This is a genomic window from Gemmatimonas sp. (genome assembly GCF_044344655.1).
Classification (GTDB): Bacteria; Gemmatimonadota; Gemmatimonadetes; order Gemmatimonadales; family Gemmatimonadaceae; genus Gemmatimonas.
This window is the reverse complement of sequence record NZ_JBIJCN010000020.1, coordinates 1-51,445: the sequence shown is the minus strand read 5'-3', so window position 1 is coordinate 51,445 and position 51,445 is coordinate 1. Positions and strand designations below refer to the sequence as shown.

General features: G+C 67.7%; 41 protein-coding genes. 22 read left to right on the top strand and 19 right to left on the bottom strand.

Annotated elements, in window-relative coordinates:
• Positions 1–462: alpha/beta fold hydrolase (locus tag ACIQ51_RS07525; protein ID WP_396204411.1), on the top strand; the 462-nt coding region annotated here is incomplete at its 5' end.
• Between the two features lie 105 nt (positions 463–567).
• Here ACIQ51_RS07525 and bchZ read toward each other — a convergent pair.
• From bchZ to ACIQ51_RS07500, 5 genes are all read right to left on the bottom strand, one after another.
• The gene (gene bchZ, locus ACIQ51_RS07520) at positions 568–2,025 is read right to left on the bottom strand and encodes a chlorophyllide a reductase subunit Z (protein WP_396204410.1); all 1,458 of its coding nucleotides are present in this window, start codon (positions 2,023–2,025) and stop codon (positions 568–570) included.
• Positions 2,025–3,581: a chlorophyllide a reductase subunit Y gene (gene bchY / locus ACIQ51_RS07515; RefSeq protein ID WP_396204413.1), complete on the bottom strand. Its 1,557-nt coding sequence runs from the start codon at positions 3,579–3,581 to the stop codon at positions 2,025–2,027. The genes bchZ and bchY overlap by 1 nt, the downstream gene beginning before the upstream one ends.
• 97 nt (positions 3,582–3,678) lie before the next feature.
• Complete coding sequence (locus tag ACIQ51_RS07510; protein WP_396204409.1) at positions 3,679–4,674, bottom strand: chlorophyllide a reductase iron protein subunit X; 996 nt, start codon at positions 4,672–4,674, stop codon at positions 3,679–3,681.
• A complete protein-coding gene (gene bchC, locus ACIQ51_RS07505; RefSeq protein WP_396204408.1) occupies positions 4,671–5,624 on the bottom strand; it encodes a chlorophyll synthesis pathway protein BchC in 954 nt (317 codons plus the stop codon). Before bchC ends, ACIQ51_RS07510 begins: the two co-directional genes overlap by 4 nt.
• 129 nt (positions 5,625–5,753) lie before the next feature.
• Entirely contained in the window at positions 5,754–6,989 is a 1,236-nt protein-coding gene (locus ACIQ51_RS07500; RefSeq protein WP_396204407.1) for a methyltransferase, read from the bottom strand.
• A gap of 174 nt (positions 6,990–7,163) precedes the next feature.
• Here ACIQ51_RS07500 and bchI point away from each other — a divergent pair, with 174 nt between their 5' ends.
• From bchI to ACIQ51_RS07485, 3 genes are read left to right on the top strand one after another with little or no spacing between them, the layout of a single operon-like run.
• Complete coding sequence (gene bchI, locus ACIQ51_RS07495; RefSeq protein WP_396204406.1) at positions 7,164–8,213, top strand: magnesium chelatase ATPase subunit I; 1,050 nt, start codon at positions 7,164–7,166, stop codon at positions 8,211–8,213.
• On the top strand, positions 8,197–10,071 hold the full coding sequence (locus tag ACIQ51_RS07490) for a magnesium chelatase subunit D (RefSeq protein WP_396204405.1): 1,875 nt from the start codon (positions 8,197–8,199) through the stop codon (positions 10,069–10,071). The genes bchI and ACIQ51_RS07490 overlap by 17 nt, the downstream gene beginning before the upstream one ends.
• Positions 10,068–10,976: a DUF3623 family protein gene (locus ACIQ51_RS07485; protein WP_396204404.1), complete on the top strand. Its 909-nt coding sequence runs from the start codon at positions 10,068–10,070 to the stop codon at positions 10,974–10,976. Before ACIQ51_RS07490 ends, ACIQ51_RS07485 begins: the two co-directional genes overlap by 4 nt.
• 58 nt (positions 10,977–11,034) lie before the next feature.
• Here the strand turns inward: ACIQ51_RS07485 and ACIQ51_RS07480 are convergent, their stop codons facing one another.
• The 10 genes from ACIQ51_RS07480 to ACIQ51_RS07435 form a co-directional block, all read right to left on the bottom strand.
• Positions 11,035–12,276 (bottom strand): ABC transporter permease, encoded by a 1,242-nt coding sequence (locus ACIQ51_RS07480; RefSeq protein ID WP_396204403.1) that lies wholly within the window; start codon positions 12,274–12,276, stop codon positions 11,035–11,037.
• The gene (locus tag ACIQ51_RS07475; RefSeq protein WP_396204402.1) at positions 12,273–13,493 is read right to left on the bottom strand and encodes an ABC transporter permease; all 1,221 of its coding nucleotides are present in this window, start codon (positions 13,491–13,493) and stop codon (positions 12,273–12,275) included. Before ACIQ51_RS07475 ends, ACIQ51_RS07480 begins: the two co-directional genes overlap by 4 nt.
• A gap of 52 nt (positions 13,494–13,545) precedes the next feature.
• The gene (locus ACIQ51_RS07470) at positions 13,546–14,802 is read right to left on the bottom strand and encodes an ABC transporter permease (RefSeq protein WP_396204401.1); all 1,257 of its coding nucleotides are present in this window, start codon (positions 14,800–14,802) and stop codon (positions 13,546–13,548) included.
• 3 nt (positions 14,803–14,805) lie between these two features.
• Positions 14,806–16,047: an ABC transporter permease gene (locus tag ACIQ51_RS07465; protein ID WP_396204400.1), complete on the bottom strand. Its 1,242-nt coding sequence runs from the start codon at positions 16,045–16,047 to the stop codon at positions 14,806–14,808.
• A 126-nt stretch (positions 16,048–16,173) separates the two neighbouring features.
• Positions 16,174–17,439 carry an ABC transporter permease gene (locus ACIQ51_RS07460; protein WP_396204399.1) on the bottom strand — a complete coding sequence of 422 codons (1,266 nt, stop codon included), beginning with the start codon at positions 17,437–17,439 and terminating at the stop codon, positions 16,174–16,176.
• Between the two features lie 5 nt (positions 17,440–17,444).
• The gene (locus ACIQ51_RS07455; RefSeq protein ID WP_396204398.1) at positions 17,445–18,692 is read right to left on the bottom strand and encodes an ABC transporter permease; all 1,248 of its coding nucleotides are present in this window, start codon (positions 18,690–18,692) and stop codon (positions 17,445–17,447) included.
• Between the two features lie 72 nt (positions 18,693–18,764).
• Positions 18,765–19,547 carry an ABC transporter ATP-binding protein gene (locus ACIQ51_RS07450; protein ID WP_396204412.1) on the bottom strand — a complete coding sequence of 261 codons (783 nt, stop codon included), beginning with the start codon at positions 19,545–19,547 and terminating at the stop codon, positions 18,765–18,767.
• Positions 19,548–19,567: 20 nt separating this feature from the next.
• The gene (locus tag ACIQ51_RS07445) at positions 19,568–20,851 is read right to left on the bottom strand and encodes an efflux RND transporter periplasmic adaptor subunit (RefSeq protein ID WP_396204397.1); all 1,284 of its coding nucleotides are present in this window, start codon (positions 20,849–20,851) and stop codon (positions 19,568–19,570) included.
• 12 nt (positions 20,852–20,863) lie between these two features.
• The gene (locus ACIQ51_RS07440; RefSeq protein WP_396204396.1) at positions 20,864–22,366 is read right to left on the bottom strand and encodes a TolC family protein; all 1,503 of its coding nucleotides are present in this window, start codon (positions 22,364–22,366) and stop codon (positions 20,864–20,866) included.
• A gap of 109 nt (positions 22,367–22,475) precedes the next feature.
• Positions 22,476–23,261: a hypothetical protein gene (locus tag ACIQ51_RS07435; protein WP_396204395.1), complete on the bottom strand. Its 786-nt coding sequence runs from the start codon at positions 23,259–23,261 to the stop codon at positions 22,476–22,478.
• Between the two features lie 77 nt (positions 23,262–23,338).
• Here ACIQ51_RS07435 and ACIQ51_RS07430 point away from each other — a divergent pair, with 77 nt between their 5' ends.
• A complete protein-coding gene (locus ACIQ51_RS07430) occupies positions 23,339–27,475 on the top strand; it encodes an ATP-binding protein (RefSeq protein ID WP_396204394.1) in 4,137 nt (1,378 codons plus the stop codon).
• An 8-nt stretch (positions 27,476–27,483) separates the two neighbouring features.
• Positions 27,484–29,265, top strand: coding sequence for a protein kinase (locus tag ACIQ51_RS07425; protein WP_396204393.1), 1,782 nt, complete (start codon positions 27,484–27,486; stop codon positions 29,263–29,265).
• Positions 29,266–29,328: 63 nt separating this feature from the next.
• Here the strand turns inward: ACIQ51_RS07425 and ACIQ51_RS07420 are convergent, their stop codons facing one another.
• Complete coding sequence (locus ACIQ51_RS07420) at positions 29,329–30,876, bottom strand: sodium/solute symporter (protein WP_396204392.1); 1,548 nt, start codon at positions 30,874–30,876, stop codon at positions 29,329–29,331.
• Entirely contained in the window at positions 30,873–31,232 is a 360-nt protein-coding gene (locus ACIQ51_RS07415) for a DUF485 domain-containing protein (protein WP_396204391.1), read from the bottom strand. The genes ACIQ51_RS07420 and ACIQ51_RS07415 overlap by 4 nt, the downstream gene beginning before the upstream one ends.
• A gap of 111 nt (positions 31,233–31,343) precedes the next feature.
• On the opposite strand from ACIQ51_RS07415, the gene ACIQ51_RS07410 reads away from it, so the two are divergent.
• On the top strand, positions 31,344–31,784 hold the full coding sequence (locus ACIQ51_RS07410; protein WP_396204390.1) for a vitamin K epoxide reductase family protein: 441 nt from the start codon (positions 31,344–31,346) through the stop codon (positions 31,782–31,784).
• 65 nt (positions 31,785–31,849) lie between these two features.
• Here the strand turns inward: ACIQ51_RS07410 and ACIQ51_RS07405 are convergent, their stop codons facing one another.
• On the bottom strand, positions 31,850–32,452 hold the full coding sequence (locus tag ACIQ51_RS07405) for a TlpA family protein disulfide reductase (protein ID WP_396204389.1): 603 nt from the start codon (positions 32,450–32,452) through the stop codon (positions 31,850–31,852).
• Between the two features lie 52 nt (positions 32,453–32,504).
• On the opposite strand from ACIQ51_RS07405, the gene ACIQ51_RS07400 reads away from it, so the two are divergent.
• On the top strand, positions 32,505–33,299 hold the full coding sequence (locus ACIQ51_RS07400) for a ubiquinone/menaquinone biosynthesis methyltransferase (RefSeq protein ID WP_396204388.1): 795 nt from the start codon (positions 32,505–32,507) through the stop codon (positions 33,297–33,299).
• A gap of 13 nt (positions 33,300–33,312) precedes the next feature.
• On the opposite strand, the gene ACIQ51_RS07395 is transcribed toward ACIQ51_RS07400, so the two are convergent.
• Positions 33,313–34,026, bottom strand: coding sequence for a 4'-phosphopantetheinyl transferase (locus ACIQ51_RS07395; protein ID WP_396204387.1), 714 nt, complete (start codon positions 34,024–34,026; stop codon positions 33,313–33,315).
• 57 nt (positions 34,027–34,083) lie between these two features.
• Here ACIQ51_RS07395 and ACIQ51_RS07390 point away from each other — a divergent pair, with 57 nt between their 5' ends.
• The 14 genes from ACIQ51_RS07390 to ACIQ51_RS07325 all read left to right on the top strand — a co-directional run.
• On the top strand, positions 34,084–35,442 hold the full coding sequence (locus ACIQ51_RS07390) for a spinster family MFS transporter (RefSeq protein WP_396204386.1): 1,359 nt from the start codon (positions 34,084–34,086) through the stop codon (positions 35,440–35,442).
• 184 nt (positions 35,443–35,626) lie between these two features.
• A complete protein-coding gene (locus tag ACIQ51_RS07385) occupies positions 35,627–36,139 on the top strand; it encodes an FKBP-type peptidyl-prolyl cis-trans isomerase (protein WP_396204385.1) in 513 nt (170 codons plus the stop codon).
• Positions 36,139–37,770: an amidohydrolase family protein gene (locus tag ACIQ51_RS07380; protein ID WP_396204384.1), complete on the top strand. Its 1,632-nt coding sequence runs from the start codon at positions 36,139–36,141 to the stop codon at positions 37,768–37,770. The genes ACIQ51_RS07385 and ACIQ51_RS07380 overlap by 1 nt, the downstream gene beginning before the upstream one ends.
• A gap of 87 nt (positions 37,771–37,857) precedes the next feature.
• Positions 37,858–39,897 (top strand): prolyl oligopeptidase family serine peptidase, encoded by a 2,040-nt coding sequence (locus tag ACIQ51_RS07375; protein ID WP_396204383.1) that lies wholly within the window; start codon positions 37,858–37,860, stop codon positions 39,895–39,897.
• An 85-nt stretch (positions 39,898–39,982) separates the two neighbouring features.
• A complete protein-coding gene (locus ACIQ51_RS07370) occupies positions 39,983–41,605 on the top strand; it encodes a YifB family Mg chelatase-like AAA ATPase (RefSeq protein WP_396204382.1) in 1,623 nt (540 codons plus the stop codon).
• A gap of 99 nt (positions 41,606–41,704) precedes the next feature.
• Positions 41,705–42,517 (top strand): hypothetical protein, encoded by an 813-nt coding sequence (locus ACIQ51_RS07365; protein WP_396204381.1) that lies wholly within the window; start codon positions 41,705–41,707, stop codon positions 42,515–42,517.
• On the top strand, positions 42,514–43,884 hold the full coding sequence (locus ACIQ51_RS07360) for a sigma-54-dependent transcriptional regulator (RefSeq protein WP_396204380.1): 1,371 nt from the start codon (positions 42,514–42,516) through the stop codon (positions 43,882–43,884). The genes ACIQ51_RS07365 and ACIQ51_RS07360 overlap by 4 nt, the downstream gene beginning before the upstream one ends.
• Before the next feature lie 68 nt (positions 43,885–43,952).
• Positions 43,953–44,456, top strand: a complete 504-nt coding sequence (locus ACIQ51_RS07355; RefSeq protein WP_396204379.1) for a hypothetical protein — start codon at positions 43,953–43,955, stop codon at positions 44,454–44,456.
• A gap of 55 nt (positions 44,457–44,511) precedes the next feature.
• A complete protein-coding gene (locus tag ACIQ51_RS07350) occupies positions 44,512–45,999 on the top strand; it encodes an aldehyde dehydrogenase family protein (protein WP_396204378.1) in 1,488 nt (495 codons plus the stop codon).
• A 364-nt stretch (positions 46,000–46,363) separates the two neighbouring features.
• The gene (locus ACIQ51_RS07345; protein WP_396204377.1) at positions 46,364–47,224 is read left to right on the top strand and encodes an RNA polymerase sigma factor RpoD/SigA; all 861 of its coding nucleotides are present in this window, start codon (positions 46,364–46,366) and stop codon (positions 47,222–47,224) included.
• A 70-nt stretch (positions 47,225–47,294) separates the two neighbouring features.
• Positions 47,295–47,795 (top strand): YajQ family cyclic di-GMP-binding protein, encoded by a 501-nt coding sequence (locus ACIQ51_RS07340; RefSeq protein WP_396204376.1) that lies wholly within the window; start codon positions 47,295–47,297, stop codon positions 47,793–47,795.
• A gap of 141 nt (positions 47,796–47,936) precedes the next feature.
• The gene (gene rimO / locus ACIQ51_RS07335; protein ID WP_396204375.1) at positions 47,937–49,367 is read left to right on the top strand and encodes a 30S ribosomal protein S12 methylthiotransferase RimO; all 1,431 of its coding nucleotides are present in this window, start codon (positions 47,937–47,939) and stop codon (positions 49,365–49,367) included.
• Positions 49,364–50,677, top strand: coding sequence for a glutamate-1-semialdehyde 2,1-aminomutase (hemL, locus tag ACIQ51_RS07330; protein WP_396204374.1), 1,314 nt, complete (start codon positions 49,364–49,366; stop codon positions 50,675–50,677). Before rimO ends, hemL begins: the two co-directional genes overlap by 4 nt.
• A gap of 18 nt (positions 50,678–50,695) precedes the next feature.
• Positions 50,696–51,445: SpoIID/LytB domain-containing protein (locus tag ACIQ51_RS07325; RefSeq protein WP_396204373.1), on the top strand; the 750-nt coding region annotated here is incomplete at its 3' end.

The window sequence follows — 51,445 nt, the reverse complement described above, 5'->3', positions numbered from 1 at the left end:
GGCTGCTGCCCAGCGCTTGTGCCGCCGCCAGACTGGTACGTGGCCCTGCTCGCCCCGCTCGTCGGCCTCCTCGTGGAATCGCAGGCCGTGGCCGGCTCCGCGGCGCGTCTGGCTGCCACCACTCCCATTCTGAAACGCATGCTCGAGAGCACCGGCTCTCCGCTCACCCCCGCGCAGTTGTCCCGATACATGCACCTGTGCAGCCGCCCAGCGCATGTGCATGCCGCCATCACCATGATGTCCCGCTGGGACCTGCCGTCGCTCTTCCGCGACATTGGCGTCCTGCGCGTTCCCGTGCAGCTGATCGCTGCCCGGAATGACCGCTGGATTCCTCTCACCTCACTGCGGCGCGCGCTGGAACGCATTCCGGGAGTGGAGTTGGTGGTCGAAGAGGGAGGGCACCTGTTGCCGGAAGAGCGGCCCGAGGTGGTGATACGCCTGCTGCAGGACCGCAGGCTCTAATCGACGCCCGAAATTATCCCCCGGGCCTCAAAGCGGAATAGCGCGAACTCCTTATAAAGAAGTTCGCGCTATTCCACTTTCTGACAGGCACTCCGGGACCTCAGCTCAGCTGGTTGCCCCTTGCAATGACCGCCGGCTGGCCAGCACGTGGTCCCGCGTCACCGTACTGTCGCCCAGATCGCGCGCATCCCGTTCTGCCGCGTCCCGCAGCCGCTTGGCGGCGGAAATACGAATCAGAATGGGGAAGCCTTCGCATAGCTCGTCGTACACGGCCTTGGCATCGTCATCCCACGGCAACTCCTGATGCAAGCGCGCCGGCGTGGCGTCGATCTTGTCCATCTCCGTGCCCAGCGGGAGGATATGGAACAGGGCATCGAACAGCTGGTTGCACACTTCCTGCACGATGTACGTTGCGCCCGAGTACCCCATGTAGGGCGTACCGGTATGCCGACGGATGATGGCCCCCGGGAACGACGCCGGAATGTACATGGAGCGTGACCCGGCTTCGGCCAGATACATACGCTCGTTGTAGCTGCCAAACATGATCAGCGGCGGCTTGGTCTTGATCGCGTCGCGCACGGCCTGGTTATCCGGCTTCACCCCTGGTCGACGCGCAAAGCTGAAGGTGCAGGGGAGCCCCATCTCCGTCTCGAGGAAATGGCGTACCCCTCGGGCATACGTTTCGTTGGCCACAATCGCGAAGCTGGCCGTGCCGAAAAAGTCCTGCGTGACCGACCGCCACAGATCCCAGAGCGGCTTGATCGTGGTGTGCTTTTCCTTCTCGATGAAGGGCTCGGGATCGAGCCCCAGCAATTCGCCGAGCGTGCGCAGGAACTTGGTCGTGCTGTGGAGGCCGATGGGCGCCTGCAGGAAGGGCACCTCGAGATCCTCGCACAGCAGGCGCCCGAACTCGCGGTACATGCAGATGTTCACGTCGGCATCCACGAGCCGTGGAACGTCCTGCATGTGGCTGCCGAGCGGGAACACCATGTTGATCTCGGCGCCGATGCCTTCCACCAGGCGACGGATCTCGTGCAGATCACTCGCCGTGTTGAAGTAGCCGTAGATGGGGCCGATGATGTTCACGCGCGGCTTGTCGCCGGGCTGCCGCTCCCGCTTCTTGGGGCGCACGCCCTTCTTGAGGCCGTACTCCGTCCAGAGCCAGTACATGGCGCGGTTGGCCGCCTGCCACTGGTCTTCGTCGATCGTGCGCGGCAGGAAGCGCTGGATGCCCGTGCCCTCCGGCGTCACGCCACCGCCGATCATCTCGGCGATCGAACCGGTCACCACCACGCTTGGCAGTTCGGGGTCGAGCGTGCCGTGCGCGCGCTTCATGGCGCCCTCGGTGCCGTGCTGGCCGAGTTCCTCTTCGGCGAGGCCGGTCACCACGATCGGCAATTCGTGCGGCGGCAGACCATCGGTGTAGTGCAAGACAGACGTCACCGGGAGGTTTTCGCACCCCACGGGGCCGTCGATGACTACCTGCATGCCCTTGATCGCGGTGAACACGTACACCGCGCCCCAGTAGCCACCGGCTCGATCGAGATCGAGAATCAGCGACATCAGACCATCTCCTCGGCCTTGCGGGCACGCGCGAGCTTGGCGATGTGCCGCTTGTAGTGCTCGCGGAACTCCGGCTTGTCCTGCGGTACGTCTTCCCACACGCCGGCCTTGTACCCGCTGCCGACATCGCCGAAGAACGCCTTCATCTCGTCGAAGCGTGTCTTGTTGCCGATCGCGGCGTTGACGACCTGCGCGAGCGACCCCGCGCCGGCGGGCCCCATGAGCGGACGCGCCGAAATGAGATTGGTGAAATAGAGCGCGGGGATGGTGAGCTCCTTGGCCTTCTGCACGACCGGCGTGGTGCCGATCGCGAGGTCGGGCTTGAACTCCTCCATCGCGGCGCAGTCCTGCTCGAGGGAGGCGCGATATTGGATGTGCACGCCCCGCGCCTGAAGCCATTCGCGATCGCTGTCGCTGTAGGGGGTGCGCGGGCAGGCGGTCCCCACGTAGCGCACGTCGGCGCCACTCTCCACGAGCAGGCGCGCCACCAGCAGTTCTGAGCCTTCGTAGCCGGACAGGGTGATGCGCCCCGTGATCGGCATTGCCGAGAGCGCGCCCTTAATGGCGGGGAGCATGCGGTTCTTGGTCGCATCGATCAGCTCGCGCGACACGTTGGCAGCCTGGCCGATGTTCTCGAGCCAGGCCTCAGTGCCGTCATAGCCCACCGGGGCCGAGCCCACGATGGGGCGCCCGGCCGCCTCGAACTCACGGAAACTCGCGACGTAGAACGGATGGATCGCCGCCGCCACGGTGCAGTCGAGCGCCGCGTACAGTTCACGCCACTCGCGCGTGGGCACCACGGGACCGGCCGCGAGGCCCATCCCGTCCAGCATCATGCCGATGCCGACCGGATCGGCGGGGAACATCTCGCCAATCAGCGTGACCGTCGGCTTCTGCGCGCGCCCCCCGCGCGGCGCCTGCACCGGACCTTGCTCGGCTTCGAGGCGCGCGTACTTGAGCATCGCCCCGGCGAGGACGTCCTTGGCTTCCGCGTGCGTCGGCACGCCGAAGCCCGGCACGTCGATGCCGATGATGCGCACGCCGTTGATCTCCTTCGGGAGGATCTGCAGCGGCACACCGGACGCCGTGGGGACGCACAGGTTGGTGATCACGATCGCGTCGTACAACGCCGGATCGGCCATCTTGAACACCGCATCGCGGATGTCCTCGAAGAGCTGGCCGGTGACGAGCGTCTCGGAGTTGAAGGGGACGTAGCCAACGGTACGGCGCGCGCCGTAGAAGTGGCTCGTGAAGGTCAGACCGTACACGCAGCACGCCGACCCGGAGAGGATCGTCGCGGTGCGGCGCATGCGGAGCCCAACGCGCAGCGAGCCGAACGCCGGGCACATGCTTTGGGGCTGATCGTGCGGGCCCTTGGGATAGTCGGCCGCATAGCGGTCGAGCACCTCGCTCTTGCCCGCGGCCCGTGCGGCCTCGCGCATCTGGTCTGCGCCGGAGTGGCAGCCGAGGCCGTCCTGCTGCGTGGCTGCTACGTTGATCTGCGCGCCATCCACGACCGGCAGTGCCGCGCGTGCCGAAGCCGGCGCGCAGCCCATGCCCCCGGGCGCGTCCGCATCGTTCAGCATCGGCGCGTCACCGGCGGCGTCGTAAACGACTTCCTTGTCGGTCGCCATGTCAGTGATTTCTCGGGGATCAGACGGCGTCGTAGACGACTTCGAGGGTCGGCTTCACGATTTCTTCTTTGCCGACCATGTCGAACAAGGTGGCGGGCTCCATCACGAAGTCGCGGCCGGTCGATTCGGCGGAGAAGAGGCCGAGTAGCTGATCCTGCGTTTGCGGCTTGGGGCGCACGGGCGGCGCGTCGGCCACGTTCTGCGCCAGTTCGGCGAACAGCGCGCCCCACTCGCCATCGGGCTTGCCGATGATCTCGTAGCTCGCGCTCTTGCGGCGGATGTCCTCGTGCGCGGGGATGGACGCGAGCACGGGAATGCCCGCGTTTTTCGCGAACGCCTGCGCCTCACCGGTGCCGTCGTCCTTGTTGATCACCATGCCGGCCACGCCCACGTTGCCGCCCAGCTTGCGGAAGTACTCGACCGCGCTGCAGACGTTGTTGGCCACGTAGAGCGACTGCAGGTCGTTCGAGCCGACCACGATCACCTTCTGGCACATGTCGCGCGCGATCGGTAGGCCGAAACCGCCGCACACCACGTCGCCGAGGAAGTCGAGCAGGACGTAGTCGAAGCCCCAGTCGTGGAAGCCGAGCTTCTCGAGGGTTTCGAATCCGTGAATGATGCCGCGGCCGCCGCAGCCGCGGCCTACTTCGGGGCCACCGAGTTCCATGGCATACACCCCATCGCGCTTGAAACAGACGTCGCCGATGGAGACCGCCTCACCGGCGAGCTTCTTCCGGCTGCTGGTTTCGATGATGGTGGGGCAGGCCTTGCCGCCGAAGAGGAGCGACGTGGTGTCGGACTTCGGATCGCAGCCGATCAGCAGCACCTTCTTGCCCTGCTGCGCCATCATGTAGGACAGGTTGGCAAGGGTAAAGCTCTTACCGATACCGCCCTTGCCGTAGATCGCGATGATCTGCGTTTCCTTGGTCACCGGACCTGTGTGCACGTCTTCGGGTTCGGCCGTGGCTTCGTCGCGCACGTTGCTGTGCAGCTGGTGCAGACCGTTTTCGCTCATGCAGCAGATCTCCAGTCGAGGATCATCTTGACGCAGTGGGGATCACCGAACGCCGTAGCGTAGGCGTCGGCGGCACGCGCCGCAGGCTCGCAGTGCGTGATGAGGCCATCGAGGTCGAGCTTCCCGCTGTTGGCGAAGTCGGTGATGGCCGTGAGGTCCTGCTCCTTCCACTGCGCCGCGATGCGGATGCGCGCTTCGCGCAGGAAGGCCGGCGGGAACGTGAACGAGACGGGCTCGCTGTAGAAGCCGCCGAGGACGATCTCGCCGCCCGGCATGAGCTTGTTTACGAGCGCGTCCATGATGCCGTCGGCGCCACTCACGTCACAAATCACCTTGTAGCCGCGCGTGGTGTCGTCGTTCGGGTGGATCACGGTGTAGCCGCGCGCGCCGTCCATGCGGATGGGGTTGGTCTCCCACACGGTGGGCGCCGGCGCGCCGTACAGCACGCACAGGCGCGCGATCAATCGGCCAAGCGCGCCGTGGCCGACGATGAGGCCGGGCAGCTTGTCGAGGTGGTTGGCCGGATCGGGCTCGAGGCAGTGGTGGGCCGTGGCCGCGAGGGCGAAGAGGGCGCCCTTCTCCCCAACGTGGTCGGCGAGCGGGATGGTCTTGCCGCCGGGGACCACCACGCGGGAGGCCTGGCCGCCGAAGAGGCCACGGGCCTCGTTGAACCCCTTCGAGCCGGGCACGTACACCTGCTGGCCGATGTGGCGTCCCGACTCGGGACCCGCCTCGATGATCTGACCGACGCCCTCGTAGCCAGGGACGAGCGGGTAGCCCAGTCCGGGGAACGGGGGCATGCGGCCGGTGAACAGCAGCTTTTCGGTACCGGTGCTGATACCGGACCACTGCATGGCCACCACCACATCGGCAGGGGCGGGCTCGACGAGCGTCAGTTCACGGACGGACAGCGTGGTCGGCTCTTCGAAAACGACGGCAAGGGTCTTCACGGGGTGTACAGTGAGGTTGACAGTCGATGCTGTCAATATTCTGACTCAAACGTTCGGGTATGGATTCCGAGACCGATAGGACGGTTCGGACCAAGTGTCCGGTGGGAGAGGGGCCCGGCGCCGACGGCCTCACACTTCGGCGATGATCAACCCCGTCTGAATCGGAAACCGGGTGGGGAGCTCGCGGCTGCGCCGGAAGCCGGCTATCTGAAGCATCCGATGGAGTTCCGATGCTCGGCGAGCCCGCCCCTTGCCCATGGCCATGAGGTAGAACGAGAAGTAGGCGTCGCCCACCGTCTCGGCCCCCTTCGCGCCCGCCAGTGCCTCGGCGATGATCAGCTTGCCCCCGCGGGGCAGGGCGGCCCTCGCCCGCTGTAACAGGCGCCCCACCGACTCGTCGTCGTGATCGAGGAGGACGCGCACCAGCGAGATCACGTCGGCACCGGTTGGGAGCGGGTCCGCGTGGAAATTGCCGCCGTGACACGTGACCCGCTCACCGAAGCCCGCCTGCTCGAGGCGCGTCCGCGCGCGCGCCGCCACGGCGGGCAGGTCGAACAGCTGCAACTGCAACGACGGGTGACGCGCTCCCACGAGTGACAGGAACACCCCTTCGCCCCCGCCGACATCGAGCAGGCACTCGTGCTTGCGGAGGTCGTAGGCGTCGAGCACGTCGTGGGCGACCGGCGGTAAGGTGGCGGCCATGATTTCCGAGTACGCCGCTACGCGCGTTTCGTCGATCGCCTGCGGACGCGGCGCGTCGGCATACGACCAGTAGCGGGACAGCTCGGTGCGGAAATCTGAGCCCTGGCGGAGCAGCGAGAGGGGGTCGGCCAGATCGTGATAGGCCATCTTGTGATGCCGGATCAACGCCGTCACCCCCACGTTGCGCACCAGGGGCGCGCCCAACGGTCCCAGGCCGTACCGCGAATGCCGCCGCTTGAGCAGTAACCCGAGCGAGACCGCTGCATTGAGCAGGCGCTCCGCGCTGGCGACCGGCATCCTGCCGCGCGCCGCGATCTCTTCGACGGTCTTCGCGCCGTCGGCGAGGTAGTCGAACAGGTCGAGCTCCACGCAGGCATACAGCGTCTGGGTGTAGACGAACCCCGAGACGAGGTCGAAGACCTTCTTCGACCGATACCGCGTGATGGGGGCCGTCAGCGGGAAGCGGGCGCTCCAGCGCTGGAACTCGTCGGTCGCCACCAGCTTGTACCACCAGTCCCGAATGCGTTCGAACGGCCCCGGTGCCGGGATACCGGCACCAGACGTGGCCGCGGAGACGGGCGCATGGTCGACGGCGGCCGGCGCACGCAGGCGGTCAGCCGCCGGAACGGAGGGCGCAGACAGCGCCTGTTCGGGGGGAGTCACAGGCCGAGGATAGCCTTTGGACACCGTGGTGTCAAGAAAAGTGTACACCAGAAGGCGCCGGGACTGTCAGGATATTGCGACATAGAATCCCCAGTCCTAACGTGATGGAAACATGGATTCTCCCCGCCGCCTCGCGCTATCCCCGGGTCGGCGGCTGATTTTCACCGGATTCTGATGCGACCTGTTTATCCGTTCAGTGCCATCGTGGGACAAGAGGAGATGAAGCTGGCGCTCCTCTTAGTGGCGATCGACCCGTCGATCGGCGGCGTCATGGTGTTCGGTGACCGCGGGACCGGCAAGAGCACGGCCGTGCGGGCCCTCGCTGGGCTGCTCCCCCAAATGAAGGTCGTCCAAGGGTGCAAGTACGGCTGCGATCCGCAGTCGAGCAACAAGTGCGACGAGTGCCTCAAGCGCCTGGCCGAGGGGCAGCATCCGCGTGCGGTGCTGGCGCCCGTACCGGTGGTCGATCTGCCGCTGGGGGCGACGGAAGACCGGGTGGTCGGTGCGCTCGATCTGGAACGTGCCTTGACCACCGGTGAGAAGGCCTTCGAACCCGGGCTGCTCGCCCGCGCGCATCGCGGCTTCCTCTACGTGGACGAGGTGAATCTGCTTGAGGATCACCTTGTCGACTTGCTGCTCGACGCGGCTGCCACCGGGGAGAACGTGGTGGAGCGCGAAGGGGTGAGCGTGCGGCACCCATCACGCTTCGTGCTGGTGGGCAGCGGGAACCCGGAAGAGGGGGAACTGCGCCCGCAGCTGCTCGACCGCTTCGGGCTCGCGGTCGACGTACGCACACCGACGGCGATCGCCACGCGCATTGACGTGATCAAGCGCCGTGACGCATTCGATCGCGACCCAATGGCGTTCCTCGCCCACTGGCAGAAGGCCGACGCAAAGGTCCGCCGATCCTTGGAGAAGGCGCGCGCCAAACTGGAAGAGCTTACCGTCCCCGACGGCATTCTCGAGCGCGCGGCGGCACTGTGCTCGGCGCTGGGGACCGACGGACTGCGCGGCGAACTCACGCTGCTGCGCACCACGCGAGCGCTCGCCGCGTTCGAAGGCGCCGAGACCGTCACGCTCGACCACCTCCGCCGCATCGCGGCGATGGCCCTACGGCATCGCCTGCGCCGCAACGTGCTCGACGACGCCGGTTCCACCACGCGGGTGGAGCGCGCCGTGGCGGAGCTGTGGGACGCGCCAGCGGGTAATGTCGGCGCGCACTGACCTGCCCGTCAGCCTCGGCGCGCTCTCGGCGCTGTTGCTGGCCGTCGATTCGCGCGGGCTCGGAGGGGCGTTACTCGACCATCCCGTGCACGAGCACGCTCGGCTCTACTCGTCGCTCGTTCGGGCGTGGCTGCCGCGCGGTGCCCCGCTGCGGCGCGTCCCGTCGAGCGTCACGGCCGATCGGCTGTACGGCGGCGTGGACCTCGCGTCCACGCTCGCGCTCGGACGCCTCGTAGCCGAGAAGGGTGTGCTGGCGGCCGCCGACGGCGGCATCGTGGTCGTGCCGATGGCCGAGCGGCTCGCCGTGTCGGCGCGCACGGCGCTGGGTGAGGCGCTCGATCATGGTGAAATCACCGTCCAGCGCGACGGCATTGCCGATCGCCATGCTTCGCGTGTCTGCGTGCTGCTGCTCGATGAATCGGTGGACGATGAACTCGTGCATCCGGCGCTCAAGGACCGCCTCGCGTTCACGGTGCGCGTGGACGGGCGTGTGAGTGAGGAACTCGAGTGGATGGCCGACGAAAGTGAGGCGCATCACTTCGAGACCGTCGTGCGTGACGCGCGCCATCGCCTCGCACAGGTGAGTGTGGACGAGCAGTGGGCCGAGGCGCTCTGCCAGACGGCCGACGCGTTCGGTGTGGACTCGGTGCGAGCCATGCTCTTCGCGCTGCGTTGCGCACGGGCGCACGCAGCGTTGCAGGGGCGGCTGATGGTGACCGAGGAAGATGCGGAGAAGGCGGCGGCGCTCGTCCTCGCGCCGCGCGCCACGCGTCTGCCGCCGCCACCGCCACCGCCGGACGACGACGAGGTGAACGAGCAGGATCAGCAGCCACAAGATCAGGCCGAGCAGAACGAGCCCGAGCCTCCGCCGCCGCCCCCGCAGATGGAGCAGCCGCCGGAACCGCCGGAGAGCGAGCCGCCGGCGGACAGCGACGACGACAGCACGCAGCCCACGCCCGACAGCGGCGAACTGCTGCGCGAGGCGGTGCAGGCGGCGCTGCCTCCCAATCTGTTGGCGCAACTGGTGCAGCATTCATCGGCGGGCAGCATGCAGGGGCGCGTGGGCGAGGAAACGCCCAACCTGTTGCGAGGGCGTCCGCGCGGCGCCCGCAGCGGCTCGCCGCGTGGCGGGGCACGCTTGCACCTGCTGGAGACGCTGCGTGCGGCCGCGCCGTGGCAGCGCGTACGCGGCCAGGCGGCCGCGCCGGCGCTCGCGGGACCGCGGCCCCGTGTGACGGTGCGCCGTGAAGACTTCCGCGTGCGCCGCTTCGTGGAGAAGACCGGGACGACCGTGCTCTTCGTGGTCGACGCCTCGGGGTCGTCGGCGCTGTACCGTCTCGCGGAAGCGAAGGGCGCCGTGGAGCTGTTGTTGGCGGAAACGTACGCGCGGCGCGATCGCGTGAGCCTCATCGCGTTCCGTGGGCAGGGGACCGAGGTCCTGCTGCCGCCCACGCGCGCGCTGGCTCGCGCCAAGAAGGTATTGGCGGCACTGCCGGGTGGTGGCGGGACGCCGCTCGCCCACGCGATCGACGCCGCCGTGGAGCAGGCGATCGCCACCCGGCGAGGGGGCAGTGCCCCCATGGTGGTGATGATGACCGATGGCCGCGCCAACATTGCGCGGGATGGTTCGCCGGGCCGGAAGCAGGCGGAACAGGATGCGTTGGCAGCCGGGGCCCGCTTTGCTTCGCAGCACATTCCGGCGATGTTCGTGGATACGTCGCCGCGCGGTGAAATGGTGGCGCGGCGGATTGCCGAGGCGATGAAGGCGCGTTACATCCTGCTCCCAGCGGCCGATGCCAAGGCGCTGGGTGGGCTGGTGAAGACGGCGCTGCAGATGGCGGACGGAGGAAGTGCATGAGCGGGATCGGCGCAGAGGCGGTGCGGGTAGCGGTGGTGATGACACCGCGGCGTACGGGATGGCGGGCGCGCCTGCAGTCGTTGGTGCGGGCGCGGCATCCTGACATGTTGCACGCCACCGACATCGCGACGCGTGAAACCACGCTGCGGGTGGCCCTGCGCTCGTTCGCCGTGGTCGTGCTGTTCTGGTGGAGCACCACGGGCATCGTGTTCGCTCTCGAGCGCTCACCCGCCACCAGACTGCTCGGGCTGGTCGTGTCGACCGCGCTGGCAGTGTGGGGGGCGTCCCTCGTGTATCTCGAACGCGATCGCGATACGCCGTCGGCGGCGCGGCGCAGTTTCCTCGGGGGCGCGTTCCTCTGGACCTGGGCCCAGGTGACGTTCTACGGCGCGTGGGTCATCGGCCCCGAGTCGCTCCGCCTCCATATCCCCGCACAGCCGCCCTCGTGGGCCTTTGCGGTGCAGGCGGTGCTGTCGATGTTCTGGTATCAGCTCGTCATGCTGGCGGTGCTGGCCACCACGGCGATCATCACGCACAAGCGCGTGAATCCCACCGGATGGTGGACGGCGGCGCTCTTCTGGTGCGTGCACCAGGTCGCGAGCATCAACATCTTCCTCGGCGTCGAGAACAGTGGCCGAGGATTCTTTCCCGAAGATCTCGTTTTTCTCGAGAGCTACTTCGGCCCCGCCGTCAACAGCCTGTTCCTCCCGTTCACGGTCGCCTGCGTGATCGCGTACACGCTGTATACGGCGATCTATGCGATCCGCGGCCGCACGCCGGCGTACCGCCAGGCGATGATGCTGCTCACGGTGATCGGAGTACTCTCGGTGCTGGAGCTGGCCGTGCTCGGTGCGCCCATTCAGCTCCCGTTGTGGGAGGCGTTCCTGGCGGTACGCGGATACTAAGGGCCGGATACCCCGAAGCCGGGCCACGATCGCGGCGCGCCCGGTTTGCACGAGCGGCTCATTCGTAGCGCAGGGCTTCGATGGGGTCCAGGCGTGCCGCCCGCTGGGCGGGAATCATGCCGAATAGAATCCCGATGCCCACCGATACGACGACGGCGATGACGGTCAGGGTGATCGGGACGGGCGCATCCACGTCGAGCGCGACCGACGCGACGCGCCCGAGGAGCAACCCCACGAGAATGCCGATCGCGCCACCAATGCCGGTGAGCGTACTGGCCTCCACGAGAAACTGCAGCAGGATGTCCCGCTTCGTGGCCCCCAGCGCCTTGCGTACGCCGATTTCGCGCGTGCGGCTGGTGACCGAAACGGTCATGATGGCCATGACCCCGATGCCGCCCACCAGAAGGGCCACGCCGCTCAACACGATCATCACAAGGAAGAACACGTCGGTGATGCTGTTGAACGTGTCGAGGATCTGGTCCTGCGTGACGAGGTCGAAGGTGTTGCCGGATCCCGGGCGCAGGTGTCGCGCCTCTCGCAGCACCATCTCCACCGCCGACTGTGCCTCGGCCACCTTCACACCTGCGCGGGGCTTGATGGGCATGAACAGTGCGTTGGTCCGATCGATCGTGTAGGCGCGGTCCATGAAGCGATACGGCACGATCGCGCCCACCGCCTGACCCGGTGGCGCGAAGATGTTGCCGGGTTCCTCCCACAGCCCGATCACCTGCAGGACCCGTCCGCCGATGCGCACGGTGCGCCCCATCATCTGCTCGTTGCCGAAGAGGGATCGCGCCGTTTCGGTCTGGAGTACCACGACCGGCGCACCACCAAGAATTTCCGCCCGCGTGAACCAGCGTCCGGTGACCAGCTCGCCACCCTGGATCTGTGTGAACCCGTCGTCGGCGCCGAAGACCGCCACGCCCTGACTGCGCACGCCATCCGCCTCGATGCGCGCCAGCGTTTGCGCCCATAGCGAGACATAGCCGATCTCTGGCAGCAGCCGAATCCGCTCCACCTCCGCCTCGGTGAGATCCGGGCGGATGCGCACATCCTTGGGGAGGTCGTCGGGGTTGAGCGGCGTCTGCGAGAACTTCTTGAGTACGTAGAACGTGGTGGGGCCAGCCACCTCGATCGTGTTCACGATCTGGTCGCGCACGCCCTGCACGATCGCCGCCATCGCCATCACGGTCGCCACGCCGATCACCACGCCCAGGATCGTCAGCGACGAGCGCAACTTGCTCACGCGCAGCGCGTCGAAGGCGATGCGGACGTTCTCGCCGACGGCGTCGAGCGTCATGTTTCCGCCCGCATGGCCGTGATGGGATCGAGCCGTGCCGCACGGGCCGCCGGGTACACGCCGAACAGCACACCGATGCCGGCACCAAGGGCTAGCGCAAGCACCACACTCCACGGCGTGACGCGGGCGGGCAGGGGACTCAGCGTGGAGACCAGCAGGGCGAGCCCCCACCCCGCGGCAACGCCGAGGGCGCCGCCGGTCGCCGCCAGCGCCACGGCCTCGGCAAGGAACTGGCGGCGTACATCGGTAGCCGTGGCCCCGACCGCCTTGCGCAGGCCGATTTCGTGCATGCGCTCGGTGACGGCCATGAGCATGATGTTCATGATCACGATGCCACCCACCAGAATGCCGATCGCCACGACTGCCGGCACCACCGCAAAGAGCACGCGCGTGAGCTGCTTCCAAAAGGCAATGAACGCCTCGCCGGTACCGATGTCGAAATTGTCGCGGTCCGAGGGGCGTAGCTGTCGGTTCACACGCATCGCCTCTTGCGCCCGCGCCATGCCTGGCGCCACCTGCTCGGCCTCGCGCATCTTCACCGACACGACCGTGCTTTGGCGCCGCCCGTAGATCGACTCGAAGGCCGGAATGGGAATCATTACGAACGCATCGAACGACTGCCCCAGCACGCGCCCCTTGGGGGCAACGGTGCCGATCACCGTGAAGCGTTGGCCGCCGAGCCGAATCTCCTGGTCGACGGCGTTGCCGCTGTCGAAAAGATCCTTCGCCACATCGGCCCCGACGACGATCACGTTGCGGCGCTCGCGCACGTCCACATCGCTCAGGGGGCGGCCACTCGTGAAGCGATAGTCCTGCACGTCCTGGTATCCCGCTGTCACGCCGAAGACCAATACGCTACCGAGGGTGCGGTTGCGCCAGACGATGTCGCCGCGTGGGGTAGGCCAGCCGGACGTCAGCCCGATCGCAAGGGCATCGGGAATCGCGCGCTGGACCGCATCGGCGTCGGACTCGTCGATGCGCGGCCGACGCTGCAGCAGACGGAACTCGTCGTCGGTGAACAGCCCCAGACTGATCGGCAGGCGGCGCACCTGAAAGGTGTTCATGCCGATCATCGCATCGGCGATGTTTTCCTTCACGTAGGCGTTCATCCCCTGGATGATCGCCACGACGGCCACGAGGAATCCCACGGACACCACGATACCGAGCAACGTGAACGTGGTGCGCAGCGGGTTCACGCGGAGCTGGCCGAGGGCCATACGGATGATGTCCGAAGACCGCATTGGACTGTGGGTGCGAGGTGCGCCCGGGCTACTCGTAACGGAGCGCTTCGACGGGGTCGAGGTTCGAGGCCTTCACGGCGGGGAGCATGCCGAACGCCACGCCCGTGATGGCACTCGCCACGAGCGCCGTAATCACGATGCTCGTGGGCAACTCGGCGGGGATACTAGTGTTGCTCCGGATCACCCACGCCAAGAGCGCGCCGATCGACAGGCCGATGATCGCCCCGATGGTCGTGAGGGTGGCCGCCTCGACGAGGAACTGCCAGCGGATGGTGCCCGCGGTCGCGCCGAGGGCCTTGCGGACGCCGATCTCGCGGGTGCGCTCGGTCACGGAGATCATCATGATGGCCACGACGCCCACGCCACCCACGAGCAGGGCCACGGCCGACAGGGCAAGGCCGACGGCGAAGATCGCACCAAACAGCTGGTCGAAGGTCTCCATGATGCGGTCCTGTTCGACCAGATAGAAGTCGTTGCGGTCTCCGGGCTTGAGGCCGCGGCGGGCGCGCATCGAGGCGAGCACCTCGTCCATCACTTCTTCTTGGGTGGCGGTCGGTGCCGGACGCACGAAGAGGGTGAGACTGCCACGGAATGCATCGAGCTGACGGATGGCGGTGGTGAGCGGGATGATCGCCCGAGGCGTATCCGGGCCACGCCCTTCAAGTGACCGCAAGAATCCCGCCCGTGGCGTGTAAACCCCCACCACCGTGAACTGTCGGCCGCTGACCGTGATCTGCTTCCCGATGGGATCGGAATCGCCAAAGAGCTGCGCCTTGAGGGTGTCGTTCACCAGCACGACCGGCTGCCCCGCGTTCTCCTCGGTGCGCGTGAAGTTGCGACCGGGCGCGATGTCCGACGCGTTCACCGCCGGCCACTCCACGCTGTACGCATCGTAGCCCACGTTGTCCACGCGACTGTTGCGGTAGGCAAAGTTTCCCTGGCCGCCTTGCGTGCCCACGACTTCCTGCACGCCCGGGAGGCGACGGATCATCTCCCATTCACCGACGGTGATGGGTGGATTGCGTCGATCCGGGCACTTTTCGTCGGTCCCGTCGCAGGCGGAGATCCCGGAGCCTCGGCGCTGCACGATGAAGGTGGTGGCGCCGATCTCCTCGAGATCCTTCTGGAACGAGGCGCGAATGCCGGTCACGACCGCGCCCATGGCGACCACCACGAACACGCCGATCGCCACACCGGCGATTGTGAGCCCCGCACGCACCTTGTTGCCGCGGATGGCTTCGAGCGCCATCGCCACCCCTTCGAGTACCAGCAGCAGGCTGTTCATCGATTACTCCGACCGTAGTGCGGCGATGGGATCGAGCTTCGAGGCGCGGCTGGCCGGATACAGCCCCGCCCCGATCCCCACGCCGGCGCCGGTTACGAGCGCGGCCACAATGGACCACGGGGCCACGGCGGCTGGCAACGGCGTGAGCAGTTCGATCACCTTGGCCAGCCCCACCCCCAGAGCAATGCCGATGGCGGCGCCGATGGTGCTCAGGGTCGCCGCTTCCACGAGAAACTGTGACAGGATGTCGCCGCGCTTGGCGCCGAGTGCCTTACGCACGCCGATTTCGCGCGTGCGTTCGGCCACGGCGACCAGCATGATGTTCATGATCACCATCGCGCCGACCACGAGGCTGATGGCCGGGAGTGCCGTGCCGAAGAGTACCAGGCGCCCCTTGAGTTCCTTGATGAAGCCGAACGCCGCATCCTGCGTGACGAGTCCGAAGTTGTCGGCCTCACTGGCACGGAGGCCACGGAAGGCACGCAGGGCGCCGCGCGCCAGTTCGATGCCTTCGGCGAGGTCGCCCTGAGTGGGCGCTTGCACGATCAGCGATCCATAATCGCGTTGAGGGCGAAGGATGCGCTGCATCGGTGACGTGTGCGGCGCGATCGCGAGCCGATCGAGGGAGAAGCCGAAAACCGACCCCTGCTTCTCGATCACGCCGATCACCGTGAACGGCACACCCGCCACGCGCAACGTGCGGTTGAGCGGGCTCAGGCCGGGAAAGAAATGATCGGCGACTTCCACGCCGATCACCATCACCGGTGAGCCGGCGCGCACTTCCTGATCCGTGAAGGCGCGCCCCTGCGTGACCGCAAACTTCTTGATGGCGAAGTAGTTCGCGTCGGTTGCCACGGTTTGCACCTGTCGCGGCCGCGCGCCTGGCGCCGAGGCGTACTTGAAGCTCTCGCTGGCCACGGTCGACGTCATCGTGGCCGGTAGCACTGCCCGGACGGCGTCAAAGTCCGTCATGCGAAGCAACGGACGGCGCTGAGCCGCACGCGCATCGAAGCCACGGTTTCCGCCGGGGCCGACATTGTCAAAGCGCCGCAGCGTGAACGTGTTGGTGCCGATCAGGCGGGCGGCGAAATCCTCCTCGACGTACTTGCCCATCCCTTCCACGATGGACACCACGGCAATGAGGAACATCACGCCAATGGTCACCCCGAGCAGGGTGAAGGCGCTCTTGAGTTTCTGGACCCGAAGCTGGGCCAGGGCGAGAATGACGGCGTCGCGGGTTTTCACCCGTGAACAATAACCTAGACCGGGCGCCGGGCGCCTCTCCGGAGGTGCCCGGCGCACGGCCGACGCGCCGACGCGCCGACGCGCCGGCGAGGGGCGAGCTCGACCGCTGGTCGGTCCTTGCCCCCCTTACTCGTAGCGAAGCGCTTCCACCGGATCGAGCTTGGCGGCGCGACTGGCAGGGAGGATGCCGAAGAGGATGCCGGTGATCGCGCTCGCCCCAAGCGCCGCCACCACGGCCAAAGGCGGGATGCTGGCCTCGATCGGGGTAAAGGTGCGAATGGCCAGCGTGCCGATCCACCCCACAAAGAGGCCGATCATCCCGCCGATGCCTGTCAGCGTGGCCGCTTCCACCAGAAATTGCCACAGGATGGTGGCCCGGGTGGCGCCCAGCGCCTTGCGGACGCCGATCTCGCGTGTCCGCTCGGTCACCGAGATCATCATGATCGCCACCACGCCCACGCCACCCACGATCAGCCCCACGCCCGAAAGCGCGATCATCACCAGAAAGAACATCCCGAAGATCTTGTCGTACGTTTCGAACAGCTTGTCTTGCGTGATGATCGCGAAGCTCGATGCTTCAGCCGGTCGCGCCCCGCGCAGGCCGCGCAGCGTGGCCGTGACGTCGTCGATCGCCAGATCGCGCGCCACCGCCGGCGCGCGGTTGTCGCGGGGCTTCACGGCGAGGCCGATGTTGCTCTCGCGGGCGCCGATGTGGCGTACGAGTGCCGTGACGGGCACCACGGCCTTCGGGCGCTCACCGCCAGACAGGAAACTGCTGTTGTCCTTGAACACCCCAATCACGTCGAATGGCACGTCATTGAGCGTGACGGTCTTGCCGATCGGATCAGCATCGCCGAACAGGCGCTCCGCCATGAGTGTGGTGATGACCGCGACGCGTGCGCCGGTACGCGCCTCGGCCTGGGTGAAAGCACGCCCCGGATACACCTCGGGCGCGCTGATCGCCGTCCATTCCGCGGAGTATCCCTCCACACTCGTGGCGGAGAGCTCCGTTCCGCGATACCGCACCTTCGCCCCCCAGTCGAGGCGCTCTCCGACTGCGTCCACGGTGGGGAGACGGCGCAGGGCCTCGATCTCGCCGCTGCGGATCGGCGGGTTGCGTAGCCACTTGCACGTGTTTTCGCTGCCGTCGCAGTTTTCGAAGCTGATCGGGTACCGCGAGACGAAGAACGTGGTGGGGCCGGTGCTGGCGAAGTCCTTGGCCACGGACTCGTTAATGCCGTGCACGGCGGCCGCGATGGCGACCACCACGAACACGCCGACGGCGATGCCGAGGATGGTCAGGCCGGCGCGGACCTTGTTCGCGCGGACGGCATCGATGGCAATGCGCACGCCTTCGGTGACCGCGGAGAGCCGCGTGGTATAGCGGGTCATAGGGGTTACTCCGTGCGCAGGGCAGCGATGGGGTCGAGGCGGGACGCACGACTGGCGGGGTACACGCCGGAGATGATTCCCACGCCGGCGCCGAGGGCCACCCCCACCACGATCGACCAGGGGGCGACGCTCGCCGGGAGGGGAGAGACGGCGGCGATCAGTTGCGCAAGGCCGATCCCGAGCGCCACGCCGATCGCCGAGCCGATCGTGCCGAGGGTGGAGGCCTCAATGAGGAACTGCAGGAGGATGTCGCGCCGCTTGGCACCGAGCGCCTTGCGGATGCCGATCTCGCGCGTGCGCTCGGCCACGGCCACCAGCATGATGTTCATGATCACGATCGCGCCCACCACGAGGCCGATGGCCGGTAGCGCCACGCCGGCAAGCACGAGATACCCCTTGATCTTGTTCCAGAACTCCAGCGCGGAGTCGGCGGTCTGGAGCGAGAAGTTGTCCCTTTGGGCCGGGCGCAACTTCCGGACGGCGCGCATGGCGGCGCGCACGAGCTCCATGTTCTCGGTCATGGCCGGCACGCTGGGCGACTGAATCACCACAGCGTCAACGATGTTCGGGCGCGAATTGAGCAAACGTCGTGCTGGCGAACGGAAGGAGGCAACGATGTAGTTGTCGAACGACATGCCGAACACCTTGCCCTGTGACTCACCAAGCCCCACCACACGATAGGGGACGCCACCGAGCTTCACCTCGCGCCCCAGTGGATCGAGGCCGGGGAAGAGCCGGTCGGCCGCATCGGGCCCGATCACGACCACCTTTTCGCCGCGGTCGAGTTCCTGCTCGGTGAGGAGCCGCCCTCGGGTGACGCCCATCTTCTTGATCTCGAAGAACGCTCCCTGGACGGCCACGGCGCGCACCTGGCGCGGCTTGCCGCTGGTGCTGCTCGATGCCAGGGTCATGTCTTCGCTGAAGAGATACCAGCGCGTGTCGGCGGGGAGGCCGCGGGTGGCCGGCTCCACGTCGGTGATGTCGAGCCGTGGGCGTTTGCGGTACTCCTCCCAGGTGGACTCGTCGACGTCGCCAATGTTGATGTTGGGGCGATGCCGCAGCTCGAAGGTATTCACGGCGATCAGCTTGCCGATCAGATCCTCCTCCATGTACCGCCCCATCCCTTCTACGATGGAGACGACCGAGATGAGGAACATCACGCCAATGCAGACACCGAGGAGCGTGAACGCGCTCTTCAGCTTCTGCGTGCGGATCGTCCGCAGCGCCAGGCGAATGGCATCGAAAAAAGGCACAAGGGGCTCGCAGGGTAGGAGACGGTGCTACCCCTACGCCCGCGGGCCCCTCGTGTTTCACGCCGCCGCGATTCAGTGCGCGCTGTGCGTCAGACCGATTCGCGCGATGAACTGTTCCCGGGTTTCGTCATTGGCGATCACCCCGTCGCGCAGGACGACCACACGGCGCGCGTGCGCAGCGATGTCGGGCTCGTGTGTGACCATCACCACCGTCTGCCCCTGCTGCGCGAGCTCCTCGAAGACGCGCATGATCTCCTCGCTCGTCTGGGAGTCGAGGTTGCCGGTGGGTTCGTCGGCGAGCAGGATCGACGGCCGGTTCACGAGGGCGCGAGCGATGGCCACACGCTGGCGCTGCCCGCCGGAGAGCTCATTGGGCCGGTGGTGCACGCGTTCCCCGAGCTGCACCCGCTCCAGCGCCTCCGTCGCGCGCGCCTTGCGCTCGTCGGCCGACACCCCGGCGTACACGAGCGGCAGTTCCACGTTCTGGAGGGCCGATGCGCGGGGCAGCAGGTTGAAGGTCTGGAAGACGAACCCGATCTCCTTGTTGCGTACGCGGGCGAGCTGATCGTCCGACATCTGCGACACGAGCTGTCCGCTCAGCCAGTACTCCCCCTCGTTGGGTGTATCGAGGCAGCCGATGAGGTTCATCAGCGTGGACTTGCCCGAACCCGAGGGGCCCATGATGGCGACATACTCGTTGCGGCGGATGGCGAGGTCGACGCCCCGGAGGGCACGTACGATTTCTCCGCCCATGTCATACTGCCGCTTGAGCTGACGCGTGACGATCACCCAATCTGCCGTGGGTGCTGCGCCGTGGGTGGCCGTGACGGCGAGGCGCTCCCCGGTGGTGCTCAGGCCGATCTCGCCGGCGAGGCTCACGACTTCTTCTCCGCCGCCTTCTTGTCGTCGGGCACGGCCGGCTTCACGAGCGCGCCGTCCTTGAGTTCGCGAATGGCCTGGTACGTCCCGGCGACGATCTTCTCGCCGCTCTTGAGCCCGTCGAGGACTTCAAAGTGGCGCTCGCCGGCAATGCCGACCTTGACCGGGCGGAAGCTCACCGTGTTATCGGTGCCGACGATGAACACCCCCTCCACGTCCCGCTTGCCGACCTGCTTGGTGGGCTCGCGGCCTACCGTCACGGCGGAGTCGCCCTGGGGGAGCTCTTCGTTCTCGCGTACGGTGAGCGCGATGATCGGAATGCTCAGCGCCTTCATGCGCGTGGCCGTGACGATCTTCGCCGTGGCGGAGAAGTCCGGGCGGGTCTCCGTGGGCGGGTTGGTGAGCTGGACGCGCACTTCATAATCGATCGCCTGGTCACCCGTGCTGGCGGCACCGGCCGCCTTGGTCACCGAGCTGTTGGAGATCTCGACCACGCGACCCACGAAGGTCGTGTCGGGGAAGGCATCGATCTGGATGAGCGCCGAGTCGCCCACGCTGATGCGGGCCACGTCGGTCTCGTCCACCTTCACCTTGGTCTCGAGCACGCTCATGTCGCTGATGGTGAGGAGCGTGGCCGCGTCCTTGTTGAGCGTCCCCATGATCGCGGTTTCGCCCTCCTCCACGTTGAGGCGGGTGACCTTGCCGCTCATCGGCGCGGTGATCGTGGTGCGGCTCAGCGCCTGGCGCGCATCACGGACGGAGGCAATGGCCTGCTCGACGGAGTAATTCGCCGCCTCGGCCAGTGCCTTGTTCACCTCGGCCTGCGTGCGGAGCTGCTCGAGCTGTTCCTCACTCACGAGGCTCGGCGACTGCTTCTGGATCTGCGCCGACCGCTCGTAGTTGCGCTGGGCCTGAATGAGATTGGCCTTGGCCTGCGCCGCCTGCGCGCGGGCCGACGCGAGCGTCGCGGTCGCGCGCTGCATGGCGGCGGTGGCCTGCTCGGGATCGATTTGCAGCAGGAACTGGCCCTTGGTCACGAGGTCGCCCTCCTTCACCGAGAGGCGCACGATCTTTCCCGTCACATCGGCCGACACGTCGACCTTGGTGCGCGGCTGAATCTGACCACTGGCGGTCACGGAGGCCACGAGGTCGCGCGCCTCCACGGCTTCCACGCGGACGTCCACGGGCTTGGTCGTGTTGCGCTTGGCGGCCACAATGGCGAGGGCGGCCACACCCGCCACGACGACGCCGGCGATTCCGAACTTGACTGTTTTGGTCATGACTGATCTCTGTTAACGAAGCGGACGGCCGGCAGCGTTCTCGAGCGCCGCAAAGGCGCGCTGTACATCGTAGACGGCGGTGATGCGATCGGTTTCGGCGCGCTCGTAATCGCCGCGTGCCTGCACGAGGTCCACGAGGCTGATCGCCCCCACGCGGTAGCGCTCCTGCGCCAGCGAGAGGGCCGTGCGCGCCGTGCGCACGTTCTGTTCCTGCAACTCCACCGTCTGCTGCGCGGTGTTGAGCTGCAGGAAGGCGGCGGTCACGTCCGCCGTCATGCGCAGTTCCTGGGTGCGCGTGTTGTTCTCGGCGTTCTTCCGCTGGACCTGGGCCTGCTCGATCTGCTGCTCCCGGCGGAAGCCGTTGAACAGGGGGAGCGAGAGGCTGGCCGAGATGTTGTACGGATTGCGCGTGAAGTCGAAGGGGTACTTGCTCTGCGCGTTGCGAATGGCGGCTTCCTGCACGGGAGTGAAGGCGATCCCTTCGCACTGCGCGAGGCCGTTGGGGAGCTGCAGTCGCGCCCGCACCTCCTCCGTGCGGATGCAGGAGCTGCGCGCGCTGAGCGTGCTGCCTTGCGCCTGCGTGATCAATTGCTCGGTGCTGGTGAAGCGGTTGGTGAACGCCGACACACCGGCCTGCAACGAGAGGGCAGGGTAGTACCCGCTCTTGGCCGACGAGACCTGCCGGCGCGCCGACTCTTCGCGGAGCTTGAGCGCCTCGAGGGCCGGGTTGGCACGCCGCGCCATGTCGAGCACGGCCTGCAGTTCGAGGGCCGGCGGGGCCGGCAGATTGGGGTCGAGCATGGTGCCCGCCACCGGCGTCATGCCCATCTGCTGGAAAAGGCGCACGATTTCGACCTGCACCGTGTTGCGCGCGCGGAGCGAGGCCACGCGCTGCTGGCCGTCAGCCACCTCGGCGCGCTGCACGTCGAGCTGTGTGCCCGACCCCACCTGCAGACGGGCGCGGGCCAGCTGCAGCTGGGCGGTCGTGGTGATGAGCAGGGTGTCCTGCAGGACCACATTGGCCTGCGCCTGCAGCGCCGTGAGATACTGCGTGGTCACCGTGTTGCGCACGGTCAGTTCGGCGGCGGCGATGTCGGACTCGGTCGCGCTCTGTTCCGCCTTGATGGCGCGGCGGTCGTTGAGCGCGCCAAGCGAGAGATTGAGGTTCGCCGACGCGCTGGCGTCGGTGGAGAGCTGATCGTTGGTGGAACCAAAGCCCTGACCTTGGAAGAAGGTCTGACGCCCTTCACGATAGCCGCCACCAAAACTGGTGTTGACGTTTGGGAGAAACGCCCCGTTCGCTGCCCGGACGTTTGCGGCTGCCGTGCGGCGCGCGTTGACCGAATTCTGCAGCGTCGGGTTGTTGCGACGGGCCAGCGTGAGCGCATCGTTCAATGTCAGGACATTCCCCTGAGCCGGCGACGGCGTCTGGGCGAAGGCGAGCGCCGGAGAGCTGATGCCGGCCGCTGCACCGATCGCAAGCGCGAGCACATGGGGTCTCACGGAAAGTTTCATGGCGACGAATCGAGGAAAGGAATAATGCCTGGGGGGTGTACGGCGCCCCTCGGCAGATGGTTTCAGGGCAGACGGGTGGGGCGCGGCATCCGCCACCATGCCTTGCGGTTCAGCGCGGGACGTCGTCACGGATGGCCTCCAGGCCGCGCGATGGGATACTGATACGCAGGAGCTGGCCGTCATGTTCGGCCCACACGAGCCGGACTTCGCCGCTGGCCGTGACAATGCGATACCGCTGAGCCGTACGTCTGGCCCCTGCAATGGTGACGATATCGGCATCCGTTTCGAGCACCACCCGAACCGCGCCCTGGGTGTTGGCGACCGGCGTAAGGGAGGGGAGGGTCATGCCGCTCCCCACGGCAATCGGGCCGCGACGCACGAGGAGCATGTGCTGCACCAGTCCGTCTTCCTCCACCACGACGGCTCCCGGAAGGAGCAGGTATTCGCGGGCCGATTCACCGGTCACGCCGCGGGCGAGGGTGGCGAAACGCCCGCGCACGCGCTGCCCGCCGAGGCGTAGCGTCTGCTCTGCACCACGGCGTTCCTCCACGGAATAGCGGAGCGGCGTTCCTGCCGAATCGACTTCCAGTCGCATGGCGGTGCGGTGATCGCCAACGGCCGATTCCGAGCGGAGCTCGATCGTGGGGCCTTCATTGGTGGTGAGCTGCTGTGCCGAGAACTGCTCGCGCCCCACGCGCTGTCCGTTGACGAGGAGCGTGAAGCTCCCTACGTCGAGGCGGACCGGCTGCGACGCCGGCGGTACGCGGTCGCCACCGGCCGACGCCATGGCCCGCATGGGCACGGGCAGGGCCGCCATCAGAGTGGCGGTGAGCACCAGAGTACGACGGCCGGGAGACGCCGGCAGGCGGAGCGCAATCGACGGAAGGCGGACCATCCGCGGAAGATAGCTGATTTGGCCCCGAGGATCGGTGCCTCTTCGCATTGGGGAACCCGCTGGGGTATTCTGGGGCGATGATCGCCCGCTTCCGACGCCCCGGACCTGCTGCGCCTGATGCCCTCGCCGCCGACCAGGCGGAAGGGGGGAGATGGCCCGCGCTGTGGGTGGCCAGCAGCGCCTGGGCCCTGGGGGCCCTGGCCTATTGGCTGCAGGAGCCGGGTTGGGGACGACTCCTGGCGGTCGTTGTCGGGACTGCCGCCGCCGCCGGCTGCCTCCCGGTGGTCCGTCGGCCGCGGACCTTCGCCATGGCCACCGTTGGGGCGCTGGTGGTCGGCTGCATCATGGCGGGGCTCGATACGGCGTCCCTCCTGACCGTGCGCGATCGTTGGGTGGACTGGTCAGTCACGGAACGAGGGGAACGCGCAGAGCGCGTCGCGCGCAGCATCGAGGCCACGGCGGCAGGCCTGCGGGAAGCGTCACGGTCGATGGCGACAGACACCGCCCTTGTGGCGAGACTGCAGGAAGACGGGAGGACGCTCCTCGCGCCCCCGACCCTCCCCGGCGGCACCGCGACGGCCGCGGTCGTCTACCACAACGGTCGTCTCGTTCGCCGCGCCGGGCAGCTCTTTACACCGATCCAGCCAACCTGTCCCGCGGGGGTCCGGCTGGTCGATGGTGTATTCCATACGTCGCTCGTCGCCTGCGCCTACTCGGAAGACCGGCGTACGGTGGTCCTCATGAGCGCCCTGATCGCCTCTGCCCCTCCGGCCGATCAGTTTGCGCGCAGTCTGTTGCAGACGTTGCCGAACAATGTCGATGTGGACCACACGTCGGTCGAGTCTCCAGACAGCTCGTTCGTCACGCCGGGGGCCACCGTCGTGGTCGTCACCGATGGTACGCAGCGGCTCGCGCGCATTCGGGCGACGACCTACACCGAAGGCGAGACACTGCTTCGGCTCGAGCAGCATGCCCGCGCCCGTACAGGCGTGGCGCTCGCACTGGCGCTGATCTGCTTTCTCGTGGTGGCGTGGCGTCGCCCAGCCGCCACCCTCGAACGCATTGGGGCGGCGCTCACGGTGTTGATGACCGTCGCACTGGCGCCGCTCGCCGGGCTGTCGAACGTGTCGGGGCTCCTCGATCCACGCAGCTATTTCGCGCCGCATGGTGGGCCGCTCACTTCCACCATTGCCGCGCTGATCGTCACAGCGGCGCTCGTGCTGGCTGTGTGCCTGTTTGCCATCCGTACCGCGAGGCAGCGCCCCTCCAAGGTGTCGGCCGTCGCGCTTGTGCTCGTGGGGGCCGTGGGAGGCCCTCTCCTGCTGCGTGACCTCGCCCGTGGCATTACGGTGCCTCCCGCCGGTGCCGGCTTCTCCTTATGGATGGCCTGGCAACTCGGTCTTGCCCTCGTGGGTGTGACCGTCCTGCTCGTGGCCGCTGCGGCCGGCCAGACCGCGCTTGGCTCGCGACGCGGGTTGCCTCCTCTCCTCTCGGTGCTCGTGGCGCTCGCCGCCGGTGCACTCGCCCCCGTCCTCTGGGAGGCCCCCGGTACCTGGCCCATCTGGTATTCCGCGCTCTGGGTGCTGGCCATGGCTTCGCTTGCCTTCACCCGCGGCGGCCTCGCGCAGGTCGCGGCCGCCGCCGTCGTCGCCGGCGTTGGCGCCACCACACTCACCTGGAGCGCCACGATCCGCGCGCGGATCGCGCTGGCGCAGCATGACATCACGCGCATCGGGGAAAGCGATCTCGATGCGCAGCGACTGCTCGAGCGTTTCGCGATCAGTCTGCGCGATGAGGTCCGTCCGGTCCGTAGCAGCGAGGTCCTGCTGCGGCGCTTCGCGAGCAGTGAATTGGCGCGCGCCGGCTACGCCGCACGACTCGCGCGTTGGACGCCCGCCGCACGCGATTCGGCCGTCTCCGTACTCGAACTCACGCCCGTGACCGATACGGTGGGCGCGCAGGCGTACCTCGCCGTGCTGGCCCGTGAAACGGGAGCCGTGGAGATCCGCGAGGCTCGTGACGGGCTCACCAGACTGCTCCTCGCTGCCGTCCCCGCGCCCGATGGCGTGGTGACGACCGTGGCCGTGCCGCCGCGCACAAGCCTGCAGCCCGTGGATCCGTTTTCCGCTTTCACGGGCGTGACGGGCGCACGCCGTGCCGATCCGCCGTATCGATTGGCCATTGGGGCGGCGCTGCCGGATGATGCGGCGTCTCCGACGCTTGCCTGGCGCCGCCGCGGCAATGCGCTGCATGGCGACGGTGTGGCCGGCGACTCGGTGTACCTGAGCCGCGTGCATGTGGAAGTGGAACTCGGGGGGCTCGATCTGTTGCCGCGCGGCGCGTTGCTCGTGCTCTTCGACGTGGCGATCGTGATGCTGCTCTGGGCCGTCACGGCGCTCGCCGACGGGGCACTCACCCGGCTGCTCACGGTCCGTCGTGTGCGCTGGTCTCGTTCGTATCGCGTACGCCTCAGCGGCGCTCTGCTCGGGTTCTTCATTACCCCGGCCGCGATCTTCGCGCTGTGGGCATGGTATCGCCTGCAAGATGACGACCGTGCTGCCCGTGAACTGCTGGTGCGCGAGACACTTCGTGTGGCGGCGGCGGAGCAGGAGCAGCGCCCACTCGACGCGGGGCGCTCCAGCACCGGGGCGCCTCTCTTCCTGTACCGCAATGGTCTGTTGGTGAGTGCGAGCGATCCGTTGCTGGAGGCACTCGCGCCCCTTGGCCGAGTGCTTCCCGTTACGCTCACCCCCGACGACTTTGGCAGCGACGACATCTTCACCACGCGTCGCCTGACCACCGGCGTCACCCGCACGCTGGTGGGCTATCGACAGCTGATGCGCACCACCGACACGGCCCGCGCCACCTTGGTGCTCGCCACGCCGGCGCGCGGTGACGAGTTCGCGCTCGACGAACGGCGCGAGGACCTTGGTGTGCTCGTGCTGTTCGCCACGATGTTGGGCGCGCTGGCCGCCAGCTGGTCAAGTGGAGTGGCCGCGCGCGCGCTCGCGCGGCCGGTCCGCACGCTGCGTGAGGCGGCCCTCGCGATTGCGGCGGGACGCCCGGCCCCCGGGCTGGGCACGGTCCCGGCCACCGAGTTTGCGCCGGTGTATCGCGCCTTCACCCGCATGGCCGGTGATTTGACGACCGGTCGCGCGGCGCTCGAGGCGGCCCAGCGTCGCACGGCGGCCGTGCTGCAGCACGTTGCGAGCGGCGTGGTGGCGATGCTCCGCGATGGCGCCATCACGCTGGCCAACCCGCGCGCGGTCGCCCTGTTGAATGCACCCGTGCAGCAGGTGGGCGCGTCGCTCGACATGCTCCCCGACAGCCTCCGGCCCCTCGTGCAGCAATGCCACGCCTTTCTCGACGGCAACGTAGAGGAGGAGGCGTTCGAATTGTCCGTGGGCACCCGACAACTCCAGGCACGACTTACGCGCCTGCCGAGTGGTGCCGTGCTTACTCTCGACGACATTACCGACCTCGCCTCGGCGCAGCGGGTGCTCGCGTGGGGCGAGATGGCCCGGCAGGTCGCTCATGAGATCAAGAACCCGCTCACGCCCATCCGGCTCGGTGTGCAGCACCTGCGGCGTGCGTATCGCGACGGCCGGGGAGACTTTGCGCACATCCTCGACACCAACGTGGCCCGGGTGCTCGAGGAAATCGATCATCTCGATGAGATTGCGCGCGCCTTCAGCCGCTACGGCACCGCCCCCTCGGAACGTGCCCCGACGGTCGCCGTGGATGTGCGTGCCGTCGTGGATGATGTGGTGGCGCTCGAGCGACTCGGCGATCACGCCGAGCAGGGGCAACGGGTGGCGTGGGTGCGCGATCTTCCAGACGTCGGGTCGTTCGAGGCGCTGGCGCAGCGGGACGAATTGCGTGAGGTATTGATCAACCTGCTCGAAAATGCGCGGCTCGCCGGCGCCTCCCGTGTCGCGATCGTCGGGCGCGCGATCGATGGGCACCTCACGCTCGAGGTGATCGACGACGGCGCCGGTATCGCGGCGCACGTGTTACCACAGGTATTCGAACCCCACTTCTCCACCCGCACCAGCGGCAGCGGGCTCGGTCTTGCCATCAGCCGCCGACTCATCGAGGGGTGGGGGGGCACGGTGGGACTCACGAGCATCGTGGGGCAGGGGACGACGGTGCGCATCACGTTGCCCCGCGCGGGGGCGTCTGCGCGGGAAGCATCCGGCGAGCTGAGACGTTAAACTTGGGTATGGCTTACCCCACCCCATCGACGGACCAGCTTCCCACCGCATCGCCACCGCCGCATTTGGCGACGTGGCAGTTGCCGCCGGGCTGGTCATGGGGGGACGAGGCGATCATGCGTGAGCACCGCCACTACCAAGAGGTGGTCGACGCGTTGGGGCGATCGTTGTCGCTCGTGAGCATGCCGGACCCAGCCCATGCCGACTGGCTGCGGGCCGAGGCGCGCGCCTTGGCGCATCGCAATCACCCGTCGATTCCCACGACTTACCACTATTGGGCCTCCTACGAGGAGAGTCGTCGCGGGCCCGGGTATCTGCGTCGCTGGATCAGTGGCGAAACCGTCCACTCGCGCGTGTCGCGTCTGGGTCCGGAGTCCATCCAGGTGGGCTTTCAGGTGCTCCGGGAAGCGGGCAGCACGCTCGCCTATCTGCACGATACCGCCGCGGCGCACGGCGCCATGTCGGCCAGCACTGTGTGGCTCACGCCGGGTGGTCGACTCTGGCTGCTGGGGTGGGAATGGGTGCTGCCCCGCGAGCTGCGCCCCGCCGGGCTCATCCCCGATCCCGCCTTCACCCCATGGGCCCCCGAGTGGGCCCCGGGTGAATGGAAGCCGACCGCTGCCAGCGATCAATGGCAGCTCGCGGCTATGCTGTTCATGATGCTGACCGGCGAGACGCCGCCGGAACGGGACGTGCCGCCGCTTGCGCTGCTGCGCAGCGACTGTCCCCAAGCGCTGGCCACGGTGCTCGAGCGTGCCCTCTCGCCCGATCCGGGTGACCGGTATCCCAGCATCGCGACGATGCTGCGCGAACTCGATCGCAATGTGTCGGTGCGTCCGGTGATGATTGCGCCGGAGGGCGACGAGCTGCCCAGGTCACTCGACTCCGCCGAGGGCCGCCTGCGTTGGGCCACGGCCGACGATTACGAGATTCTCGCGCCCCTCGGTAAGGGACAGTTCGGCAGCGTGTGGCGCGCGCGCGACCTCTCGCTCTCGCGCGAAGTCGCCATCAAGGTGCTGCATCCGCACATCGCGCGCGATGATATCGCCGTGGCGCGATTCCGTCTGGAGGCGCGCCTCGCCGCTCAGCTTGCGCATGTGGCGATCGTGCCGATCTACGACAGTGACAGCCGCGGTGGTGTGGTGTGGTATACCATGGAGCTCGCCGAAGGCGGGTCCGTGGCGAATCTTGTTTCGCGCAGCGGCCCGCGCGCCTTTGAGGAGGTGGCGCCGCAGGTCGACGCGATCCTCGAGGCGCTGCACGCCGCGCACAGCAGCGGCATCATTCATCGCGACCTCAAGCCGGAGAACATCCTCATCGACCGCTACCGCCGGTGGCGCATCGGTGACTTCGGCATCGCGTATGCGCTGGGCGACGAAAACGCGGGTACATCGGGCACCCCGTCGTTCGCGGCGCCGGAGCAGCTGCTGGGTGAAGCGCAGGGCGCGGCCACCGACTGCTATGCGCTGGCCAGCATCGTGTATTTCGCGCTTACGGGACGCGCGCCCTTCGGCGAGGGCGGCCCCGAGCAGATCCTTGCGCGCCAACTCTCCGACACGCTCCCCGAGCAGCTCCTGCAGGATGGCTTCCCCGAAGAGCTGCGCAGCTGGATCGCGCGCGGGCTTGCGCAGCGCGTGGAGGATCGGTGGCCGGATGCACAGGAAATGCGTGCGGCGTGGCGACAAGTGGTGCGCGCGACCCGTCGCGCGGAAGATCAGCGGCCGTGGTGGCGCCGACTGATCGATGGGATTCAGGACGATGAGAATACCGAGGTCACACCGGGCTGGTAGCGCCGAGGTCTGGGGCGCGCACGCAGCCCGGCGACCGTGGCCTCTTGGCGGGACAGCGGTCCGTCAGTCGGTGCTGTCGCTCCCGAGCAACAGGCGAGACTCGAGCGCGGCATACCGGGCCTCCGACTCCGCGTCAGGTGCAAGCACCGACACCAGCACCCCGGTGAGGAACGACAGCGGGATGGTCACCAGCGCGGGGTTCTTGAGCGGGAACAACGCGCTCGTTTTGTGCAGGAGGTCCACCTGTACGGCCGGGGAAAGCGCAATCAGCACGAGGGTGGCCGTGGTCCCCACCACCATGCTCGCGGCGGCGCCAGCGGTACTGGTGCGGCGCCAGAACACGCTGAGGACCAGTGCCGGGAAGTTCGCGCTGGCTGCGATGGCGAAGGCCAGCCCCACCATGAACGCGACGTTCTGCCCCTTGAACGCCATGCCGAGGGCGATGGCGACGAGGGCAAGCCCGATCGTGGCGATGCGAGCGACCTTGAGCTCCTCGCCGGGCTTGGGGTGCCCCTTTCGGATGACGCTTGACCATAGATCGTGGGAAATCGCGGCGGCACCCGAGAGCGCCAGCCCGGCGACCACCGCGAGGATGGTGGCGAAGGCCACGGCGGCGATGAAGCCGAGGAAGGGCCGCCCGCCCAGCAGTTCGGCCAGCATGGGCGCCGCCATGTTGCCGCCCGCGTCGATGCTCTTGATCACGGACGGGCCCACCAGCACCATCGCGCCGAAGCCGAGGATAAACGTCATCAGGTAGAACACCCCGATGAGTCCCGTGGCGATAAACACCGATTTCCGCGCCGCCACTGCGTCGGGTACGGTGTAGAAGCGCATCAGAATGTGGGGCAGGCCAGCGGTGCCAAACATCAGCGCGAGCCCCAGCGAGATCGCGTCCCATGGGTTGCTCACCAGCTTGCCGGGAGCGAGCACGCCCGCGCCGTGCAGACGCGCCGCCTCGGCAAAGAGCGCACGCGGGTCGAACCCGAACCTCGATAGCACGAGCAGCGCGAGCATGGCCGCACCACCCAAGAGCAAGACGGCCTTCACGATCTGCACCCAGGTCGTGGCGAGCATGCCGCCAAACAGCACGTAGGCCATCATTGCCGCACCCACGATCATCACTGCCGTCTCGTACGGAATGCCGAAGAGCAGGCGAATGAGGCTGCCGGCGCCCACCATTTGCGCGATGAGATAGAACGCGATCGTCGCGAGGGTTCCGTAGGCGGCGCTGATGCGCACCGGCGTGGGAGCGAGGCGCGCGGCGACCACGTCCGCGAACGTGTACCGCCCGAGGTTGCGCAGCGGCTCGGCGATCAGGAAAAGCACCACGGGCCACCCCACCAGCCAACCGGTCGAGTAGATCAGCCCGTCGAAGCCACTGGTGGAGACCAAGCCTGCAATACCGAGAAAGCTCGCCGCGCTCATGTAATCGCCGGCGAGGGCGAAGCCATTCTGCCCGGCCGTGACCGAGCGACCGGCGGCATAGAAGTGTTCGGCGGTCTGCGTACGGCGGGCGGCCCACCAGGTGATGCCGAGCGTGATGCAGATGAAGACGGCAAAGAAGCCGATGGCGACCGGATCTGGGGTGCCGAATGAGGTGGCCGGCGTCATCGCGTGCGCTCCGAACGTGAGGATGTCGTCCCGTGGTGGGCGCGCAGGGCCGCGAGCGCGGGATCATAGACGCGATTGGCCCACGATACGTAGCGCCAGGTGAGCAACCAGGCCGCCACGATCACCAGGGCGCCCAATACGATCCCCACGGAGAGCCCCTCGCTCACGCGCTTGGCGAGCAGCCCTGGTTGGAAGGCCACCAGCGCAATGAAGCCGAAGTACACGAGCACCATGCCCATGGTGAGCACGGCGGCGACTTTCCATCGCTGAGCCGCGACGTGGCGGGTCGCTGCGAGGGCGGCGACGGTCGGCGCTGCCGCGGCGGCAGGGCGGGGCACAGGAGTTCCGGGCGTCATGGCGCGCGAAGCTACACCCCGGCACGCTACTCCGAAAGCCGCATGGGTGGCTAGGATACAGGGGCCTGCCGTGGCAGGCCCTCACTGCGTCTGCACAACCCCAGGTTGCCCGTGACCATTCGCCAGATCATCTCCGTCGGTGCCCTCGTCAATGCGCTCGTGGCGACCTATCTCCACCTGTGGAAGATCGGGCTCGCCGGCTCGCTCGCCTGCGGGGGCGGACATGGCTGCGAATACATCCAGGGCAGTCGCTACGGCTGGTTCCTTGGCGTCGACGTGGCGCTCATCGGCGCGGTCGGTTACGCGGTGCTGTTCCTTGTGGCTGCCGTCGGATCCCTGTCACGGTTCGAGGACGAGAAGTGGCCCGTGCGCATCATGCAGGGGCTCATCTTCTCAGCCTTCGCCTTCACCCTGCGCCTGAAGTACGGCGAGTTCCTCGTGCTCAAGGGCTTCTGCCCCTGGTGCGCCATCTCGGCCGTCTCCATCACCGCGTTTACCGTGCTGATCGTGCTGGAGTGGAGGCGTACGCAGCGGGTACATACGGCCCACTGATGGCGGCCCACTGATCGTGGCACGCTGATCACGGCACGCTGATCACGGCACGCGGGCGCCGTGGTTCAGGGTACCTCGGCGTCACCCACCATGACCGCGAACCAGCGCTCCATTTCGGGGCGGACCGGGTAGCCGGGCAGTGTGCGTACCACCCGCCCGTTGCGATCGACCGACACGAAGGTGGGCGTGCCCGAATAGCGGAACGTGAGCAGCACCTGTTCCGCGCTTCCTACCGGACCGACGAGGCGTGCGCCCGTGACCTGTTCCTTCGCCACCATGGGGACGCCTTCGGCGGCCCCTTCGAGCGTGAGGAGCGTGAGGCGTGGGAGCGGCCGGCCGGCGGAGAGCTCGCCGAGGTCCTTGAGCGCCTTCTTGCACCAACCGCAGGAGCGCGAGCTGAGCATCACAATGGTGGGTTCGCCCTTGGGTACGAGCGGTACCACCTTGCCGTCGACCGTGCGCGCGGTGGCGGTACCAATCGATGCCTGCGCCAGCGGCGCCGTCGAGGGCGCGGTATCAGTTCCGGCCACCACCCCGTGGTCGCGCAGCAGGTTCACGGTGGGGACGTCGCTGGTCAGGCGCTTCACGATCAGCACCGAACAGCTCAGCGCCACCAACCCCAGGACGAGCGTGCCAACGCTCATCACGCCGCGACGGGGGGCGGTCACTCGCCCGCGCCCATGGGCGCGCCTTGGGGAGTAAGGTGTACTCTTCATGGTGATGACGGAATATACCCCGACTCCCGAGGCGTTGCTCCGCACGCTCAATGTCGAAGCGCACTTGGCCGATCCGTCGATCAAGCAGGCGTTCGTAACGCCCATGTTCGACATCATTGCGCCACGCTACGACCGGTTCACGCGCTGGTTCTCCCTCGGCATGGACGTCACATGGAAACGCGAGGCGATGGACGCCGTGCGCGAGTCGGCGCGCGCCGTGCGCCCGGTGCAGCGGGCGCTCGACCTCGCGACCGGCACCGGTGACCTCGCGGTGGCGCTCGCTCGGCTGTGGCCCATGGTAACAGTGGAGGCACTCGACGCCTCGCCACGTATGATCGAGCAGGCGGAGGCGCGACTCGCGCGCCGCGACGCCGACGTGGCCGAGCGTGTGCGCCCCGTGGTAGGCGACATGATGGCGCTCCCGCAGGAAGATCGGGTGGTCGATGTGGTCACCGCGAGCTATGCGGTACGCAACGTTCCGGACGCGCGCATCGCCGTTCGCGAAATGGCGCGCGTGCTGCGCCCCGGCGGCGTGCTGGTCACCCTCGACTTCTACCGGCCACGGTTCGCCCCCTGGCGCGGGCTCTTCCTCACGTACCTGCAGATCGCGGGCGACTTCGTGGGGTACCTCTGGCACCGCGATCCGGTGGTGTACGGCTACATCGCGCGGAGCATCGACCACTTCATGAGCCACGAGGCATTCAGCGACCTGCTGCACGAGGAAGGCTTCGATGTGGTGAGCGTGCGGCCATATCTGTTCGGAGGCATTGCACGCCATGTAGCGCGCAAGCGGGGCTGAACGCGCCGGACGTTCACCCGCGATAGCTGAACGCCTGCGCGATGATCCAGTCGTCCTCGAGCTGCCAATGCGCCTGCACGCGGAGCTCGCCGTCGTGCAACTCCGGCAAGTGCAGCGTGACCTCTGCCTCGCCGTCGGTGCGCAGCGCGAGCTCGACCTCGGTAAAGCGCACATAGCGCTCCACGAACGGGTCGATGGCCTTGTACACCGCCTCTTTAATGGCGAAGTGTACGAGCGTGTGTTCGCGGGCCGCGAGCTCGTCGCGGCATTGATCGAGGGTCGCGAACTCGCGCGCCGTGAGAATCTTTCTCGCGATCGAAGGACGCGCGAGCTCGTTGCCGGTCGGGCGCCGTTCGAGATCGAGGCCCACGTGCTGCAGGCCGTGCGCACGCGGCGCCACCGCCGCCATGGCCACCGTCCGCTTGTGCGTGATCGATCCCGACACCGAGGCCGGTAGAACCGGGGCACCGCGGGCCGTGCGCAGGATGGCCATCTCGGGTGTGTCCACGAGCCCCGCTTCGGCAGCCGTGTGCAGCGCCTCGCGCATGGCGAGACGTCCCGCCACGAACGTGGCACGCCGCAGCTCCGGGAGACCGCGGGCCATCGAGGCTTCGAGCGGATGCAACCGGTTCGCCGCGACCAGCTCGTCGAGCAGGGTGGCCCAGCTGCCGTCGGCGGGAACGGACGGAACCGGAGAGCGGGTAAGGACGGTCGAAGCGCGGGCCATACCGGAAAGTTACGGAGTCCCGGTGCATTTGTGTGAGTCGGCGATCACTATACACGCGTGTCCGAATCGCGCACCGCTCCCGACGCCTCCTCCGGCCATCCCCACGGGCCCCTCGTGTCGCCCGCACAGGCGTGGTACGCGGTGGCGGTCCTCACGCTTGCCAACGTGTCGGGGTTCATGGATCGGCAGATCCTCAACCTGCTGGTGCGTCCGCTCCGTCGCGACTTTGGGCTGAGCGACACCGAGGTGAGCCTGCTCATGGGCCTCAGTTTCACGGTTTTCTACTCGGTCCTGGGGCTGCCGATCGGACGCTGGGTGGATCGGGGGGCACGCCCGCGAATCGTCGCGCTCGGTGCGGCCATCTGGAGCCTGCTCACGGCGATGACCGGCAGCGCGCGCACGTTCGGGCAGCTCTTTGCCGCCCGCATCGGGGTGGGGGTGGGCGAGGCCACGCTGGGGCCGGCCGCGGTGTCCATTATCGCCGATCATTTCCCGCGGAAGCATCTCGCGTCGGCGATGAGCGTGTACCAGATGGGCTCGTTCACCGGCGCCGGGCTCGCGTACGCGCTGGGCGCGTTCGTGGTCGGGCGCGTGGACGTACCGGGGCGGATCACGTTGCCCTGGGGCGCCGAGATCTTCCCGTGGCAGACGGTCTTCTTCTGGGTGGGGCTGCCCGGACTGCTGGTGGCGCTGCTGGCGCTCACGATCCGAGAGCCGCGCGGCGAACGCACCACTGGCCCCCGCGACGCCGAGATTCCGCTCGGCGACGTGCTGCGCTATATGCGCACCAACGTGCGCACCATCGGGGCGATGTCGTTCGGCTTTGCCTGCGCACTCAGCGTGAACTTCGGCGTGGGTGCGTGGCTCGCCACCTTCCTCGAGCGTACGCACCACTGGACGATTCAACAGGCCGGGATGCTGCAGGGGGCCCTCACCTTCTTCGTTGGGCCGGCCGGTGTGCTCCTCGGCGGGCGCCTGACCGATGCCTGGGCACGTCGCGGGCTGGTCGATGCCCCCTTGCGTGTCGGTATGGTGGGCGCGGCCGGCATGCTCGTGAGCGCCGGCCTCTATCCGATCGTACCATCGGTCCCACTCGTGGTCGCGCTGCTCGTGGCGGTCAACGTGTTTGCTGCCCTGCCGTGGGGCGCCGCCAGCGCCGCGGTGGCCGAGGCGATGCCGCCGCGCATGCGAGGGCAGGGCAGTGCGGTGTACCAGCTGATCGTGAACCTGGTGGCTGGCGTGTTGGGACCCACCGCGGTGGCGCTGCTCACCGACAAGGTGTTTGGCGATCCGCTGGCGGTGCGCTACAGCCTTGCGATCCTCGCGGTGGTGGGGATGACGCTCGTGTTGGTGCTGCTGGCCTGGGCGCGGCCGGCTTTTGTGAAGACGGTCGAGCGCCTCAAGGTCGCGGACTGACCCGCCTCAGCTCCGGATCCGGTTCGCGGTCCTCCGCATCGTGGCGTGCTGTGTGGCGCCGGTCACGCATGCTCCGGGGAAGTAGGGGGTAGGGCGTGCGGCGGCCAGTCGCCCCGCGCAACCGCGCACCGGATATCTTTATCCGGTTGATATTCCCGTAGTCTGCACCTCCAGCCGTCAGGTCATGCTGCTTCTTCAGTCGCTCCGTTCGTTCGCGCGCCGCACAGTTCCCGTCCTCGGGACCGCCGCGCTCCTTTCCGCCTGCAGCTCTTCCGACAACGTGGCTCCCAACATTCCGTCCAACCCTGCCGTTGAGACGTATGCCCCGATCACCGGCGTGAACATCGCCCAGATGACCAAGCGCAACGACAACCTGTTCGTGCAGGATGTCGCGGTCGGCACCGGCGCTGAGGCTGCAGCCGGCCGGACGGTGGACATGCGGTATACCGGGTACCTCGTGAACGGCTCGATCTTCGATACGAACGCGTCGGGTGGTCGCCCCGTGCTCACCTTCGTTCTCGGCGCCGGCCAGGTGATTTCCGGTTGGGACCTCGGAGTGGCCGGCATGAAGGTCGGGGGCAAGCGCAAGCTCGTGATCGGTAGCGCGCTGGCGTACGGCAACCAGTCGCCCGATACGCGCACGATTCCCAATAACGCCACGTTGGTGTTCGACGTGGAACTGCTCGCGGTCCGCTGATGCGATCGCTGCTCCTGCGCGGACTGCCCGTCGGCCTCATGGCCGGCGGGTTTTTCGTTGTGGCCGGTATGGCGCCTGCCGCGCGCGCCACGGGGCCCGCCACCAGGGCCGCCGCACGTCAGGCGTTCGACGTCCTTGTCGTGAACGGTCGCGTGATTGACGGGACCGGCGCGGCGGCGCGCGTAGCCGATGTGGGCATTCGCGGTGATCGTGTCGTGGCCATCGGCGACTCCTTGCCGCGTGGTGGGGCGCGTCGGGTGATCGATGCCACGGGCCATGTGGTGAGCCCCGGCTTCATCGATCTGCACGCGCACCTCGAGCCGCTGCTCGACATGCCGCTCATGGAAAGTGCGCTGCGGCAAGGGGTGACCTTTGCGCTGGGTGGCCCCGACGGCGGATCGCCGCTGCCACTCAAGCCGTACATGGACAGTGTGCGCGCCGCGGCGCCCGGCATCAACGTGGGCTATCTCGTGGGGCACAACGATATCCGTCGCGAGGTGCTGGGCATGCAGGCGCGCGCCCCCAATGCCGCGGAGCTCGCACGCATGCAGCAGCTCGTGGCGACCGCGATGGGGCAGGGCGCATTCGGGCTCAGCACCGGGCTGCTCTATCTCCCCGGCACCTACTCCAATGTCGAGGAGGTGATCGCCCTCTCGAAGATCGCTGCTGACAGTGGCGGCATCTATACCAGCCATCTGCGCAAGGAAGGGTTGGGGCTGTTCGAGGGGGTGGGCGAGGCGCTCGAAATCGGCCGCCGCGCAAAGATTCCCGTGGTGCTTACGCACCACAAGGCGGTGGGACAGCAGATGTGGGGAAAGAGCGTGATCACGCTCGCCATGGTCGACAGTGCGCGAAAGGCGGGCACCGACGTGATGATCGACCAGTATCCGTACACCGCCACGCACACCAACCTCGGCGTGCTCGTGCCATCGTGGGCCATGGCCGGTGGTGATGCGGCGTTCCGCCAGCGGCTTGCGATACCGGCCGTCAAGGACAGCATCGTGCAGGGGATCATCTTCAATATCCTCAACGATCGCGGCGGCGGTGATCTGGCCCGCGTGCAGTTCTCGCGGGTGAATTGGGACAAGTCCCTCGAAGGAAAGACGCTCAAGGACTGGGCCGCGCGCCGCAACCTGGCGCCCACGCCGGCGAACGGCGCGGCGCTCGTACTGGAGGCGATGCTGAAGGGCGGCGCCAACGCGATCTACCATGTGCTCGACGAGGGCGACGTGCGTCGCATCATGGCCAGCCCCCACACGATGATCGCCAGCGACGGGCGTCTGTCGCGTCCCGGTGATGGACATCCGCACCCGCGCGCCTACGGCACCTTTCCGCGCGTACTCGGCGAATACGTGCGGACCCAGCAGGTGCTGTCGCTCGAAACGGCGATCCACAAGATGACGCAGATGCCCGCCCGTCGCCTCGGGCTTGCCGACCGTGGCGTGTTGCGCGAAGGGGCCATCGCCGACGTGGTGATCTTCGATCCCGCCGTGGTACGGGACCGGGCCACGTTTACCGAACCGCACCAGTACCCGTTGGGCATTCCCTACGTGCTGGTGAACGGCACGCTGTCGGTCGACGGCGGCAAGGCCACCGGTGTGCGTGCCGGTCGGGTGATCACACGCCGCTGACTCACGATGTTCGCTCCACCCTTCAACCCCTCCCCCATGCGAACCCGCCTGTCTCTTTCCGTTCCCCTCGTTGCCGCGTGCGTGTGCATGCCTGTGCTGCTCCCCGCGCAATCGTCCGGCACACCACGCGGCCTCGATGACACCGATGTGATGCGCATCAAGTCCGTCGGCGGCGTCGCGCTGTCTCCGGACGGTGGCAAGGTGTTGTACACCGTCTCGGCGTGGGAGCATCCTGCCGCCCGCGGTGACACGGCGCTCGGCGACCGGCACGAGCGCCGCTCGCACGTGTGGATCGTGCCCGCCGCTGGCGGATTGCCGCGGCAGCTCACCTACGGCGAGCGCGGGGAGTCGCAGCCGGCCTGGTCGCCCGATGGCCAGACGATCGCCTTCGTGGCCGCGCGCGGCACCGGCACGGGGGAGGACGCCCCGCGGCCGCAGCTCTGGCTGCTCCCCGCGGACGGTGGTGAGGCGCGCCAGCTCACCACGGCGCGCGATGGGATCAGCGGCTACAGTTGGTCGCCCAACGGTGCGCACATCGCCTACGTGACCAGCGATACGCTCACGCGCGAGCAGGAAGCGAAGCGCCGCCGCCGCGACGATCCGCAGGTCTACGAGGGCGACTTCCGGTTGAATCATCTGTGGGTGATCGAAGTGGCCAGCGGCAAGAGCACCAAGATCACGAGTGGGGCACTCACCGTGAGCGGCGCGCCACACTGGTCGCCCGACGGCGCCAAGCTCGCGTTCTCGGCGTCACCCACGCCGATGATCCGCGACGAGCGGCGCGACGCCTACGTGGTGGACGTCGCATCGCTGCGGCTCGACAAGATCAGTGCCGGCAGCGATGTGGAGAGCACCCCGCAGTTCTCGCCTGATGGCCGCACCCTCGCCTTCACGATGCTGCCGCACGAGTTCGCGCCGCACAAGGACGGCATCATGCCGCGCACGCTGCGCAACGCGCGCCTGGTGACGTTCGACCTTGCCACGCGGGCGCTCACGAACCTGGCGCGCCCGGACTTCGATGTGAGCCCGGGGCAGCCGCGCTGGAGCCCCGATGGCAAGCAACTCTGGTTCACCGCCAGTGACCGGGTGTATCAGTCCCTTTACGTGTATGATGTCGCGTCGAAGGGTTACACCAAGCGGTCCCGCAATGCTCTGGTGGGCGGATTCTCCGCGAGCGCGGATGGCAACACGCTGGCGCTGGCGATCGACGCGTCGGATATGCCCGGCGAGGTCTACGTGCAGCGTGGTGCCGGCTGGGCCCCCACGCGCGTCACCACGACGAATCCATGGCTTGCCGAACGGGCGCTGGGAAAGCACGAGGTCATCACGTGGAAGTCGAAGGACGGCCGTGACGTGGAAGGGGTGCTGCTCTATCCGGTCGGGTATCAGCCTGGCGCGCGTGTGCCGCTGCTGGTGAGCGCCCACGGTGGTCCAACGGGTGCGCACACCAACGGATTCAAGGGCGGCTCGAGCCCGGGCCAGACCTACGCCGCACGTGGGTGGGCGGTGCTCTATCCGAATCCGCGTGGCAGCACCGGGTATGGTGAGTGGTGGATGCACGCCAACACCGGCGATTGGGGCGGCGGTGACTACCGCGACATCATGACCGGCGTGGATGCGCTCATCGCGCGTGGCGTGGCCGACTCGTCGAAGATGGCCTTTGAGGGGTGGAGCTACGGCGGATACATGACGAGCTGGGTGGTGTCGCAGACCGGGCGCTTCAAGGCCGCGATGATGGGGGCGGGCTTGCCGTCGCTGCTGAGCATGGCGGGGACGACCGACATCCCCGGCTACATCAACACCTTCTTCGGTCAGCCGCAGTACGACGGTTCGATCGTCAACGCCAACATCCGCAAGTATCTCGAGCGCTCAGGTATCTCGTACAGCGACAAGGTCACCACGCCGCTGCTGATCCTGCATGGCGGCAACGATGAGCGCGTGCCGATCGGACAGCCCATGGAGTTCTACCGGGCCCTCAAGGATCGCGGCAAGACCACCGAACTGGTGTTCTACCCACGCGAAGGCCATGGCCTCAGCGAGTGGTACCACCAGTTGGACCGCATGAAGCGGGAGTACGAGTGGATGGCGCGCTTCACCCTCGGCGCGGGTACCAAGACGGCCATGTGACTGAGGGGCGCGCGCTGCAGCGGAACGGCACCGCGCGCAACGTTCCGGTGACACACCCGCATGGGGACACGCCTACCGTGTCCCCATGCTCGCCGCCGCTCCTTCCGCCGCCGTACTCGGTATCGACGCCCTCGACGTCTTGGTCGAGGTGCATGTAGCCAACGGGCTACCTCAGTGGACGCTTGTCGGACTGGCAGCGACGGCGGTGAAGGAGAGCCGCGACCGCGTGCACGCGGCGCTGGCCAACAGCGGATTCACCGTTCCGGCTCGGCGCATCACGGTGTCGCTCACCCCGGGTGAACTGCCCAAGACCGGCACCTCGTACGACCTGCCCATCGCGCTCGCACTGCTGGCCGCCAGCGGGCAACTCCCCCCCGACGTGCTCGCCGCGACATGCGCGGTGGGTGAGTTGGGCCTCGACGGGCAGGTGCGCGCGGTGCGTGGGGTGCTCGCCGTGGCGCGGCATGTGGCCGCGACCGGCGGGACCCTGCTCATCGTGCCACCAGACAACCTGGCCGAGGCGATGCGCGTCCCTGCCGCTCGCGCCATGGCGCCACGCACCCTCGCGGAGCTGGTGGCAGCCCTCCGCGACGGCACGGCCCGCGCCCATCCGCGTGGGCCCCTTACCGTTGCCCCGCAGGACGAGACCCCGGATCTCTCCGACGTGGTGGGGCAGGCGTTTGCGGTACGCGCCCTCGAGATCGCCGCTGCCGGGGCCCACAACCTGCTGATGGTGGGTCCTCCCGGTGCCGGGAAAACGATGCTCGCGCGGCGCCTGCCAGGCATCCTGCCAGCACTCGACGATCAGGAAGCGCTGGAGGTGCTCGCCATTCACTCAGTGGCCGGGTTGCTGGGACCCTCCGATCAGCAGCTGCTCAGTCGCGCCCGTCCGTTCCGCGCCCCGCATCACTCGATCAGTACGGCCGGGCTGGTGGGGGGCGGTGGCTTTCCACGCCCGGGGGAAGTGAGTCTCGCTCATCATGGCGTGCTCTTTCTCGACGAGCTCTCGCTCTTTCCGCGGCACACGCTCGAGGCCCTCCGGCAGCCGCTGGAGGATGGGAGTGTGGTCGTGGCCCGCGCCGCGCGCGCCCTGCGCTTTCCCTCGCGCTTCGCGCTCATCGCGGCAAGCAATCCGTGCCCCTGCGGCTATGCTGGGTGCGACGACAAGCCGTGCCGCTGTTCGGTCGCTGAGCTCGAACGGCATCGCGCCCGCTTGAGCGGGCCGCTCACCGATCGCATCGATCTCCATGTGCATGTGCAACGGGTTCCGCCGGCGATGCTGGCACAGCACGCACAGGAGTCACCTCCGGAATCATCGGCGACTGTACGGGCCCGCGTGCAGCGGGCACGCGAACGGCAGCGCGCCCGGTACGCGCATACGTCGGCGTCCGTGACCCCAGGCCGTGCGCACACTGGTGGGAGCGGCACCACCAACGCCGCCGCCCCGGCCCGCCTCGTGGCGCCCGCCGCCCGCATGGAGCCAGCCGCCCGCGCCCTACTCGTGCGCGCCGCAGACAAGCTCTCGCTGTCGGCCCGCTCTTTTCACCGCGTCGTGCGGGTCGCGCGCACCATCGCCGATCTCGACGACGAGGAGACCGTCGCCTCGCAGCATATCGGCGAAGCGCTCCGCTTCCGGCCGGTGGATCCGGCCGATCGGCACGATGAACCGCTGGCCAGCACCCTGCCGCTGCCGGACGGCAAGCCATAGCTTCCGCTCGTCCGTCGCCGGGCCGAGGGTCCGCGCCTGCTGGTCGTGTTCCTCCGTCCCGGTTTCCCTGTGGGTTGTCTCACGCGCATCGGTTGTGCGGTGGTTCTCGTGGTCGGTGGTGCTGCCGGCTACTGGCTCTACGGTGATCGCCTGCCGTCGGTCCTCTCGCGTGCCGCCAGCGGCGCGGCAGACAAGGTCACCGATGCCGCGGTTCGCACGAGCGAGCGCCTCGACAGCGAAGAGGGCGCGCGGATTGCCGCTGAGCAGGAAGCTCGTCGTCGGGCTGCCCGCGAAACGCGTGACCGTGCGCTGGGCTGGGTGGCCGTGACCGCCGAGCAGCCAGCGCCACCCATGGCGACGCGGCTCGCGCCCCTCCGGCGGCGCGCAGGGCCTGCCTACGTGTCCCTCACCGCCCAGGAGGCGGCCGGACTGCTCACCCCCCTGCTACAGCAGCTGCCCCCGTCGGCGGTGACCGCGCAGTACGCCCTCGACGATAATCAGCTACTGCTGCGCACCGCTGTGTCGCTGAGCGATTTCACCGGACAGAGCGCCGTGGGCGCCCTGCTCGGCAAGGCCCTCGTGGGAGAGGACACGCTCTTCCTCGCCGGGCCGCTCGAGCCGGTTCGCCCTGGGCTGGCGCAACTCCGGGTGCGCGAACTGCGTCTGAAGGGGATCGAGGTCCCCACGCGCCTCATTCCGAGCCTTGTGGCGGCGCTGCGGGAACGTGCAACGGCCGCAACGGTACAGAAGGGAGCCGGTGGCAACGCCGACAGTGGCCCCACGCCCGACGCGCTGGCGAGCGATGCGCTCCCCGTGCTGCTGCCGGCCGTGGTGGGTGACGTGCGCGTCGTGAAGGGAAAACTCACCCTCTATCGCGCCGGTGCCTCCCCATCCAAGCCCAATAGACCATGAGCCGTCGCGTCCTCGTCATCGATGACGAACCGGGAATCCGTCAGGCCCTCGGCCAACTCCTCGAGTACGAAGGCTTCGACGTGCAGACCGCCAATGGCGGCAGCGAAGGGATCGGCGTGTACGACCGTTTCCGGCCGCAGCTCGTCTTTCTCGATGTGAAGATGGCGGGGCTGGATGGCCTCGAAGTCCTCAAGCGTCTGCGTCAGGCCGATCCCACGGCGACCGTGGTGATGATCAGTGGGCACGCGACGATCCAGACCGCGGTGGAGGCCACGCAGCTCGGCGCGTACGATATCCTCGAAAAGCCGCTCGACACCGACCGTGTGCTGGTGCTGCTGCGCAATGTGTTCGAGAACCGTGCGCTCAGCGAAGAGAACGCGCGCCTCCGCGAGACGATCGAAAGCCGCTACGAAATCGTGGGGCGTTCGTTCGGCATCCGCGCCGTGCTGGATCGGATCGACAAGGTCGCGGCCACGCCGGCGCGCGTGCTCATCACCGGCGAGAATGGCACCGGAAAGGAGCTCGTGGCGCGCGCCATTCACCGCGGGTCCCCGCGCGCGAAGAAGGCCTTCGTGGAGGTGAACTGTGCGGCCATTCCGAGTGAGCTGATCGAGAGCGAACTGTTTGGCCACATGAAGGGCTCGTTCACGGGCGCCATCAGCGACCGCGCCGGCAAATTCGAGCAGGCCGACGGCGGCACGCTTTTCCTCGACGAGATCGGCGACATGAGCGCCAACGCGCAGGCCAAGGTCCTGCGCGTGCTGCAGGACGGCGTGGTTACGCGTATCGGCGGCAACAAGCCCATTCAGGTGGACGTGCGGGTGCTGGCGGCCACCAACAAGGATCTGGCGGAGGAGATCGCGGCCGGACGCTTCCGTGAGGATCTGTACTATCGGCTCAACGTGGTGCCCATCGCCGTGCCCGCGCTGCGCGAGCGGCGCGAAGATATCCCGCTGCTCGTTGTGCACTTCCTCCAGCAGTTGGCGGTCCGTGATGGCCTGCCGGCCCGTGGCATTGCCGACGACGCACTGCATCGCCTGCAGGAGCTCGATTGGCAAGGCAATGTGCGCGAGCTCCGCAACACGGTCGAGCGGCTCGTGATCTTGGCCAGTCAGGCCACCATCAGCTCGACCGACGTCGATCGTCTGGTGGGCCGGCGGGCCTCCGAACCGGCGGGGTTGGGCGGACTGCTTGATGTTGCCACGTTTGAAGAGTTCAAGCAGGCGGCCGAGCGAGCCTACCTGCTGGCCAAGCTTCGGGCCTTCGACTGGAACGTGAGTGAAACGGCACGCGTGCTGGACATGCCTCGGTCGAATCTGTACAAGAAGATCGAGCGATATGCCCTGCAGCGTGAGACCACCGAGTGACGCGGCCGTGTGAAACATGGCGTGGCCGACGCCGGTAGTGTCTGTCACACCCATACCCGTGCACCGGCATGACTGACTGGGACAAGGAACTCGCCAAGATCGATAAACAGCTCGCGTCCATCTCCGACGAGGAGCTCATGAAGGGTGCGCCCTCCGTGGTCCTGGGCAAGGGCGGGGCGCCGGCACCGAGGGCGCTGCCTCCCACGAAGGCCAATGCCGCCGCTGGTGCCACCCTGTCCATGCCGACTCCCTCGGGAGGGAAGCCGTGGATGGCGTGGGTGAAGGTGCTGGTGGCGGTCGCCGCCGCCGTCGGGCTCATGTTCTGGCCGTGGCCGGTGCGTTGTGGCGCACCATTGCTCGGCTTCACTGCCGCAACGGGCGGGGTAGCGTTGCTGGGGGTGTGGAGCGCCATCGCTACCTGGCGTCACCGGCTTGGCGGGGCGCACGTGGCCGCGCTCCTGGTGACGGGCTGGGGGCTGGCGCTTGGCGCGCGGGAGGTGCTGCCGCGCGTGGGGTATGCCGTGGCAAGTGCCGAGCGACCGGCGCAGTGGAGCTGTGGCGGCACCCGGTAGCGTCCCCGGGGCCCCGTGGCGCTGCGCGCTCGTTTCGGTGGGATAGATTTCCGGGATGACCACCACCTACAAGAACTTCATTGCCGGTCAGTGGGTCGCCCCCTCCACTGATGCCTGGTTCGAGAATAGGAACCCCGCAGATCAGGACGACCTGATCGGGCTGTTCCCTGCGTCTGGCGCTGCAGATATCGATGCCGCCGTGGCGAGTGCGCGCCGTGGATTCGAGATCTGGAAGCGCACGCCGGCGCCCGCGCGCGGTGACGTGCTGCGTCGGGTGGGCGATCTCCTTGCCTCGCGTAAGGAGGAGCTGGCCGACATCATGACGCGCGAGATGGGCAAGCCGCTCGCCGAGACGCGCGGCGATGTGCAGGAAGGCATCGACACCGCGTACTACGCCGCGACCGAGGGGCGCCGTCTCTTCGGTCACACCGTGCCGAGCGAGCTCGCCAACAAGTGGGCGATGAGCATGCGGCGACCGATCGGCGTGTGCGGCCTCATCACGCCCTTCAACTTCCCGCTGGCCATTCCCACGTGGAAGGCGTTCCCCGCGCTCCTGTGCGGCAATGCCGTGATCCTCAAGCCGGCCGAGGACGTGCCACACACCAGCACGGTGCTGGTGGAGATTCTGCTCGAGGCCGGCCTGCCCCCCGAGGTGATCCAGCTCGTGCACGGCATGGGCGAGGTGGTGGGGAAGGCGCTCGTGGAGCATCCCCACGTGCCCGTTATCTCGTTCACCGGCAGCACGGAGACCGGCCGTTTCGTGGGTGAAACGTGCGGGCGCATGCACAAGCGCCTCTCGCTCGAGATGGGCGGCAAGAACGCGCAGATCGTGCTTGATGATGCGGACCTCGACCTTGCGCTCGACGGCGTGCTTTGGGGAGCCTTTGGTACCACCGGCCAGCGCTGCACGGCGACCAGCCGGCTCGTGCTGCAGGCCGGTATCCACGACGCGTTCGTGGCACGGCTCACCGAGCGTGCGAAGGGGCTGCGCCTCGGCGACGGACGCAAGGCAGGCACTGACGTTGGACCGCTCGTGAGCGAGGCGGCTCGTGCGAAGGTCGAGCGCTATATCGAAATCGGCACGCAGCAGGGCGCCTCGCTGGTGTGCGGTGGCGCGCGGGCCGTTGGCGGGGCGCTCGATCGCGGCTTCTTCTTTCAGCCGACCATCTTCACGAACGTGACGGCGGGTTCCCGTCTCGATCAGGAGGAGATCTTCGGGCCCGTGCTGTCCGTCATCAAGGTGCGCAGCGCGGAAGAGGCGTTCGCGGTGAACAATGGCGTGCGCTACGGCCTGTCCAGCTCGGTGTACACGAGCAACGTGAACGTGGCGTTCCGGGCACTGCAGGAGCTCGACAACGGCATCACGTACGTGAATGCGCCCACGATTGGCGCTGAGGCGCATTTGCCGTTCGGTGGCGTGAAGGAGACCGGCAATGGGCACCGCGAGGGAGGCTGGGAAGTGTACGAGTTCTACTCGGAAACCAAGGTCGGCTACGTGGACTACTCGGGCGCCTTGCAGCGCGCCCAGATCGACAATTACTGAGGCACCAGGTCGCGCCGGTGCCGATCGCGGAACGGGAGCCGTTGCGCTGCGTTCCGTGAACGGCCATCGGCGCCGACGCTGGCGCTTCGGGTGCGCGCGAGCGGTGGGTGGCGTCCGGTTCCGTTTCGCCCGATTCCATGCGGGCGGTACCATGGCTCGCGCGCATTCGCTGGGAACGCATCGGAAAGGCGGTCCGCTACCGTCCACGCAATAACCCCGGGGAATTCACCGGGTGGTGCGTTGACGAACGCCGGTGCATCGGTAAGGCTTAATGGTCGCGGAAAATTCGCGCCTTGGCAGGACACCGCGTTCCCCTCCCGCGCGGTGGCAAAAATGCGCCACTCAGCACCCGACCCGGTCGACCATGGCAGTCACTCCCACGAAAAAGAAGGCGTCGTACGAAGAGGGCTCCCTCGACCAGTATCTGCGTGACATCAGTGCGTATCCGCTGATTTCGCGTGAGGAAGAGGCGGAGCTCGCACGACGCATTCGCGTAGGGGATCAGGATGCGCTCGATAAGCTTGTCCGGTCCAACCTCCGCTTCGTGGTGAGCGTGGCGAAGAAGTATCAGAATCAGGGGGTATCGCTCTCCGACCTGATCAACGAAGGCAACCTGGGGCTCATCCGCGCCGCCCATAAGTTTGACGAGACGAAGGGCATCAAGTTCATCTCGTATGCCGTGTGGTGGATCCGCCAGGCAATTCTGCAGGCGCTCGCGGAGCAGTCGCGCATTGTGCGCGTGCCGCTCAACCGCGCCGGTACGCTGCACCGGATCGGCAAACGTGCCAACGCGCTGCTGCAGGAGCTCGGGCGCGAGGCGACCCACGCCGAGATCGCCGAAGGTATGGACATCACGGAGGAGGAAGTCGCCAAGACGATGTCCATCTCTCAGGTACACCTGTCGCTCGACGCACCGCTGACCCCCGGCGAGGACAATCGCCTGCTCGATTATCTCCCCGATACGCAGCACCCCACGCCCGATGAGCAGACCTTCGAGAAGGCGCTGACGGAGGCCATCGAGGAGTCCCTCGGCGGCCTCAAGGAGCGCGAGTCGAAGATTCTGCGCCTCTATTTCGGCATCGACGGCGCTGAGCCGATGACGCTCGAGGAGATCGGGTCGCTGCTCGGGATCACGCGCGAACGCGTGCGGCAAATCAAGGAGAAGGCGCTCTCGCGTCTCCGGCACGTGAGCCGCTCCCGATCGCTGGAAAGTTTCCTCGGCTGATCTACCTGCTAGATTGATCGCTTCCGGCCCCGGCATCCGCCGGGGCCTTGTGCTACCCGGGACTCACATCATGGCTTCCAACTACTCGTTCGATGTCACCACCGGCTGCGATCTGCAGGAGGTGGATAACGCGGTCAATCAGTCGCAGAAGGAGGTCACGCAGCGCTTCGACTTCAAGGGGTCGCACGTGCTCATCGACTTCCAGCGCGGCGAGAACCTGATCAAGCTCGAGGCCGAAGGCGAAATGCGGCACACGGCGCTCATCGATGTGCTGCGCGGCAAGTTGATCAAGCGCGGCGTGAGCGTGAAGAACCTTGAATTCACCGATCCCAAGCCGGGCAGCCACGAGATCCTCCGCTCCGACGTGAAGCTCAAGATGGCCCTCGACGCCGAGACGGCGAAGAAGGTCACCGCCGCGATCAAGGAGGCGAAGCTCAAGAAGATCACGGCCAGCATTCAGGGCGAGCAGGTGCGCGTGACGAGCCCCGACAAGGACGCGCTGCAGGAGTGCATCGCGATGCTGCGGAAGGGCGACTACGGCGTGGAGCTGCAGTTCGGCAATTTCCGTTAGCATACGGGGCCCCGCGAACGCTGGTGCCGCCCGTCCGGTCGGGCGCGCGGGCGTCGCGGGCGTCGTGGGCGTCGTGGGCGTCGTGGGCGTCGTGGGCGTCGTGGGGGCCCGTTCCGCGCCGACAACGGCTAGATTTGGTGGATGCTCAAGTTCGGTCTGGTCACCCTCGGGTGCGATAAGAATACGGTAGACTCCGAGCGGTATCTGGCGGACCTGGTTGCCCATGGCGCCGAGCCGGTGCAGGACCTCGGCGACGCCGACGTGATCGTGGTCAACACCTGCGGCTTCATCGACGCGGCCAAGGCCGAAAGCATCGAGGCCATCGTTGATGCGGCGCGCCTCAAGGACGAGGGCCAGGTCAAGGCGGTGTTTGCAATCGGCTGCATGGTCGAGCGCCACAAATCCGAACTGGTAGAGGCGCTCCCCGAGGTCGATGTCTTCCTCGGCAACTCCGAGACCGATCGTCTGGTGCCGGAGCTGGTGGAGCGTGGCCTGTTGGGTGGCTCACTCGTGGAGCACCCGGGTGTGCGCCTCTTCGGCGGTGACCTGCCGCACGTGCGCTACCTCAAGATCTCCGAGGGGTGCGATCACGGCTGCGCGTTTTGCGCCATCCCGCTCATGCGCGGCAAGCACCGCAGCTTTGCGTTGTCCGATCTCGTGCGCGAGGCGCAGCTCCTCGAGGCCCAGGGGGCTCGCGAGATCAACCTCGTGGCACAGGACCTCGCGCACTATGGGCGCGATCGCCGCGACGGCAAGGCGCTCCCCGACTTGCTCGAGGCACTGGTGCGGGAGACCACGATTCCGTGGATCCGCAACATGTATCTTTATAGCACCGGCATCACGCCGCGGCTGTTGGAAGTGATCGCCGCCAATGACCGGATCGTGCGCTGGCTCGACACCCCCATGCAGCATGGCGCCGACGCGGTGCTGGCCCGCATGCGGCGCCCCGAGCGGCAGAAGACCATACGGGAACGGCTCGCCCAGTATCGCGCGATCGTGCCCGACCTCGCGGTGCGCACCAGCGTGATTGTGGGTTTCCCGGGGGAAACGGAAGACGACTTCCTCACGCTGTGTGATTTCCTCGAGGAGATGCAGTTCGACCGCGTGGGAGTGTTCACCTACTCGCCACAGGAAGGCACGCGGGCGTACAGCATGGAGGACGACGTGGCCGACAGCATCAAGCAGGAACGCAAGGAGCGCGTCGAGGAACTCCAGCGCAGTATCACCGCGTCGCGGTACGAGCGGTTCCTTGGCCGCGAGGCGCGCGTGCTGCTGGAGCGTGCCGGTGAGCAGGCGGGGCGGTGGATCGCGCGTGCCCCGTGGCAGGCCGACGACATCGACGGCGTGATGCACGTGACCATCCCGCCGTCGCTCCTCGAGGCCGCGGCCCCGCGTCTCATGCCCGGCGCCTTCGTTGATGTCCATGTCGACCACGTCGTCGACGATTACGATTTCACGGCCACGCTGCGGCGCATTGCTGACGCACCGGCGATGGCCACCCCCGTTCGCTCCGCCCGCGCCTTGCCGCTGGTGGGCATCGACCTCACGTCTGCAGGGAGCTTTGGCCGATGACGTCTCCTTCCGCGCTGCTCACCAACAACGCGCGTTCCGCCGAGATCATGGCGCGGGCGCGCGGGCGTTTTCCCGGCGGCGTCAATTCGCCGGTGCGCGCCTTTCGCGGGGTCGGGGGCGAGCCGTTTGTGGCGGCGCGCGGCAAGGGGGCCCGCGTGTGGGATGCCGACGGCAACGAATACATCGACTACGTGCTGTCGTGGGGCCCGCTCGTCCTGGGGCACGCCCCCGACGTGGTCCTGGAGGAGGTGGCGCGCGTGATGCAGCTGGGCACGAGCTTCGGCATGCCCACCGAGCGCGAGGTCGAACTCGCTGACCGGATCGCCGAGCGGATGCCGCATCTCGAGATGGTGCGCTTCACCAGCAGCGGCACCGAGGCCGCGATGAGCATCGCCCGGCTGGCCCGTGCCATCACGAAGCGGGAGTACATCCTCAAGTTCGAGGGGTGCTACCACGGACATGCCGACGCCTTCCTCGTGAAGGCCGGCAGCGGGGTGGCCACGCTGGGGCTCCCCGACAGCCCGGGGGTACCGGACGCGCTGGCCAAGCTGACCCTCACCTGCGCATACAACGATCTCGAGGCGGTGGAGCGCATTGCGCGCGAGGTACCGCTGGCCGCGATCATGCTCGAGCCGATTGTGGGGAACGGCGGTTACATCGAGCCCACGGCCGACTTCATTCCGGGGCTGCGCCGCATCGCTGACGAAACGGGGGCCTTGCTCGTCTTTGATGAAGTCATGACCGGCTTCCGCATTGCCTACGGTGGCGCCGCCGAGCGCTTTGGTGTGACCCCCGACCTTACCGCGCTCGGGAAGGTGATCGGTGGGGGGCTGCCCGTTGCGGCCTATGGTGGCAAGCGCGAGTTCATGGAGCACATCGCCCCCACGGGACCGGTGTATCAGGCCGGCACGCTTTCCGGCAACCCGCTGGCGATGGCCGGCGGCCTTGCCACGCTGCGGGCGCTCACGCGTGAGGTGCACGACGGCATCACCGCGCAGACCGCGAACCTCGTCCAGGGGATGCGCGATCTTGCGGCCCGCCACGGCGTGCCGTTCACGGCGAGCCACAGCGGGTCGATGTGGGGCTTCTTCTTCCGCGACGGCGTCGTGCGCACGTTCGAGGAGGCCAAGACCTGCGACGTGGCGCTCTTTAAGCGTTTCTTCCACGCGGCACGTCGCCGCGGCGTGAGCCTCGCGCCCAGCGCGTTTGAGGCGGCCTTCATGTCGGCCGCCCACGGACCGGCGGACATCGCCGAAACGCTGAACCGCCTCGACGACGCGCTGGGCGCCGCCCTCGCGCAAACGGAGTGACGCTATGACCCGCTCCCCATGACCACTCCTCCACGCATGGCCGAGGGGCGGCGCGCCCTCGGCCTCTGGCGTGATCCTGTGGCACGGGGGCTGCCCGTAATGCTCGCCGGGGCGGTGGTCGTGGCGGCGGGCGCGGGACTGGCCTGTGCCCCGCGGCAGGCCGCCGTGCCGCCTGCGGCGTCGGGGCGGGAGGCGGCGGAGACGCGGGAGATGCCGGGGCGTCTTGCCCGGGATCGGGTGGCGATGGTGGCCATTGCGGGGCGCCTGACGGAAGCGCCCGTGAGCGCCACCGGGCGCTGGCGAATCGACGAGCAGGGCGGACGCGCGGCGCTCGTGAAAGGGCGTGGCGGTGAGCCCTGGCGGGTAGAGCAGAAGAATGGCCTGCTGCGGGTGGCCGGCGAGGGGGGGGATGCCACGCCGTGGCGGGAAGGCCCGTTCGTGGCCCGTCCGCTCGACAATGCGTTGCTGCGCTACGGTAACCGCCGGTTCCGCGGAGCCCTCGTCTTCACCGCCACCGACAGCGGCGTGATGGTGGTGAACCGGTTGCCCGTCGAGGAATACCTGCGTGGCGTGGTGCCGCTGGAGATGCCCGCCCGCGGCCCGATGGACCGTGCGGCGCTCGAGGCGCAGGCGATCGCTGCACGCAGCTACACGTACCGGCGGGTGCCAAGCGGCGTGGTGAACGAGCCGGTGGTGGGCTTCAACCTCGTCGCGACCGTCCAGAATCAGGTGTACGGCGGCGTGGATGCGGAGCACCCGGTGGTGAAC

Bases quoted from the DNA above. Each gene is read 5' to 3' on its own strand.
- bchZ (WP_396204410.1), bottom strand. From the start codon at position 2,025: ATGTCGCTGATTCTCGATCTCGATCGAGCCGGTGGCTACTGGGGCGCG.
- bchY (WP_396204413.1), bottom strand. From the start codon at position 3,581: ATGGGCTGCGCGCCGGCTTCGGCACGCGCGGCACTGCCGGTCGTGGAT.
- ACIQ51_RS07510 (WP_396204409.1), bottom strand. From the start codon at position 4,674: ATGAGCGAAAACGGTCTGCACCAGCTGCACAGCAACGTGCGCGACGAA.
- bchI (WP_396204406.1), top strand. From the start codon at position 7,164: ATGCGACCTGTTTATCCGTTCAGTGCCATCGTGGGACAAGAGGAGATG.
- ACIQ51_RS07490 (WP_396204405.1), top strand. From the start codon at position 8,197: ATGTCGGCGCGCACTGACCTGCCCGTCAGCCTCGGCGCGCTCTCGGCG.
- ACIQ51_RS07485 (WP_396204404.1), top strand. From the start codon at position 10,068: ATGAGCGGGATCGGCGCAGAGGCGGTGCGGGTAGCGGTGGTGATGACA.
- ACIQ51_RS07480 (WP_396204403.1), bottom strand. From the start codon at position 12,276: ATGACGCTCGACGCCGTCGGCGAGAACGTCCGCATCGCCTTCGACGCG.
- ACIQ51_RS07475 (WP_396204402.1), bottom strand. From the start codon at position 13,493: ATGGCCCTCGGCCAGCTCCGCGTGAACCCGCTGCGCACCACGTTCACG.
- ACIQ51_RS07470 (WP_396204401.1), bottom strand. From the start codon at position 14,802: ATGAACAGCCTGCTGCTGGTACTCGAAGGGGTGGCGATGGCGCTCGAA.
- ACIQ51_RS07460 (WP_396204399.1), bottom strand. From the start codon at position 17,439: ATGACCCGCTATACCACGCGGCTCTCCGCGGTCACCGAAGGCGTGCGC.
- ACIQ51_RS07445 (WP_396204397.1), bottom strand. From the start codon at position 20,851: ATGACCAAAACAGTCAAGTTCGGAATCGCCGGCGTCGTCGTGGCGGGT.
- ACIQ51_RS07440 (WP_396204396.1), bottom strand. From the start codon at position 22,366: ATGAAACTTTCCGTGAGACCCCATGTGCTCGCGCTTGCGATCGGTGCA.
- ACIQ51_RS07435 (WP_396204395.1), bottom strand. From the start codon at position 23,261: ATGGTCCGCCTTCCGTCGATTGCGCTCCGCCTGCCGGCGTCTCCCGGC.
- ACIQ51_RS07430 (WP_396204394.1), top strand. From the start codon at position 23,339: ATGATCGCCCGCTTCCGACGCCCCGGACCTGCTGCGCCTGATGCCCTC.
- ACIQ51_RS07425 (WP_396204393.1), top strand. From the start codon at position 27,484: ATGGCTTACCCCACCCCATCGACGGACCAGCTTCCCACCGCATCGCCA.
- ACIQ51_RS07420 (WP_396204392.1), bottom strand. From the start codon at position 30,876: ATGACGCCGGCCACCTCATTCGGCACCCCAGATCCGGTCGCCATCGGC.
- ACIQ51_RS07415 (WP_396204391.1), bottom strand. From the start codon at position 31,232: ATGACGCCCGGAACTCCTGTGCCCCGCCCTGCCGCCGCGGCAGCGCCG.
- ACIQ51_RS07400 (WP_396204388.1), top strand. From the start codon at position 32,505: ATGACGGAATATACCCCGACTCCCGAGGCGTTGCTCCGCACGCTCAAT.
- ACIQ51_RS07395 (WP_396204387.1), bottom strand. From the start codon at position 34,026: ATGGCCCGCGCTTCGACCGTCCTTACCCGCTCTCCGGTTCCGTCCGTT.
- ACIQ51_RS07385 (WP_396204385.1), top strand. From the start codon at position 35,627: ATGCTGCTTCTTCAGTCGCTCCGTTCGTTCGCGCGCCGCACAGTTCCC.
- ACIQ51_RS07380 (WP_396204384.1), top strand. From the start codon at position 36,139: ATGCGATCGCTGCTCCTGCGCGGACTGCCCGTCGGCCTCATGGCCGGC.
- ACIQ51_RS07375 (WP_396204383.1), top strand. From the start codon at position 37,858: ATGCCTGTGCTGCTCCCCGCGCAATCGTCCGGCACACCACGCGGCCTC.
- ACIQ51_RS07370 (WP_396204382.1), top strand. From the start codon at position 39,983: ATGCTCGCCGCCGCTCCTTCCGCCGCCGTACTCGGTATCGACGCCCTC.
- ACIQ51_RS07360 (WP_396204380.1), top strand. From the start codon at position 42,514: ATGAGCCGTCGCGTCCTCGTCATCGATGACGAACCGGGAATCCGTCAG.
- ACIQ51_RS07355 (WP_396204379.1), top strand. From the start codon at position 43,953: ATGACTGACTGGGACAAGGAACTCGCCAAGATCGATAAACAGCTCGCG.
- ACIQ51_RS07350 (WP_396204378.1), top strand. From the start codon at position 44,512: ATGACCACCACCTACAAGAACTTCATTGCCGGTCAGTGGGTCGCCCCC.
- ACIQ51_RS07345 (WP_396204377.1), top strand. From the start codon at position 46,364: ATGGCAGTCACTCCCACGAAAAAGAAGGCGTCGTACGAAGAGGGCTCC.
- ACIQ51_RS07340 (WP_396204376.1), top strand. From the start codon at position 47,295: ATGGCTTCCAACTACTCGTTCGATGTCACCACCGGCTGCGATCTGCAG.
- rimO (WP_396204375.1), top strand. From the start codon at position 47,937: ATGCTCAAGTTCGGTCTGGTCACCCTCGGGTGCGATAAGAATACGGTA.
- hemL (WP_396204374.1), top strand. From the start codon at position 49,364: ATGACGTCTCCTTCCGCGCTGCTCACCAACAACGCGCGTTCCGCCGAG.